Below are 53,457 nucleotides of genomic sequence, written 5' to 3'. Positions count from 1 at the left end.
CACGATGCACTGACGCGAGAGTTCGACGGTGCGGCTGACCTTCACCTCCGCCTTCGCGGCAAGTTCATCGAAGTCGCGATTGGCCCGCAGCGTGAGAAAGACATTGTCTTTCCACCCAGGATGAAGGAAGTCTCCCGTCGCCGCAAGAGAAGACTCGGCGCCGTGGTAGACGGGAAGCTCGTCATAGGAAACCTGCACCTCCTCGAGCAGGTCTTCCGCCACTGCACGCGTGGGCGCAACAGCCATGGCGACCGCCTCTCCCACATGCCGGACCTTGCCCGAAGCCAGCGGCGGCAAGGCTGAGTACTGGTATGTGGGCAGCGAAGAAGGCGAACCGATGTCCGCAGCATCCGGCATCATCTCGCGCAAGAACACCTTCCCCGCAAGCTCCTCCGGAATTTCGACCCCCGTGATGGTGGCGTGCGCCAGAGGACTGCGCAGGAACGCGACCTCCTGCAGACCCGGCAGCACGAAGTCGCCCACGAAGTTGCCTTTGCCCACCATATGGCGCGCATCCTCCTTGCGAGGCACCCGCGCTCCGATGCCCTCGCGCTTGAGCACTCTCGCCGGAATGTCTGCTTGGTTCATGCGTTTCCTTTTCCTTGACTAATTTGCCCGGGCGTGCCGCACAGGATGTGCGGCACGGCGGCACTGTCCCAGCGATCCCAGCCGCTGCTCATTCATGCGCACAGATGACCCGTCCGAAACTGGCCCGTGACGGCACTTCGTGCTTCGTGCCGCGTACCTGGCGTTCGCCGCCGCATCGCCGACTCCATCGAAAGCCCCCGAGTGAAGCCGTGACCTCGACCACGGCGCACCCCGATCTGCGCGCGACTTCGAAAGCACTGGACCACACCCGCTTGAATGGCGGCCATGAGCAGGAACTTTCCACGCGACATCGGCGCGCGCTTCTCCACACGATCGGCTCACATCAAGAAGACGCTCACGTGCCGGACCCCGCCATGCTGCATCGCGGCTTCCGGACCGTGATCCAATGTCTCACATCTATTTTATGTCAGTACACGTGCAGAAGTATAGATGCGCTAATGCCGCGTGTGAAGACAGCATTTCTTGATGAAAACCCTGACACGCCGGACTCACCGACGTGGTGCTATTCCAGAGCGTAAATGCACTCTTTTTGCCCATCATCCAGGCGCTTTTCTATCCACTCTGGTGCAGCGCCAACAAGTACAAACCCGCACTTGAAAAGACGATTCGATGCGCTTAATATGACAGTTCACTGAGTATTTATTTCGGATCTTTCAACGACTGGATGGAGCCATGGATTGGATCAAGGTCGCCTCGGCGCAAGAGCTGAGCAACGATGAAGCGAAGACAGTCAATGTCGCTGGCTACGGTGTTGCGCTGTACCGGATCGACGACGAGTTTTTTGCAACAGACAGCATGTGCACCCATGCCACGGCTCTGCTGTCGGAGGGCTATGTGGAAGACGGCTGTGTCGAATGCCCCTTGCACCAAGGCCGCTTCGACATTCGCACCGGCAAAGCGATGTGTGCGCCGGCCACCGCGGACCTGCGCACCCATGCCGTGAAGCGGGAGGGCGATCACATCTACGTGTTGTCGCCTGCCGGCAAATGACCGCACGCGGCATCGTCATCGTCGGTGCGGGTCAGTCGGCGGCCGTCGCGGCACACGCCCTGCGCGAGCATGGCTACAGCGGGCGCATCACGATGCTGGGTCGGGAGCGCCACAGACCGTATGAGCGCCCGCCTTTGTCCAAGGCCGTCTTGGTGGCTCCCGACGCCCCCCGGCTCGACGTCCTCACGGACGAATCCTGGACGCGCAGTAAGATCGACCTGCTCAGCGGCAGCGACGCGGTTGCACTGGACCTTGTGCAGCAGCATGTTCGCCTTGCAGACGGGCAAGTGCTCGAGTACGAGATCTGCCTGCTCGCCACCGGCGGTGAGGCCGTCACGCTCGCATCCGTCCCAGCCGGCCGCCCGGGTGTGCACTACATCCGCACCCTGGATGACGCGCGCAGGCTGCGAGCCGCCCTTCAAGGAACGCCGCAAGTCGCGATTCTGGGCGGTGGATTCCTCGGACTCGAAATCGCAAACTCGGCGCTGTTCGCAGGCGCTTCGGTGACGGTACTCGAACGCGCCACATCCGTGCTCGATCGCTTTGTGCCGCCGGAGGCGTCGGCATGGCTTGAATCGCGAATACGGGCAGCAGGCGCAAGGCTCCTGCTCGGCGCTTCCTGCAGCGGCGTCCATTCACTGCCAGTCGGCCGGTTGCGCCTGAGCACCAGCACCGGCGATCTTGAAGTGGATGAGGTGATCATCGCCATCGGCCTGTCTCCGAACGACGCGCTGGCGCGCGATGCGGGACTCGAGATCGCGGCAGGTGGCGGCATTCTGGTCGACGCGTCCTGTCGCACCAGCAACGCACACGTGTTTGCATGTGGCGACTGCACCAGCCAGCGTCGTCCCGGGCAGGCGGCGCCAACGCGCCTCGAATCCTGGCAGAACGCGAACGAGCAGGGGCGCACTGCCGCTGCTGCCATGCTGGGCCTGCCTCTTCCTGCACCTGTGGTGCCATGGTTCTGGACCGACCAGGGAAAACACAACATCCAGATGCTGGGCCTGCCGGCCAGCGATCTCGAATATGTGCGCCGCGGCGACCCGGCCAATGACAAGGCGCTGTGGATCGGCCATCGGGGTTCTGTCCCATTGCACGGCGTCGCCATCAATGCAGGCGCCGATCTGCGAGCCGTTCGCCCTCTCTTCGAACGTGGGCGGCCCGTGCAGTTGCAGGACTTTCAACTGGACGCCACCAACCTGCGCGCATGGGCCAAGCAGATGCAAGCCGATGACGCGCTCACCGCTTAAACCACCTCTCTCAAAGCTAAGGAGCTTTCATGTATCAATCGCAGGCGGTCATCGGCATCACGAATGCCCGAAAGAATCCGCCCTTGGAACAGTGCGTCTGGCCAGCGGACGCCATGAACAACATCCCGGACTGGGTCTACACCAGCCAGGCGAACTATGACCAGGAGATCGAGCGCATCTTTCGGGGGGACACCTGGAACTTTGTCGCTCTGGAAGCGGAGATTCCCAACCCAGGCGACTACAAGCGCGGTTACGTCGGCGCCACGGCCGTCGTGATCGTTCGCGCGGAGGACAACACGATCTCCGTCTTCGAGAACCGCTGTGCCCATCGCGGCGCGGAGTTCTGTCGCTCCAGCCAGGGAAATACGAAGGAGTTCGTCTGCCCCTACCACCAGTGGTCGTACGACCTCAAGGGAAACCTGCAGGGCGTTCCGTTCAAGCGCGGCATCAACAAGGTCGGCGGCATGCCGGCGGACTTCAAGAACGCCGACCACGGCACCCGCCAGTTGCGCGTGGCCACGCGCAACGGCGTGATCTTCGCCACCTACTCCGACAAGACGCCTCCCCTGGAAGAGTACATGACCGAGGAGATCGTCGAGGAGTTCGACGTGCCCTTCTCGGGCAAGAAACTCAAGATCCTGGGCTACTGCCGCAACGAGCTTCCCTGCAACTGGAAGATGTACCACGAGAACCTCAAGGACCCGTACCACGCGACGCTGCTGCATTCGTTTCTCGTGGTGTTTGGCCTGTTGGTTCCCGGCATCAAGTCGATCGTGTTTGCAGACAAGGCGCATGGCCGCCATGGCTTCATGGCGTCGGCCAAGCCGGACGAGATCTATGCCACTGTTGCCGACGACGACAAGGCGCAGATGCGATCGTTCAGCGACACCCTCCGGTTGCGAGACGAACGGTTCCTGGACTACGTACGGGAGTTCAAGTCGCCCTGGTCCGCCAACATGATGACCATGTGGCCGAACCTCATCGTTCAGCGCCAGATGAACACGATGGGTGTGCGCCAGATCATCCCGAACGGTCCGAACAGCATGGTGATGCAATGGACGATGTTCGGATATGAGGACGACACGCCGGAGATGACACGGCACCGCCTTCGTCAGGGCAACCTGATGGGCCCGGCCGGCTTCCTGGGCCTTGAGGACAACGAGGCATTGAAGTTCGTGCAGGAAGGCCTGCGCAACTCGTCCACGGACAACAACGTCGTCAAGCTCGATGCCGGCCACCAGGGCACGGCACGCAATCTCATCTCCGAGTCCTGCATCCGCTCCCTCTACCAGTACTACCGGGACGTGATGGACATCCGTGTCGCGGAGAAAGCAGCATGAAGGAGCGGCTCGCCTATGCCAAGGCCACCATCTCGCCCCGACGCGCAGCCGAGTTGCGCGCCGAGATCGAGTCGTTTCACGTCGAGTACTGCGCTGCTCTGGATGCGAACGACGTCGAACGCTGGCCGGACTTCTTCAGCGAGGAAGCGACGTACCGCGTGACATCGCGCCAGAACGCGCTTCTGAACATGCCCGTGGGACTCATCTACTGCGAGGGTCTGGACATGATCATTGACCGCGCCCTTGCCGTTGCGCACTCGCAGATGTTCGCGCCGCGACACATGCTGCATGTACTCGGGATTGCGCGCGTACTGCAAGAGACGGGGAACGCGATCAGTTCTCAGACGCCATTCATCCTGATGCAGACCCTGGTGGAGGGCCCATCCACGGTGCATCTCGCCGGGGTCTATCACGACCGCTTCGTGCGCGAAGGCGACCGGCTGCTTCTTGCCAGCCGCGAAGTGGTCCACGACACGGAAATTCTCGACACCGCCTTGGCGTACCCGGTCTGAGGCCACCTAGGAAGACTATGAATCAAACCCCAAAAATCGCACTGGAAGAGCACTTCTCGGCCCCCGGCTTCGACGCGTACTCAGCCCCGTACACGCGAGCGCTTCCCGCCGAATTCGTCGCCAAGCTCGATGCCAGGCTGACCGACTTCGATGATCAGCGCCTTGCGGAGATGGACGCAGGGAACATCGAGTACGTCGTGCTGTCGCAAACGATGCCTGGTGTACAGGCCGAGGCCGATCGTGACACCGCCGTGCGCCGAGCGCGCGAGAACAACGAGTTCCTTGTCGAGCGCGTGTCGCGTCATCCGCGACGTTTCGGCGCCTTTGCCCACGTGGCCATGCAGGATCCGAGCGCCGCAGCAAAGGAGCTGGAACGCACGGTCGTCGAATATGGCTTCAAAGGCGCGATGATCAACGGCCATACCCTGGGCCGCTACTACGAAGGTGGCGCGTTCGACGTGTTCTGGGAGCGCGCGCAGGCGCTTGGGGTGCCCATCTATCTGCATCCCAACGCATTCAGCCAGGCACCGGCTCTGCTGGAAGGCATGCCGGTGCTCCAGGGCGCTGCATGGGGATGGGGCGTGGAGACAGCGGGCCATGCGTTGCGCCTGCTGTTCGGCGGGGTGTTCGACCGATTCCCGCGCCTGACCCTGGTGTTGGGCCACATGGGGGAGGCCCTGCCGTACCAGCGCTGGCGCATGGACAGCCGCTTCGCCGCGTATCCATCCGGCATCAAGTTGGCGCGCAAACCCAGCGAGTACATCGGTAGCAACATCCTGATCACCACGTCAGGTGTGTGCTCTGCACCGGCCCTGTTGGGCGCCATTGGCGAGCTCGGGGCACAGGCCGTGCTCTTCTCGGTGGATTACCCCTACGAGTCAACCGCCGAGGCCTGCACCTTCATCGAAGACGCACCCCTCGACGACAAGACACGGGCACAGGTGTGCCATGGCAATGCGCGCCGGCTCTTCAAGCTAGGCAGCCCGGAAGACCTGGCGCTGCTGCAGTTCTGACACTTCACTCCAAAGGACGAAACATGGCAGTCAGCGATTATCAGATGATCAAGGCCTGGGACGAGGTCCTGAAGCTCAGCAAAGTGGAGCGCGGACAGACGGTCTCCATTCTGTGCGGCCCCCACACGCACCCGCAGACGCTCCAGACAGCAACAATTGCAGCGCAGGCCGCGGGCGCGATCGTGACCAGGATCGAGCTGCAACCCATCAACGCGGAGAAGGCCACCAGCCGCGACCTGATGAGCTACCTGGGCGCAACGCCCCTGACCAACAACCCGGCCGCGCTCGCGGCGATGAAGAACAGTGACCTCGTCCTGGACTTGATGCTGCTGCTGTTCTCGCCCGAACAGATGGAGATCCTGGAGTCGGGAACGAAGATCCTGCTGGCCGTGGAGCCGCCGGAGGTCCTGGTGCGGGCGGTGCCCACCGAAGCCGATCGCAAACGCGTGCTGGACGCATCGAAGCTGCTCAAGAAGGCAAAAAGGATGCACGTGACGTCGCCGGCCGGCACGGACGTGACGTTCCAGCTTGGCGAATTTCCGGTCATCAGCGAGTACGGATTCTGTGAGGAACCCGGGCGCTGGGACCACTGGCCGAGCGGCTTCCTCTTTACCTTCGCCAACGAAGGCGGCAGCGACGGCACGATCGTGATCGATCGCGGCGACATCCTGCTGCCGCAGAAGAACTACGTCTCGGACAAGATCACGATGAATCTGAGCGGCGGTTTCGTGCGCAGCATCGAAGGTGACGTCGATGCCGCCCTGCTGCGCGAATTCATGGAAGCCTACAAAGACCCCGAGGCCTACGCCATCGCGCACATCGGCTGGGGGATGCAGCCACGATGCTACTGGCACACACTGTCGCTGATGGACCGCGAGGCGACGACCGGCCAGGACGCGCGCTCGTTCGAAGGCAATTTCCTGTTCTCTCTGGGCCCGAACAACGAGGCCGGCGGCTCGCGCACCACGCCTTGTCACCTCGACATTCCGCTGCGCAATTGCACGGTGGCACTCGATGGCATCGTCGTGGTTCGCGACGGCAAGGTGATCGACGGGGCTTTCCAATGAGCTTCGATCAAGACATCTACCAGAAGCAAGGATTCGGCAATGCCGTGGCGCCCGTGGCGCCCTACGGCCTGTTGATCATCGACTTCATCAATGGCTTCGCCGATCCGCTCACGTTTGGCGGCGGCAACATCGCCGGGGCCATCGAATGCACGCGCGGGCTTCTCGCCCAAGCGCGCCAGCGCCAATGGCCGGTCGTGCACACGCGGGTCGTGTACCAGGACGATGGCGCCGATGCCAACATCTTCGCGCTCAAGGTTCCCCCCATCCTTGCCCTGCGCGAGGATGCGAGCGAAAGCCAGATCGTGCCGCAACTGCAGCCGGTGGCCGGGGAGTTGGTGCTGCGCAAGACCAGTCCCTCGGCTTTCTTCGGGACTTCGCTGGCCGCCTGGTTGTCCCTGCGGGGCACACGGACCCTCCTGATTGCCGGCTGCACGACCAGCGGCTGTGTCCGCGCCAGTGTGGTCGACGCCATGTGCCACGGGTTCCGCCCCCTCGTCGTGACCGACTGCGTGGGGGACCGGTCGCTGCAGGCCCACGACGCCAACCTGTTCGACATGAATCAGAAGTACGCGACCTTGATGGCCCGTGATGTCGCCCTTGAAGCGACCACCAGGGCAGAAAACGGCGCCTCGGTCTGATACCCGTTCGAAGGTCCGTCACCTCGTTCGAACCCCTGGTGCTCACGGCACCAGACATGCCCCACCATTTGGAGAAAAGAATGACCCTCAAATTCGTTGCCGCCTTGGCGGTTTCACTCGCGACGATTGCCTTTCAGGCGCGCGCCGACGTCATCAAGGTTGGCGTCATCGCTCCGATGTCCGGACCGTTTTCAGCCGTGGGGCAAACCTGGGAGGGTGCGACCAGGGCATACCAGAAGCTCAATGGCACGACCGTGGGCAAACACACGATCGAAGTCATCTATCGCGACCTTCCGGAGATCAACCCCGCGCAAGCCAAGGCCCTGGCACAGGAACTGATTGTCAAGGAAGGCGCCCAGTACATCGCCGGCCTCTATTTCACTCCTGACACCTTGGCCGTGGCTGCGCTCGCGCAGGAGGCCAAGGTACCGGTCGTGATCTTCAACGCGTCGACGTCCTCGCTTCTCGACAAGTCGGACTTCCTGCTGCGCACTTCATACACCTTGCCGCAAATGGCGGTACCTGTGGCCAAGTACGCACTGGAGAAGAACGTCAGGAACGTTGTCACGCTGGTCAGCGACTTTGGTCCCGGTCTCGACGCCGAGAAGGCCTTCACCACGGCGTTCCTCGGCGGCGGAGGCAAGCTGCTCGAGGCCATCCGTGCGCCGTTGAAGACAACCGACTTTGGTCCCCTGATGCAGCGCGTGAAGGCGCTCAAGCCCGATGCCCTCTACGTCTTTGCCCCAGGCGGTCCTGCGACCTACGCGATGGTCAAGGCATACAACGAGGCTGGATTGAGGACGGCCGGCGTGCGCTTTCTCGGCACTGCCGAGACCGATGAGGACCAGCTGCGAGCGATCGGCCCGGATCTTCTCGGCATCGAGACGGGCATGTTCTATTCGGCAACGCACAACTCTGCGCTGAACAACGCTGTCATCAAGGCCCTTGGCGAGGTTGCCCCCAAGGCCATTCCGACCGTCCAGCTTGCGAACGCGTATGACGGTCTGCATGTGATCTATCACATGGTCAAGGCAACCGATGGGAAGCGGGACGGCGCCAAGGCGCTTGCCAGCGCCAAGGGTCATTCCTGGGAAAGTCCGCGAGGCCCCGTGAAGATCGACCCGGCTTCGCGCGAGTTCGTGCAGAACGTCTACATGCGCGTGGTCGAAAAGGACCCGGCCGGACGCTACGTCAACCGGGAATTCCGGACGTTCGAGATGCAGCCCGACTACGGCCGCACGCAGAACGCATCCAAGTGACGCAGAGTCTGAAGCATGTCTCTCGCGCTTCTTAGCAGCATCCTGATTGACGGGGTCGCGTACGCGATGATCCTGTTCATGATCACAGTGGGCCTGTCGATGACGATGGGCCTGATGCGGGTGGTGAATCTGGCCCATGGCGCCTTCGCGATGCTCGGTGGCTTCTTTGCAGCCACGATCCCGCAACGCCTGGGCGTTCCGATCTGGCTGGGCTTCGTGCTGGCCATCGTCCTGGTCGGACTGGTTGCGCTGCTGTTCGAGCGCATCCTGCTTCGGCGCTTCTATCGACGCGACGATCTCGATCAGATGCTGGTGACGATCGGGCTGATGTTCGTGGCAACCGCCGCGGTGAATCTGCTGTTCGGTTCGACGGTGACATCGGTGGCTCTGCCGGAGCTGTTCAGCGGCACGGTCGATCTGGGCTTCCGGTCCATCCCTCGGCATCGGCTCATCGTTGTGGCCTGTGGGCTCGTGGTCGTCTGCATTCTTTGGCTGGCGGTGGACAAATCGTCCTTTGGCATCCGGGTACGCGCTGCGGTCGACAACGCGCCCATCGCACGGGCCATCGGCATCGATACGACGAAGATCTATGCCGCCACTTTTGTGATGGGTGCAGCGCTCGCAGCACTGGGAGGCATAGCAGGCGCGGAATTGCTGCCCATGGAGCCGACCTACGCCTCCAAATACCTGGTGATCCTCCTGGCCGTCGTCGCCGTGGGAGGCAACGGAAATCTGTTTGGCTCATTCTTTGCAGCGTTGCTGCTCGGCATTGTGGAGACTTCGATGAAATACATGGTTCCGCAGCTCGCATCGGCTGCGTTCTTCCTGACGATGATCATCGTCCTGCTGGTTCGACCGCAAGGTTTGTTCGGGAGGCACGCATGAACACGGTCAGTGCGCCCATGACGGTGGCCGCACCGTCTCGCGCCCGCCCGTGGATGCAATTGCGCGGAGAGCTCGTGCTGCTGCTGGTGGGACTGCTGGCCTTCGTGCTGTTCCCGCAGGACCTCGGTCTTCTCACCAACATGGCGACCATGTCCATCTTCGCGCTGTCGCTGAGCCTCGTGCTCGGACAGGCCGGCATCGCAACCTTGGGCCAGGCCGCGTTGTACGGCAGCGGTGCCTACGTCGCGGGCTGGACGGCGCTGTATCTGACGGCAGATCCGATTGTGGGCTTGCTGCTGGGCGGGCTGGGCGGCGGCGTGATCGCGCTGCTGAGCGGCGCCGTGATGCTGCGGTCGACCAAACTCACGCTGGTCATGCTGACCATCGCGGTCGCCCAGCTGCTGCTTGAGCTGGCCAATTGGGCGAGGTGGCTCACGGGCGGCGACGACGGACTTGCCGGTTTCAACATCGGCCCCCTGCTGGGCCTCTGGGAGTTCAACTTCCTGAGCCACACGGGCTACTTCTATGCCTTGGGCGCACTTGTGCTCGTGTACTTCCTGCTGAGGAACCTCGTGGAGTCGCCATTCGGACTCACGGCCAGGGCCATCCGGCAGGATCCCGGACGAGTTCAGGCGCTGGGGGGTCGCGTCTACTTGCACTTGCTGGCCGTTTACACCGTCGGCGGCATCGTGGCGGGGCTGGCTGGCGCATTGACAGCACAGACCAGCAAAGTTGCCAACCTCTTCATGCTGGATTTCACGACATCGGCGGGCGTCGTGGTCATGATCGTTCTGGGTGGAACACGCCGTCTGTCGGGCGCCGTGCTCGGCACGGTCGCGTACATGACCATCCATCACATCGCATCGACCTTGAACCCCTATCACTGGTTGTTCCTCATCGGGTCGATGCTGATCGTCGTACTCATCGTCCTGCCTGAGGGCTTGATCGGGCTGGTGGACCGTGCCGGGATGTACACCAAGCGGCCTGGCCGCAGTGGGGTGGCACGATGACCCACCGACTCCAGACTCATAACCTGAGTCACTCCTTTGGCGGCCTGGCGGTCACGCAGAACGTCACGCTGTCCCTCCCCCAGGGAGCCCGCACGGCATTGATCGGTCCGAACGGCGCTGGCAAGACGACTTTGGTCAACCTGCTGAGCGGCGCGTTGCGCCCGCAGTCGGGTGACATTCAGCTGGACGGGCGCTCGATCGTCCAGCTGCCGCAGTACGCGCGCGTGCGCAGCGGCATCGTTCGCACGTTCCAGATCAGCCGCCTCTTCAAGGAGCTCACCGTGGCGGACAACGTCAGGGTCGCGGTGTTGCAGCGACACCGGGCCTCCATGCAGTGGTGGCCCTCGCCGACGCGTTCCGCACGCGTGCAGGAAGATGTCGACGAGACACTCGGCATGCTGGGACTGCACCCCTATGCGAACCGGGTGGTGGGACAACTGGCACTGGGCGAGCAGCGGCTTGCGGAGATCGCCCTGGCACTCGCGATGAAGCCCCAGGTGCTGCTCCTCGATGAACCGGGCGCAGGCGTACCGCAGGGAGAAGGCGGCCGGATCATGGAAGCCATCGGGAGCTTGCCGAAAGATCTGTCCGTCCTGCTGATCGAGCACGACATGGACCTGGTGTTCCGGTTCGCGTCGCACATCATCGTCCTGGTCGCCGGTGCGGTGATGGTCGAGGGAACGCCGCAGGAAGTCGCTGCCAACGAGCAGGTCAAGCAAATCTACTTCGGACGAGACGGTCATGCCCAAGCCCACCATTGAACTCCGGTTCGACGACGTCACCGCAGGCTATGGCGGTCTGCCAGTCCTCGAGCATCTCAGCTTCAGCGTACGCGAAGGCGAGCGCCTCGGCCTGATCGGGCGCAACGGCGCCGGCAAGACCACGACGCTCGCGACGGCCATGGGCCTCGCCGACCTGATGAAGGGGCGCATTCACTTCGGCGGCGACGACATCAGCAACGCGAGCACCTACGCACGCTCGCGCGCAGGCCTCGGCTACGTACCGCAGAGCCGCGACATCTTCCCCTCACTGACAGTGGAGGAGAACCTGCTGGCGGGCCTGCAGGGACGCTCGGCGAGCGTTGCCCTGCCACCGATCTATGCGCTGTTCCCGCGGCTCAAAGAGCGCCGACGCAACGGAGGCACGCAGCTATCGGGCGGCGAGCAGCAAATGCTGTCGGTCGCACGAGCACTCGTCGGGCAGCCGCGCATCCTGTTGCTCGACGAACCGCTGGAAGGCCTGGCGCCGATGGTGCGCGAGGAGTTGATGGATGCCATCGTCCGGATGAGTGATCAGCTCGGCGTTGGGTGCATCATCGTGGAGCAGCATGTGGATGTCGTTCTCGAGTTTTCAAACAACATGATCGTGCTGGAACGGGGCCTGGCCGCCTACTCCGGGTCTGCGGCGGTGCTGAGCGGCGAAGAGGCATTGCTGAACCGCACCATCGGCATCCAGAAATGCTGAAGACGAACTCATCGTTGGTTCAACGTGGATCCGCACATGACACCCTCTCCTGATTCACCTTCAGAACTGCGGCAGCATTGGCGCTACGTCCTGGGTTGCTTCCTCGGCCTGGCCAGCGGCGTCTCATCGCTGTACTTCTACAGTTCAGGTCTGTTTCTGAAGCCGCTCGCAGCCGAGTTCGGATGGACCCGAGGCACCGCGTCCCTGGGCTCGCTGATCAGCAGCGTGCTGCTCGGATGCGCGGCACCGCTCATCGGACAGGTGATCGACCGGTATGGCGCGCGACGCGTCACCCTGCTCTCCCTGGCGGCCCTGTCGACCTCCTTTCTGCTTCTGGGCGTTTGGACACAGGGGCTGGCCAGTTTTCTGGCACTGGTCACTGTCCTGACACTGCTCGGCGGCGCAACCTCCCCCTTGTCCTTCACAAGGATCCTCGTGGGCAAGTTCTCCCGGCAACGCGGACTGGCGCTGGGCATCGCCATTACCGGAACGGGCGTCGGGGCCATCCTGATTCCGCTGATCGTCACGCCGGCTATCGCCAACTTCGGATGGCGAGCCACCTACCTGGGTCTTGCGGCCGTTGTCCTTGCCCTTTTGCCATTGATCGCCTACTTCCTGCGGGGTGCGGATGCGGCGCCTGCAGACAAGGGCCGCCGTGCCCCCGCCGGAAGTAACCTGAAGGCTCTGGCCGATCCGCACTTCTTCCGCATTGCCGCAGTCTTCCTGTTGTGCTCGGTCGGCATCTTCGGCACGATCGTGCACGTCGTTCCGATGCTCACTGACCTCGGGCTTTCCCCGAACCGCGCCGCCGGTCTCGCCAGCATCCTTGGCGTGGCGGTCATCGTCGGACGAATCGTCACCGGCCTTCTGCTCGACATGTTCGATGCCGCGCGCTTGTCGGCGACGCTCTTCATGCTGTCTGCCACCGGCATGCTGCTTCTGGCAACAGGCCAACCGGCGCTGGTGCTTCCCGGGTTGCTCATGACTGGCTTCGCGGTCGGCGCGGAGTTCGACCTCGCAGCCTACCTGGTGAGCCGGAAATTCCCGCTGAACCTCTACAGCACCCTCTTCGGGGGTGTCTATGCCACGGTGGCCGTTGGCGCAGGCATCGGGCCATTCCTCGCGGGACGGCTCTTTGACATTTCCGGCAGCTATGTCTCGTGGCTCTGTCTGGCAGCAGGACTTCTGTTTGCAGCCGCAATGATCTGCCTCGCGGAGCGTCGGGCCGCCAAGAACCTGAGCGGCATGGTCCCAGCGGCGGGTTCGAGCGAGCGCTGAGTTCGCTGCGCCTTCCGTTTGCTCGCAATGCACAGCCTCCGTGCGCTCCTCGGCCCGCTGCGCGTGTTCGATGCAGTGTGCCGCGCCAAGGGGATCACGCGCGCCGCTCAGGTGCTTCATGTAACGCCCGGTGCAGTCAGCCAGCAAGTCAAGCAGCTGGAGGTCGGGCTCGGAGCGCAGCTGTTTCAAAAATCCGGCCGCGAGATCGAGCTCACCGCGGTGGGCAAACGACTGGCCCACCGCGTCTCGGATGCTTTCGATCGCCTGAACGATGCACTCAATGACGTGGTCGATATCCAGCTGGACAAGCGGCTGCGCCTGAAAGTGACGCCGAGCCTTGCCATCCGATGGCTGGTACCTCGCCTGCGCGGCTTCTACGCGCAACACCCCGACATCGACCTCGAGATTTCGACCATTGCAATGGCCGACGACATCCGGCTCGAGGGCGCCGACTGCGCGATCCGGCATGGCATGGGAGAGTGGGCCGATGTCGAGCTGGACCACCTCTTCGACGACGAATTTCTTCCTGTCTGCGCACCCCACCTGGCCAGGCATTTGAAGACACCTCGAGATCTGCTGCAAGCCAACCTGCTGCACTCGATGATGCGACCGGAAGCCTGGTCGCTATGGTTCAGTTCGGTCGAACTTGTAGATTCCCCGCGTCTGCATGGAATCACTTTGGCGAATGCTGCGCTGTGCTACCAGGCTGCGGCTGATGGATTGGGGATCGCCATTGCCCAGCGAGCCTACGTGGATGACGACCTCCGCAGTGGGCGGCTCGTCATTGCCGTGGATCACGTCGCCAGAACGGAGTCCGGTTACTACTTGGTCTGCGATCCGCTGAAAGCCGCAGAGGCTCCCGTGAAGCTTTTCAGAGATTGGATCCGTTCTGTCCGGTAGCAACGGGCCTCAGCCATCACCCATGAGCCCCGCTACCGCGTGCGGAGCTGGCTCAAAGAAGGCGTCAAAGGCTGATCGCTGCGATCCCGGCCAGCACGATCACCGCGCCGGCAATGCGGCGCGCAAGATCACCCTCGCCAAACAGTCTGCATGCAACGAGTGAGCCGATGACGATGGAGGACTCGCGCAGTGGCGCGACGAGCGCCACCGGCGCCTTCAGCATGGCGGTGAGAACGAGGATGTAGGCGAGCGGGGAGAACACAGCCACGATGAGGATCGGCATGGCGTCGGCACGGATGGCCGCTCGAATGCGATGGCGTCGGCGCAGCAAACTGGGGGTCAGGATCAGGCTCTGCAGCAGCAGCGTGGCCGCGTAGTAACTCACGGGCGCCAGGTGCAGCGCGATGACCGAGTAGCCATCCCAGACCGTGTAGGCGGCGATGGTCGTCCCCGTCGCGGTGCCCCAGAGCAAGCCCTGAAGCGGCCGGCGGCTCCCCCTTCTGAACGGGTTGCCGGTGACGACGAGAATGCCCGCCACGACAAGCGAAGCGCCGAACATCGCGGCAGCGGTGAGCTGTTCGTCCAGGAGCAGGATCGCGAACAGCATCGCCAGCACCGGCCCGGTGCCGCGTGCGACCGGATAAACCACCCCCAGCTCGGCGCGGTCGTAGCCCGCCTGCAAGGTCAGAGAGTAGGCGGTGTGCAACACGGCCGAGACAGCGGCGCCCGCCGCGAGCTGCCAGTTGAGCACCTGCTGCCCATTCGCCATGAAGACGAGGCCGATCGGGACGCACAGCAGCGCCGAAGCGTAGGTATAGGCGCAGACGAACAGCAAGGCATCACCGCGCTTGTACTTCGAGGCCAGGTTCCATGCCGCATGGGCTACCGCCGCGGCGAGGACCATCGCGACGGTGCCGGGCGGCATCAGGCGATATCGGGCAGGTCGATGCCCGCCCGTTCCGCGCGGCGGCTGCGCTGCGGGTCGCGCAGCGCGAAAGCCGCGACCAGTGCGTCGATCACCACGAGCTGCGCCAGGCGACTTCCGGCCGCGGCCATCTGGGCCGTCAGTGGTGCCCCGCCGACGACAAGCGCGATGTTCGCGAGGGTTGCCAGCGGTGTGCCGTACTGGTTGGTGATGGCGATGAGCGAGGCGCCGGCAGAAGATGCCGCATCGGCGACGGCGAGTGTCGTCGAGGTGCGCCCGGTCGAACTGACGGCGATGACGACGTCACCGGGCCCCAGGAGCCGCGTTGCGATCATTGCCGACAGATGGTCCGCAATGCCGATGGTCGTCACGCCGACCGCCCGCAGACGGAAGACCGCATCGGCGGCGACCGTCGCCGAGGGACCGGCTCCGAATGCGATCACCTGGCGCGCCTGCTCGATGGTGATGACCGCCCGCTCGAGCGCGGACAGCTCCAGGGCTCCGCCGAGCGCGGCCAGTGCGTCAGTGCCTGCGCGGATCGAGGCCTCGAGCACCGCCGCGGTCGTCGCACCCGCGGTGAGCACGTCAGAGGGCGCGAAGAACCCGGTGGTACCGCGGGCACGCGCGATCTCGATCTTGAGTTCGGTGAAACCGCTGAATCCGATCGCACGCGCGGCGCGAATCACGCTCGGCGGCGAAACGCCGGCGCGGGCAGCCACCTGCGCGGTCGTGCTCGCGCCAACGAACAAGGGATCGGCGAGCAGGAGCTCGACGACCTTTGCCTCGCTGGCAGCGAGATCGCCAGCTCGGGCCTGGATGCTTCCGATCAACTGCAACAAGCGCGCGTCGCCTGAAACTCCGTTACCATATTCTTCCATTATGTGTAATAGATTACATCGCGCTCGTGACGAACGCAAGCATGGCGTGCGCGAACGCTGAGCGAGACGCTTGAAGGAGTCTGTGTTCATGAATACGACAAGGGCTGCATCCATCGCCGTTGTGGGTCCGGGTGCCATCGGCACCGCGGTCGCGGCGGCACTGCACGAAGCCGGTCGCACACCGTTGCTGTGTGGCCGCACACCCCGGGATCGCCTGACGCTTCTGGATGGCGATCGCCTCATCACCGTTCCCGGTCCGGTGCGGGTGGATCCCGCACAAATCGGGGGGACGGTCGACCTCGTCTTTCTGGCGGTCAAGGCGACACAGATCGAGGCGGCGGCAGGATGGCTCACCGCGTTGAGCGGCCCGAAGACCGTCGTGTGCGTTTTGCAGAACGGCGTCGAGCCGTTGGAGCGGATCGCGCCGCATGCCCGGGCCGGGCAGATCGTTCCCGCGATCGTGTGGTTCCCTGTGCAAGCCCAATCCGACGGCACGGTGCGCCTGCGCGCGGACATGCGCCTGAGCCTGCCAGACACGCCGCATGCCCGCGTGGCGGCCGAGGCGCTGCAAGGCACACGGTGCTGCGTCGAGCTGGCCACGAACTTCCGCACGCTGGCCTGGCGCAAGCTGCTGCAGAACGCGGTGGCCGGACTCATGGTGCTCACGCACCGCCGCTCGGGCATGTTCGGCCGGTCCGATATCGCCGAGCTCGCCCTTGCCTATCTGCGGGAATGCCTGGCCGTGGCGCGCGCCGAGGGCGCAGAACTCGACGACGGGGTGCCGCAGGAGATTCTTGCCAAATTCCAGGCCTCTCCCGCAGACATGGGCACCTCCATCCTCACGGATCGCGAAGCCGGGCGGCCGCTCGAATGGGATATCCGCAACGGTGTCGTCGCGCGTCGCGGCCGGGCTCTGGGCATCCCCACGCCGATCAGCGATATCCTGGTGCCGCTGCTTGCAGCCGCGAGTGACGGCCCTGGCTGATCCTGCGGCCGATGAGCGCACTGTCGCGCCTCTTCCTCTTCGGCGCCGCAATCCTCAGTCGAGTTGCTGTCCAGCCGGTGTGCGATCACAAGCCGCCACAGCCCTAATCCGCTTTGAATCCCGAAGCTTTGACCACAGGTTCCCAAAAGGCACGCATTTCGCTGAACCTGGCTCGAGCCTCAGCCGGCGAGCTTCCCGTCTCCACAAAGCCGAGCGTGCGGATCTTGCGCGCGAACTGCTCCGTTGCAACTGCTTTCCGGATCGCAGTGCTCCATTCGGAGACGACGACTGCAGGCGTTCCAGGAGGCAGGCATATGGCCAATACGCCAGCTGCGGTGAGCTCCTTTCGGCCGAGCTCGCCGAACGTAGGAACGTCAGGCAGAAGCGGTGAGCGTTGCGCAGAGGTGACCGCCAGCACGCGAAGCTTGCCGGCGTTGTGGTGCTGTGCAAAGTCTCCGACAGTTGAACTTCCCGCTGCGACATTGGCGCCGACGAGGTTCACGATCATCGGGGCTGCGCCCTGAAACGGCACGTCCTGCAGCGGTGTTCCGATGACTTTGGCGATCTGCAATCCCAAGAAGTGGGTCGGGCCTCCCGATGCGGCATGGCCGAAGTTGGCATGCTCAGGATGAGCGCGCACCCATTGGGCATATTCGGCAAAGTTCTTGACGGGCGAAGATGCGGGTACGGCCAGCGCCATCGGAAACTCGACCACGGTCGACGCCGGCAGGATATCCCGCTGCGCAGCGTAATTGAGCTTGTTGAAGACGAATGGATAGATCGATTGCAGGAAGTCAGGACACAGCATGGCCACGCTTCCGTCGGCGGGGGCGGCACGCAGCGCATCGATCGCGATCTTTCCGCCGGCTCCGGGCCTGTTCTCCACCACGACGGTGCGGTGGAGCGGCTCATGCAGCTGATCCGCAAGCGTCCGTGTGACGACATCGAGTGTCCCGCCAGGCGAGAAGCCCACAAGAATCCTTGCGGGCGGTCGGCCGGCCTGCTGCGCGATGGCCGACGACGTGCCGAAGGACGCGGCAACGATGAGTGCGAGGCTGTAGAGCCAGGCAGTACTCGGATTGTTCAAGAGCTGCTCCAGGAAAGTTCAGCGAGGTCGCGCCGGTTGTTTGGGCGTCAGCACGAGGCCGCTCGGGGATGCGAGCGCGCAGCGCCCCACGACGCTTGCGCCCTCTGTGCGAGGCAAAGTCAGCGACCGCGAAAGACCGGGGCGCGCTTGTCGGCGAAAGCACGGCGCCCCTCCAGTCGGTCCTCGCTGTCCCTGAGCACGCCAAAGGCCTGGCGCTCCAGTTCCAGTCCACCGGCAAGCGGCAGCTCCCGTCCGGTCATCGCCAGACGCTTGGCCGCGGTCATCGCCAATGGCGCATTGGCGGCCATTGTGCGGGCCAGGTTGATCGCCGTTTCCTGCAGCTCGGAGAGGGCAACCACCTTGCTGACCAATCCGATCCGCAACGCTTCGTTGGCATCAATGCGTTCGCCCGTCAGCAGCATCCACATCGCGTCCGACTGGCCGACCGCGCGGATCAGGCGTTGCGTGCCTCCGGCGCCTGGGATGCTGCCGACGCGCACCTCCGGCAAGCCGAACTGCGCGTTGTCGGAACAGATGCGGATGTCCGCAAGCAAGGCCAGCTCCAGTCCGCCGCCGAGGGCGTAGCCGTTGATCGCGGCGATGACGGGCTTGTCGGTGCGCAGCGTGCCGAAATTGGAATGTCGGTTGCCGCCGCGAAAGACCTGCCGGGCTGCGCTGTCGGCCGGCGGCATCGTTTTCTTGAGATCTGCACCCGTGCAGAACGCACGCTCGCCCGCGCCCGTCAGCACGAGTACGCGGATTTCCTCGTCGCTCGAGACCTCGTCCCAGATCGCGAGCAGCTGCTCGTTCGACTCGGGGTCGATGGAATTCATGGCTTCGGGTCGATTCAGGGTGACGATGGCGACGCCATCCTGGACTGTTTTGACGATGGGCATGGGTTTGTCTCAGTTCGAAGGAGAGTCGGCGGCGATGACCGCCTCGATGTTTGCTGGCGGCATGCCGAGTTCGGCCAGCACTTCGCGGGTGTGCTGTCCGAGTGTTGGAGCTGCCCGTCGCGCCTGAGGCCGCTCGCCAACCGCACCGATGACGCTGCGTGGCATCGTCAACGCACCTGCGACCGGGTGCAGCAAGGTCTCTGTGAGTGCCGCTTCGACGAAGGGCGCGGACTGCGCGACCTCGGCATAGTTGTTGATCGGACCGCAGATGATGTCCACGGCCGCGAACTGCTCGAGCCAGAAGGCACGGGGATGCGCCAGCATGCGTGCTTCGAGCAGGCGTAACAGCGCCTCACGGTGCTGCAATCGATCCTTGTTCTCAGCGAAACGCGGGTCGGATACAAGCTCAGGCGCACCGATTGCGGTACACAAGGCCTGCCATCGGGCGGGGTGATAGGCCGCCACCATGATCCACCCGTCGGCGCAACGCAAGGCCTCGTTCGGCGTCGAATACGGCGCTGCGTTTCCCTGCGGGCCGGGCACATTGCCGTCTGCGAAATAGGACGCGAAACTCACATGCTGTAGCGCGATGGCGCTGGCGAACATGCTTGCTTCCACGTGCTGGCCCAACCCCGTGCGTTGGCGATCCGCGAGGGCAGCCAGGATCGAGATGGTCGCGAACGACCCCGTGACAAGATCGACAACGGGCACTGGCACCTTGCACGGCTGCCCATCGGGCGTGCCGGTGACGCTCATGAGGCCGCTGACGGCTTGCAGCACACCGTCCACCCCGGGCAGGTCTCTTGCGGCCCCGTGCTGACCGTACGCGGAGACGGAGCAATAGATCAGCCGCGGATTGGCCGCAGCCACCGTGGCGTAACCAAGCCCCAGGCGTTCCATCACGCCCGGGCGGAAGCTCTCCACCAGCACGTCCGCCTGCGCGACCAGCCGCAGCGCCGCTTGCCGGTGGGTCGGCTGCTTCAGATCGAGCACGATGCTGCGCTTGTTGCGATTGAGCGCCAGGAAAGGAACGCCCTCGCCATGAACCCAGGGCGACAGCGCTCGCGAAAGATCGCCTGTGGGGGCTTCCACCTTCACGACATCGGCCCCCAGGTCGGCCAGGCACAGTGTGCACGTGGGACCCGCCATGACCTGGGTGAAGTCGATCACCTTCAATCCGCCCAATGCATTAGCGAGCATGCGACCTTCGATCTCGTTGGATGTTCTTGTTGGGTTCGCATCGGTTCATTACACCGACGGACTGCTGAGACTGCGTCCGCCGCAAACGTACAGCAGCTGCCCCGTGACGTAGCTGGAGCCTGGCTCCGCGAAGAATCGAACGGCGCGACCGATGTCTTCCGGCTGGCCGATGCGCTCCATCGGCACGGTCTTGTGAAGACTCTGCCTGACCTCCTCGGTGAGCGTTTCAAACAGCGGGGTCTCGACGATGCCCGGCGCAATGGCATTCACCGTGATGCCCTTGCGCGCATATTCCAGCGCCAATGAGCGGGTCAGGCTCACCACGGCGCCTTTGGAAGCGGAATAGGCCGCCTGGCCGCGATTGCCCAGCCAGGCACGGGAACCGATATTGATGATGCGTCCGAACCGGTTCTCCGCCATCTGGGTCAAGACCGCCTTGGAGCAAATGAATTGCGAATGGAGGTTGACCTCGATCACGCGGCTCCAGAACGCCAGATCCATCTTGGAAACAAGCTTGTCTCCACCGATGCCGGCGTTGTTGACCAGGATGTCGATGCGTGCATGGGAGGCCAGCAGCTGGGCCACCGTCGACTCCACTTGCTCCACGGAGCTCACGTCAACCTTGAAGGTCTTCACGTCGACCCCTTCACTCGCAAGGCTGCGCTGGGCGGTTTGCAGGGCTTCGTCGTCGAAGTCCCACAGCGCGATGCGGCAGCCGGCCTGCGCCAGTTCGCGGGCGATGCCAAGGCCGATGCCCTTCGCCCCTCCGGTCACGACGGCGACGAGGCCTTGCAACGAGGCAGGCGCGGTTGGATTTGTCTGGTTCATGTCGACCCGATCAGAGCGAAAGAATATGGATGGCGCAGGCGGCGTGATCCACGCCCCAGATACCGCCGCCAGTCACCTGCGTGAGGCCGATGCGCGCCCCCTGCACTTGCCGTGCTCCCGCGCGGCCTTGCAACTGCTCGCAGACTTCCACGATTTGTGCGACACCGGTTGCGCCGGGCGGATGTCCCTTTGCCAGAAGGCCGCCACTCGGATTGACAGGCACCCGCCCGCCCAGGGCGGTCGCACCGCTGTGCAGCAACGCAGCCGCATCGCCGCGATCGCAAAGCCCCAGCGCCTCGTAGTAGAGCAATTCGGAGATAGTGAAGGCGTCGTGCACTTCGAGCAGACTGAGATCCTGCGGTCCCACACCGGCCTGCTCATAGGCCAGCCTGGCGGCACGCGCCGTGATCTCGGCTTCCGTCATATCGACCGGGGTGGTTTCGAACAAGCCGGACTGCACCACGGACGCCAGGACCTGAACCGGCTTTGCGACGCCTCGGGTAGGCTTGGTGCTGAGCACGAGGGCCGCTGCACCGTCGACCACGGCGGGACAGCACTGCAGCAGCGTGAGCGGCTCGGCCACGGGACGGGACGCAAGAATCTCCTCGCGGGTCGCCAGCTTTGCAAACTTGGCGATGGGATTGAGAACACCGTGCTTTCGGTTCTTCACGGAGATATCCGCGAGCGTCTCGAGCTTGAGCCCGTGGTCGTGCACGTATCGCCGAGCGCGCATGGCGTACAAGGCGGGCATGATCATCCCCCGCCTGTTGTTCCAGTCTTGCTGGCTCAGCTGCAGCGGCCCGCCCCCCAGACCGCTCAGATGGTCCATTCCGAACACCAGGACGGTGTCGTACTGACCGACCTTGAGCGCCTGCAATGCAAGATTCAATGCGGTCGCGCCGCTGGAGCAGGCGTTGTCCACGTTGTAGACGGCGCCCCCGTGCGCATGCAGTTCACGCAGTGCACGCTGCCCCGGCAGCATGGCCCCGAGCGCGTTGCCGCAGTAGAACGCCTGGACTTCGGAAAGCCGCGTGCCGGCATCTTCCAGGGCGCCAAGAATGGCCGACTGGACCATGGCCTCTTCGGTGAGCTCCGGAAAGCGGCCGAAGTCGGTGATTCCCACGCCGGTGATCATTGGTTGCTTCATTTCATTGCTCCTGGAAGGCGTAGTCGGGTGTGCCGTCCGGCAACGCGAAGGGCACCACGCGCACGCGGCTTTCGATCGCCGGCGGATTTCCATCGAACAAGAGCCGACCGAAGGCGCGGACGCCCGACTCGAAGTCGACCATCGCCAGTGCGTAGGCGGGCTTGTCCTTGCCGGGATGGACCACCGTGAAGCTGTAGAGGGACCCGGTCGGGCCGAGCTCGATCTCCTCGATCGGCTGGTCGTGGTGAATGAATTCGATCGGCGGAAACTGGGGGGGCTGCCCGCCTGCGTGTGTGGCCACAAGCACCATGCCGCCGAGGGTGTCACGGATGTGGGAATCCGTGCGTTTGATGATCTTCAAAGGTGTCTCCTGTTCCGGTGGCGGTGGCCACGACAACAGGAAGTGTGGGGACCCAGGGCCGCCCCGTCATTGGATTTGTGCTGCGCATTCTTTAGCCTTCCTAAAGCGTGCAAAGCGTGTAGTTCTGCTAAAGCCAGAGCAGCCGAACTGCAAGGACGCGCGCCCTGCGCACGCGCATACTGAACGAATGAAAGAACAAATCAGCGTTCCGGTCACCTTGATGCGCGGCGGCACAAGCAAGGCTGTTTTTCTCGCGCAGCGTGACGTGCCGTCCGATCCACAAGCGCTGCAGCGATTCCTTCTGGCTCTGTTCGGCAGCCCGGACGTGCGCCAGATCGACGGGCTTGGAGGCGCCGACATCCTCACCAGCAAATGCGCAATCATCGGGCCGCCCTCGCGACCTGACGCAGACATCGACTACACCTTTGTGCAGATCGGCATCGATCAGCCGAGCGTGAGCTTCGAGATCGTCTGCGGCAACATTTCATCGGCCACCGGGGTCTACGCGCTGCAGGAGCGCCTCATCCCCGTTCAGGAGCCCGCCACCACCGTGCGAGTGCACAACACCAACACCGGCAAGATTCTGCGCATGGTGGTGCAATGTGCCCACGGCGAGCCGCGCGTGGAAGGCGACACCGAAGTGGATGGGGTGCCCGCCAAGGGCGCCGAGGTCGCGTTGGACTACTCCGGCACCAGCGGTGCCACCACGGGCAGGTTGCTGCCCACCGGGCAGGCACGTGATTCGGTCTACGTCTCCAAACTCGGCCGCGAGATACCCGTCTCGATCGTCGATGTGGGAACGGCGTGTGTCTTCATCCGTGCCGCGGATCTGGGCGTTACCGGCACGGAGCTTCCCGGTCAGCTCGGCTCCGATATCTACGAAATGGCCGAGGAAGTCAGGCAGTGGGCCGCCGATCGTTGCAGCCTGCCAGCGTCAGGAACCCTCACGCCCTACCAGATCCTCATCAGCGAAGCGCAGGACTACCGAACCATCGGCGGCGATCGAATCGTCAAGTCGTCGGAGGTCGACTTTGTTGCGCGCATGGTTCTCAATGGCGGCGCGATGCACAAGGCTTTTCCAGGCGGGGGCTCGGTCTGCCTTTCCGTGGCAGCACAGATCGCAGGGACGATTCCGGCTGAGGCGCGAGGCAGTCATGCCGGCCCGACGCGCATCCGCATCGGCCATCCGAGTGGTGTGATCGGAATTTTTGCGAGCGTGGCTCGCACTGCCGACGACGAGTGGACGGTCCGAGAAGTGCACTTCACTCGAACCGCTCGGCGGCTGTTTGACGGAGCCGCCTACGTGAGGCGAGCCCTCCTCGAGGTTGGTTGATCTCACCGAACTGCCGAGACATTGCAATGATGACGCAAGATCTTTTTTCTCTGCGAGGCCGCACGGCTCTCGTCACGGGTGGCTCACGAGGTATTGGTCGCATGATCGCCGAGGGATTCCTGGCGCAAGGTGCACGCGTCTACATCAGCGCGCGCAAAGCCGCGGCATGCGATCTGACGGCTTCGGAACTGTCGAAGAACGGCCATTGCGTCTCGCTGCCCTACGACGTCTCCACGGTCACCGGCTGCCAGGCCCTGGCCGCTGCCTTCGCGCAGCATGAAACCAGCCTGGACATCCTGGTCAACAACGCCGGCGCTGCCTGGGGAGAGGACTTTGATGATTTCCCCGAAAGCGGCTGGGACAAGGTGGTCAATCTCAACATGAAGACACCCTTCTTCTTGACGAAGGCGCTGTCCGGGCCGCTGCGCGCCGCGGCCAAGGGGCGTGTGGGGAAGATCATCAACATCGCCTCCACGGATGGCATCGCGCTCAATCCTCAGGAGAATTACTCCTACGTCGCCAGCAAGGCGGGCTTGATCCACCTGACCCGGCGGATGGCGCTGCGCCTGGCGCAGGACAACATCGCGGTCAGCGCCATTGCACCCGGTGCATTTCCATCCGAGATGAACCGCAACGCACGCGACCGCGGCGACGAACTGTCCGAACACATACCCGCCAGACGCATCGGCACTTCAGAGGACATCGCAGGCGCGGCGATCTTCCTGGCGTCGCGTGCGGGTGACTACGTGATGGGCGCTACCCTGGCGGTGGACGGTGGTGTGACCCACGCCCGGGCCTACAGGTGAGTGTGTCCATGGGATGGCCGCTGGTGTCCGTGACGCGCTGACCTGAAATCACGTGTCATCCACCGACCCGAAAGCGGTCGTTGATGTAGGTAGCGGGTGGCTTTCCAAAAGCCTTCTTGAACATCGTATTGAAGGCAGAGGGCGACTCATAGCCCAGGTCATAGGCGACTTGCTGGACGGTCGCGCCACCGGACAGCTCGCGAAGCGCCACGATCATCTGCAGCTGGCGCCGCCAGCGGCCAAAGCTCAGGCCCGTCAACGAGGTGCACAGTCGATTCAACGTTCGATCGCTCATGCCCAGCTCGCTTGCCCAGTTCGTCTGGGTCCTGCGATCGGAGGGATCGCGCATCATCGCCGTTGAGATCTTTCTAAGCCTTGCATCCTCGGGCATCGGCAGGAACATTTCTTCCGTGGGCATCGCGCAAAGCTGGTCAAGCAGCACCTGCGCCAGTCGATCGGTCGGCCCGCCGGCTTCATACAAAGGCGGCAATCCTGCGAGGTACTGGATCATCTCGCTGAGCATCGGGCTGATGCGCAAGGTGCAGCAACGATCAGGCAAGGGGGCAGCGCCAGGTTCCACGAAGAGGTAGAAAATCAGCGCGTTCGCCGTTCCTCGGTTGCTGTGCGGCGTGCCGCCCGGAATCCACACGCCAGCCTGGGGCGGAACCATCCACAGGGCACCGGGCACCTCGCAGGAGACGGCACCGCGCAGTGCGATCACGAGCTGGCCGGACCGGTGCTCGTGCACAGGAATCTCTCGCTCGCGCGCTGCCACGTCCACACGCAGTGCCATCACGGGTACTGACGGCTCATAGTCCAGACCTGGTTCGCTGAATTCTGCACTTCGCATATTGAAAAGGTTGGTGTTGCTCCCGCCATCGCGGCTTGTTCCTGCATTGGAATCGGTGCTCGGCTCGAAACGGGTGAGATCGGCGTATGGGCCAAGCGGCCATTGTTCCAGTTGCTGAATCGAAGGCACACAGCCGCCACGCTGCAGCGCCTGTACCCCGGCCGTGGTGAAGGGCAAGGTCCGCCCACCCCAAGCCCAACCAGAACGGATCGCGTTGGTGCAGGCTCCTCATCGTTGCCAGGGCGCGCCCGCCTCAGCGATGACTGAAAAGAGAAGTCATTCGTCCAACTTTGCAATTCTCGGCTCGAGTGCCGGTCACTAGCATCGTTGCATGAAAATGATTCGCAACAAGAATGAAATGGTTTCGGCCCTGCCACTGCTCATTCTTCTCATCGGCCTGGTGCTCATTGGCGCGGTGAGCCGGTCATGCTGTACCGCAGAACGCGCCCCGCCGGAATCGATCTCGCTGCGCTTCCGCACGCCGCTGTGTCCAACGATTCCGGCGCAAGAACTGGCACAGCTGGCTGGCCCCGCCCATCAATGGCTTCGCGCTTTTGCCAGCATCACCCTCGGCGGTTTGCGCTTGCGCTCGCGTTTCCCATGGAAGCGTGCTCGCGCGATTTCTCGGGGTGCAGCATGATCGCGCTGCCGCGTTTCTCTCGGCAGGAGTTGCTCTTTTCTCTCAAGAGCTTCGTCGCCGCCATGCTTGCGCTTTACCTGTCGAGCCGCTTCGGGCTACCCCGGCCCTTCTGGGCCATGATGACCGCTTACATCGTGGCCCACCCTGTGGCCAGCCATGTGCGCTCCAAGGCGCTCTATCGCTTTCTGGGCACCTTGCTGGGGTGCGCAGCGACCGTGGTGCTCGTCCCTTCGCTGTCCGGGTCCCCGGAACTCCTGTCGCTGGCCTTGGCGCTGTGGGTGGGACTGTGCCTATATCTTTCGCTGCTGGACCGAAGCGCGCGCTCTTACGTCTTCATGCTGGCTGGCTACTCAGCCGCTTTGATCGGCTTTCCTCTGGTAGAAGCGCCCGCGGCGATGTTCGACACGGCCGTCGCACGGGTCACTGAAATCGGGCTGGGCATCCTGTGTGCCAGCGTGGTCCACAGCATCGCGCTTCCTGCCGGTCTGGCCCCGTCCCTGCTGGGCGTGATGGATCGCGCACTTGGCGATGCGCGGCAATGGCTCACCGACCTGTTGCGCGAGGCACCGGCCGAAGCCAAGAACGCTCGAATTGCAGCGGACCGCCAGCGCTTGGCCCTGGACATCACACAACTGCGTCTGCTGTCCACGCATGTGCCCTTTGACACCACCCTGCGCTGGAGCGGGGGCGCCATCGGCGCCTTGCAAGACCGTATCGCCGCCCTGACCCCGGAGCTCTCGGCGGTGGAGGATTGCCTGCAAGTGCTATGCACCGCCACAGGCGGTGTGCCGGATGACATCGGCTCGACCTTCGCGCAGCATTCGGGCTGGCTGGCCCCGAGCGCGACGAACGCGGGAGTGGACGAAGCGCGCGCCGCCTTTCGCGCCATCGCGGACGGTCCGGCCGCTTCGCCGTGGGTCCGCGCGCTGCGGATCGATCTGGCAACCCGCCTGGAGGACCTGGTCGCGCACTGGGATGCCTGCACCACGTTGCGCAACGATATCGACGCTGGTATTGCCGGGAACCCGGTGCCGTTGCAGCGCACCGCGGCCCTGGGTCGCAGGGTGCTTCACCTGGACAGAGGGCTCGCGCTGCGGTCGGCGATCACTGCGGTGTTGGGCACCTGCCTCTCGTGCGCACTCTGGATTGCGACGGGCTGGCCCTCGGGATCCGCCATGGCCATGGGCGCTGCAGTCTTTTGCAGCTTCTTCGCCACCATGGACGATCCAGTGCCTGCCATGCACAAGTTCATCACGGCGCTGTTGTGGTCGTTGCCCGTGTCGGCTTTCTATGTCCTGGGGGTCATGCCGCTGGCACATGACTTTGGCATGCTGGTGCTGTGCATCGCGCCTGTGTTCTTGGTGGTCGGGTGCTACATGGCACGACCGGCCAGTTCCTTGTCGGCCCTTGGCATGTTCTTCGGCGTCGCCGGAACGCTCGCCCTTCAAGATACGGCCACCGCCGATTGGGTGAGCTTCATCAGTTCCAACCTGGCCTTGTTCGTGGGTGCGGTGATCGCGGCCCGCGTCACCGCTCTCATGCGCAGCGTGGGGCGTGACTGGACGGCCAAGCGCATACGCCGTGCGACATGGCACGACCTCGCCGATCTGGCCGCCCCTCCGCAGGACGCATCCGCCCGAGACGCCTTTGCCTCACGCATGCTCGACAGGATCGCGCTGTTGGCGCCGCGCGTCGCTCCTGACGGTCCCGAAGCAGTCCAGATCGCAGCACACCGCGCGCTCCGCGAACTGCGCATGGGGGCAGACATCGCTGCGCTGCAGCGGCATCGCGAGCGCCTTCCGGGAGAACCGGTCAGCCGCCTCTTCAGGGAATTGGCGCTCGTCTTCCGCGCCCAGGTGGCAGGAGCGCCACCGCGTCATGCGTCGCTGCTGCCGCATATCGATCGGCTGTTGCTTGACGCCCTGATGACGGGCGCCGAGCGGCCTGCCGTCGCGGCACTTGTGGGCCTTCGACGCAACCTCTTTCCAACCGCTCCCGCCGCGCTCCAACCATGATCGAAGTCAACCTTCTTGGCGTGCAGTTGCCCTGGCTTTTGCTGCTGGCAGCCGGCGCGCTGCCGTGCTCCTGGGCAACGCGCCGCCTGCTGGCCATCGTCGGTGCCTACCGATGGATCTGGCACCCCGCCCTGTTTGACGTTGCGCTGTACGTCCTGCTGCTCTGCGCCTTGGCTTCTCTCACCGGCGCAACCACCGCCTCGTCTTGAAACCCGGCCCGCTTCAATCCATGAAATCTGACGCCCTCCCCTTGCCCATCTGGACTTCCCGTCTTGCCCGTTCCGTCGTTCGTCTGTTGGTCACCGTGCTGGTGGTGGCCGCAGCCGGCTGGGCGGGCTGGCGCTTATGGGACCACTATGAACTCGCCCCGTGGACACGCAACGGACGCGTGCGGGCCAATGTCGTGCAAGTCGCCCCTGACGTGTCCGGCATGGTCGCGAATGTGGCGGTGCACGACAACCAGTCCGTTGCCGCTGGTGCCTTGCTGTTCTCGGTGGACAAGGCCCGCTTCGAGCTGGCGCTGGAACAGGCCCGGGCCGCCGTCGCGACACAGCGCATCGCGATCAGCAACCAGCGCATCACACTCGCTCAGGCGCAGCGCGAGAGCCAGCGCAATTCCGACCTGGGCGACTTGATCTCGCTGGAAGCTCGCGAGCAGTCGCACCTGAAGGTAGACCAGGCCAAAGGCGCACTTCAAGCGGCCGAAGCGGCGTTGCGGCAGGCGCAGGTCGCGTTGAATACCTCGACGTTGAACCTGGAACGCACCCAGGTGCGCGCACCCACCGCTGGGCTCGTGACCAATCTCGACCTGCGCCAGGGCGCCTATGCGAGCGCCGGCCACCCGGTGATGGCGTTGGTTGACGCGGGTTCCATCTATGTCGAAGGCTACTTCGAGGAAAACAAGCTGGCTCGGATTCGTCGGGGCGACCGCGTACGAGTCACGCCCATGGGCGCCGCGGCGCTCGAGGGCACCGTCGAAAGCATCGCGGCCGGAATCGCAGACCGTGACCGCAGCACCAGCGCCAACCTGCTTCCCAGCGTCAATCCCACGTTCAACTGGGTGCGGCTTGCACAGCGCGTTCCCGTGCGCGTGAAACTCGATCAGTCGTCCTCAGGCGCGCGTTTGGTGGCAGGCCAGACGGTCACCGTTGAAATCCTCGAGACTGCCCGGACTTCGGAAAACCGCGGATGAACGCCATGTCCCGACTCCTGGCCGCCGCCACGGCGGCAAGCGCACTGCTCACCGGTTGTGCCCACCCAACCGTGGGACCGGACTACGTGCCCCCTGTCCCCCTGTCTTTCGCGCAGTCCGCCTCCGCGGGCACCTTCCGATCTGCCGGTGGCGATGCGGCGGACACGACTCTGCCGCCGCACTGGTGGAGGCTCTATGACGACCGGCAACTGGACGCGTTGGTCACCAAGGCGCTGGAACACAGCACCGACCTGCGGCAGGCCGTGGCCAACCTGGAACGCGACCAGGCGCTGGCGGCCGAGGTGCACGGAAACGAGAGGCCGACCCTGACAGCCAGCGGGGGGCCCGGCTTTGGGCACGCGTCGGGCTTGAGCCTGCTGCAGCGCGACGACGAGCCGCCCAGCCGCGGCACATACAGCGCGGGTGTCTCCTTGTCGTATCAACTGGACCTGTTCGGTCAACTGCGCCGCGCCATCGAAGCCGCCGAGGCCGGTACCGGCGCTGCCCAGGCGGCGTTGGATCTTGTACGTGTGCGCGTGGCCGGCGGCGTGGCACATGCCTATGCGCAAGCATGTTCAAGCGGCTATCGCTTGCGCGCCACGCAGGAGTCGGTTCGTCTGCAGGAGGAGGCGATCCGGCTCTCCGAGCGGCTCCAGCAAGCGGGCAAGGTGGGGGAAATCGACATTGCACGTGCGCAAGGCCAATTGGAACAACTGCGTGCCGCGCTGCCGCCGCTTCGGGCCCAGCGCCAAGGTGCGTTGTACCGGTTGGCAACACTGACCGGCGCAGCACCTCGCGACTTCCCTGCGGCAGTGGCCGCGTGCGAGCAGCCGCCGCGCCTCGCGGGGCTGCTTCCGGTCGGAGACGGCGCGGCCCTTTTGCGCCGGCGGCCCGACGTTCGCCAGGCCGAGCGCAGCCTGGCCGTCGCCACAGCCCGCATCGGCATAGCCACAGCCGACCTCTACCCCAAAGTGTCGCTGGGCCTCTCGGCCAGCTCGGCGGGCTTCTTGGCAAGATTTGGAAACCGGGAAACGCTCAGCTACAGCCTGGGCCCGCTGATCAACTGGACGCTACCCAACACCGGGGTCGCCCGCGCTCGCATCGCGCAGGCCGAGGCGGCCACCCGGGTTGCGGCTGCCCGCTTCGACGGGACCGTACTGACGGCACTGCGCGAGGTGGAAACGGCGCTCGATGTCTATGCCCACGAGATGGAACGTCATGCTGCGCTCCTGGCCGCGCGGGATCAAAGTGCCATCGTCGCCCGGCAGGCGCGCACCCTCTATGTCAACGGCAAGAGCGGTCAGCTTGAAGCATTGGATGCAGAGCGCACCCTGGCAGCCAGTGACGCCGCTCTGGCAACATCCGCGGCCCTGTTGGCAGAGGATCAAGTCGCCGTATTCATGGCGCTGGGGGGTGGCTGGGAAGCCGATGAGCTGCTCGCGAATGCCATGCACTAGCGCACGCCTGAGCGTTTCTCGAGGGAAATATGAGGCGAGCGGGAATTCCACTGCGCAAGTGCGAGCATGGACGGGCTTAATCTTTTGAAGACCTTTCTGGAGGTCGCCAACGTCGGCAGCTTCTCGCGCGCAGCGGGCAAGCTGGGAATCTCCAAGGCCAGCGCAAGCAAGCATGTCGCGACGCTTGAGGCGCGCTTCAACATACGGCTCATGAACCGCTCAACGCGGTCGGTGACATTGACCGATGCTGGAAGGCTGCTCCAGCTTCGCAGCGCGCCACTGATGGAGATGGTCGAGTCGACGCACAGCGAATTGCAGGCGCATGGCTCACGCCCAAGCGGGCGTCTGCGCGTCGCCGGGCTTCACGGGCTCGTGCAAACCGACTTCCCGGGCCTGCTGAGCGAATTCCTCACGCTCTACCCAGATGTCCACATCGACCTGCAGATTGGCAATCGCGTCATCGATCTCGTGGAGGAAGGCGTCGACATTGCCCTGAAGTTCGGGCGCATCGGGGACGAGAACTTGATCGTGCGTCGCCTCCAACGCGTGGAACTCACGCTCTGCGCCACGCCTGGTTATTGGGCCAGGCGCGGCATCCCTCAAATGCCCGACGACATGCGATGGCATGACGTGCTCACCTACTCGCTGTCAGCAGGTGCCCCCCATATTCCGTTCGAAGTCGGTGGGGAGCCATACAACCTCCCGATCTGCGGACGCATGGATGCAAACGACTCAGGCACGCTTGTCGCCGCGGCACTGGCCGGCATCGGCGCGGTGTGTGTGCCGGCATTGCTGGCTCGGCCGTACACAGAACGCGGCAGCCTGGTCCCAGTGCTCAAGGAATTCATGCCCAGTGACATCTGGCTCTACGCAGCGTACACGCAGCGCCGGCACAACAGCGCAGCCTTACGGGCACTACTGAAATTGCTTGAAGCGCGTATGGGAGGTGGCGCACTCGACCATCCAATCTAGAAGCTGAGGACTGAGACACATCCATACGAGCGCCCGTCGCGTATCGCTCAACCTTTCCGAAGCAACCATGCCGTGGAAGTACAACGCCACGGCACGCTCCGCAGGCTGCGGTGCCACCTGCGCATGCGTCTCAAGCCATCGACACCGTGTTGCGCAGAATACGCTGCAAGATCCTGCTGAACTCAGCAGGGAGTGAAATCTCTGACCACGAGACTCTATCAAGCGAAACCATTTTGGAGTCCACGGAGATATTGAGCATCGAATGTCTGGTCATGGGCGAATTGATGGCTGGCCGGCAGTGGCAGCCAACCTGGGCGTGGTGTTCGGCTCGGCGCTGGGAGGCGCTGGCTGTTCGCGGGGCTGCCCGTGGTGTTCGTGGCCTTGGCGATCCGGCTGCCCGGCAGGATGGGCCGCGCGTGCATCGACGCTGTGCCGGAGAAGGCCTGAGCCGGAGACGGGGCTCGATCGTCACGGCGGCGGACATCTCGGGACCGAGCAGCCCACTTTCCGCTGGGTTCACGCGTCGGCCGCATCCGCGCCGCCGGGCATCTCGCACCGCATGGCCACCGCCACGAACGCATCGACCAGCGGCGTGCGCCTCGCGAAGGCCAGCGCGAGCTGGTAGCCCACCGGCGTTCCCCTGCCGGCGAGCGGGCGAAACGCCACACCTGCGCGCCCCGCGGCCGCCAGCGGCGGCGCGACCAGTGCCACGCCGGCGCCGCCGGCCACCAGCCCCGCGATGGTCTCCATCTGGATGGCTTCCTGCGCCACGCGCGGCACGAACCCGGCGCTTCGGCAGGCCGTCACGATGCGCTCGTGCAGGCCCGGTCCCGCACTTCTCGGAAAAAGGATCCACGGCTCCTGCGCCAGGTCCGACAATTCGACCGCGGCCTGCACGGCCAGCGGATGCCCATCGGGTAGCGCCGCGACCAGCGCCTCTTCGCGCAGCGGGACCAGTTCCAGATCGCCTGCCCCGGCACAAGGCAGCACGACCAGGCCGATGTCGGCTTGCCCGTCCTGCAGCGCCGCCAGCTGCTCGGCGGTGGTCGCCTCGCGCAGCACGAGATCGACCTCGCCATGCGCCTGCGAGAACGCGCGCAGGATCGCAGGCAGCACGCCGTGCGCCGCGCTCGCCACGAAACTGATGCGCAGCGAGCCAACCAGCCCGCCCGCTGCGCGCCGCGTCAGCTGCAGCGCGCGTTCCGCCTGGCGCAAGGTGCGCCGGGCTTCTTCGAGCAGCACCTGCCCCGAAGGCGTGAGCCGCTCGACGCGGTTGCTCCGCTCGAGAAGCACCGTTCCCAGTTCTTCCTCCATGTGGCGGATCGCCGCGGTCAGCGGCGGCTGCGCCATGTGCAGGCGCTCGGCCGCCTTGCGAAAGCTCAGTTCCTCCGCGACAGCGACGAACTGCCGCAATTGGCGCAGGTCAATCATGCGATACGTCCGGTGGATCACTCGTTCACGAAGATGGTATTGGAAATATCGCGCGGGTAGCGGGAACATGGCCACTGTTCATCGCAAGGAGAGCTGAATGCAGTTTCGCAACCCTGTTCTCGCAGCCGCCCAGCTGGCGGCGGCCGTGTTGCTCAGTGCCGCCACCGCGGCCGATGCCGCGGGCCCGGCACCGGCGCGCAATGACTTCCGTGTCGAAACCCTCGACGGGCAGACCCTTCGTGTGCGCGAAATCTTCACCGCAAAAAAGGAAGAGCGCTCGGGCGCGCAGCCACTGGTCCTCATCCACGGCGCCCGAGTGCCAGGCATCGCATCCTTCGATCTCGACGTGCCCCACGGCTCGCTGGCCGCGGACCTGGCGTCGGCGCTGGGCACGGCCGTGTATGTCATGGATGCGCGAGGCTATGGCGGCTCCGGCCGGCCCGCCGCCATGGAGCGGCCGCCCGGCGAAAGCCGTCCGCTGTCGCGCGCGAACGAGGTGGTACGCGACATCGATGCCGTGGTGCGCGAGGTCTCGCGCCGCCATGCGAACGCGCAGGTGAACCTGCTCGGCTGGGCCACGGGCGGCATGTGGGCCGCCTATTACGCATCGCTCTGGCCCGAGCGGGTCGGGCGCCTGGTCACGCTCAATGCGCTGTACGGCGGTGCCTCCACGCATCCCACGCTCGGACCGGGCTCGCCCAACGCGGACCCGGCGCACCCCGAGCGCCTGCGGCCAGCCATGGGCGGCTATGCGCGGTACGACGCCGCCTCGCTGCTGCCTTCGTGGGACCGCTCGATTCCGTCGGACGACAAGGCCGCCTGGCGCGCCCCCGAGATCGCCAGGGCCTACGCCGACGCCGCATTGCGCAGCGATCCCCAGTCCGGCCGCCACACCCCGCCCGCCTTCCGCGCGCCGCTCGGCGCGATCGAGGACAGCTTCTACCAGGCCGGTGGGCGGCGCCTGTTCGACGCCTCCTTCATCACGGCGCCGGTGCTGGTGGTCCGCTCGGAGCGGGACTTCTGGAGCCGTCCGGAAGACGCCGAGGCCTTCGCGCGCGATGCCGTCCGCGCCGCGAGCGTGCGCATCGCCACGATCCCCGGAGCCACGCACTATGTGCATCTGGACCGGCCCGAGCGCGGCCGCGAGCGGTTGATCGGCGAGCTCGCGGGCTTTCTCCGCGGCGCGGGCGCCACGGCTTCGAGCGGAGGCTGATGTTTCGCGTTACCGTTCGCATTTCCGAATGCGACGACGACGCGGTATCGCGATGACGAAAAAGAAGCTCTTCACCAAGGCGGACTTCCCCGTCTCCCAGGTGCGCCGGTTCCTGGAGCCGGGCCCGGTCGTGCTCCTGTCTTCCCGCTGGCAAGGGAAGAACAACATCATGACCCTGGGCTGGCACACGGTGATCGAGTTCACGCCCTCGCTGGTCGGCTGCGTGATCGCGCGCGCGAACCACAGCTTCGAAATGATCCGCCGCAGCGGCGAGTGCGTGATCAACCTTCCCGCGCGGCCGCTCACCGACGAAGTCGTGCGCATCGGCAACAGCTCGGGCGCCGAGATCGACAAGTTCGCGGCCTTCGGCCTCACGGCAGTCGATGGCGAGCGCGTGGAGGCTCCGCTCATCGGCGAATGCCACGCGAGCTTCGAATGCCGCGTTCACGACCGCAGCCTGGTCGGCAAGTACGACTTCTTCATCCTCGAGGTGGTGAAGGCCCACGCCGCCGATTCACCCCGGCATCCGAAGACGATCCACTACACCGGCGAGGGCGTTTTTCTCGAATCGGGAAAGGCGTTCAGCCGGCGATCCTTGTTCAGGAACGCGCTGCTTTGAATCGCCGCGTACTGCATCGCGCCAACGGCGCGCCCATGTGTCCTGCGACAAGGTGCGGATCTTCTTCTGCCCGCTGCGCCCGGCGGATTCTCGCGCTGCTAGTCACGAGGCGAGCCGGCGGGCAGCAGCACGATCTTGCCGACCGCGCTTCCGCTGTCGAGCAACTCGTGCGCGTGACGCGAATCCGCGAGCGCAAAGCAGGTGGCCGGTGGCGCCTGTACGCGTCCCTCGGCCATGAGCGCGATGGCCGCCTCCATGAAGCCGCGCCGCTGCGCCGCGTCGGCATCGATGGCGTGAATCGAGAACGTACGCACGGCCAGGCTCCGGCCCAGCAGCCGCCGAAGCTCCTCGAACACATCGCCGGTCGGCGGACCGTTGACGATGTTGTAGGAGACCGCCATGCCGAATGGCGCGAGGGCCCGCAGGCAGGCGATGAAGAGATCGCCGCCGAGGTGATCGAAGGCCAGGTCCACGCCGCGCCCATCGGTGAGCTGCATGACCTTCTCGGTCAGGCCCCGCGGTTCGCTCTCGATCACCTCGTGCGCGCCGTTGGCCTGTGCGAATTCCCGCTTCTGCGGCGTGGAGGCGGTGCCGATCACGCGCAGGCCGCGGTCCCGGGCCACCTGCACCAGCGCCGTGGCCACGCCGCCGGCCGCGCCGGGAATCAGGACCGATCGGGCGGGCAGGTTGCCATTGCTCGACAGCATGGCCAGCGCGAGCTGGAAGTTGCCCAGGCTCACGGCGTCCTCGAAGCGGATCGCGTCGGGGAGCACGAAAGGCGCGGCTTCGGGCACGCAGATGGCTTCGGCATAGCAGCCGCCGCGCTGCGCGAGCTCGCGCGCGCTCACGAACACGCGCTGGCCGACCCGCAGCGCGGTGACGCCGGGGCCGACGGCATCGACGACGCCGGCCATCTCGTTGCCGGGAATCGCCGGCATCGGCGGCATCCACTTATAGGTGCCGTTGCGGATCAGCACGTCGGGGCCGCCGGCGCCGATGGCCATGGCCTTGACGCGCACTTCGCCGGCCTGCGGCTGCGGCAGCGGCAGCTCCACGAGCTGCAGAACCTCGGGGCCGCCGGGTGCCTGGAGCTGGACGGCCTTGATGGTGGCGCTCATCATCGCTGCCCGTCGTGCACGGACACGTTTTCCTTGGTGAGCCCCCCCAGGCGCGCATGCACCCGCCCTGCCGTGCCCATCACCAGCGCGAACAGGATCTCGTTGGGGCGCGGCGCATCCTGGATGCCGATCTCCATCGTGTTGTAGTGGCTGCGCACATACGCGGCATGGATGTAGTGCAGCGGCACCATCAGCCGGTAGCCGGTGGCCGCCACTGCCTTGGCCGAGGGCACGATCGCCTTCGGCTCGCCGAGCACCTCGCGCATGGCCCAGCCGCCGGCTTCGTGCCAGACGGCACCGTGCTCCAGTTCGCCGTTCACGCCAATGATCGCGGCCTTGCTGTAGACCTCGACCTTGTCGCGCCCGAGCGTCTCGACCAGCTCGGTAGCCAGCAGCGTGCCGAGTGCGCGCAGCTCGGCCATGAAAGGCAGCAGGTCCGGCTCGTAGCGGCCTGCGTAGGGGTTGTGGATGACCGCGCAGGCAGCCGCCAGCCTGAGCGGCGTGGCGGCCGGCGGACCGCCCTCGTGGTAGATGGTTTCGATGCAAAGGCTGCGCTTGCGGATGTCGATCAAAGACATGGAGGGGTCCTCATTGCTTGGGGATGTGTGCATCGTTCACCACGGCGGTCCACCGCTTGAGTTCGGTGGCCACCATCGCGGTCATTTCCTCGGGCGTGCTGCCGCGCACTTCGCCGCCCATCTCTTCGAGCCGCGCACGCACGGCCGGCGCCTGCAGGGCCTTGAGCGTTTCGGCACGCAGGCGGTCGACGACCGGGCGCGGCGTGCCCGCGGGCGCCATGAAGCCGGCCCAGGAGCGTACGTCGTAGCCGGGCACGCCCTGCTCGGCCACGGTCGGCAGCTCGGGCATCTGGCTCCAGCGCTGCGCGCCGGTGGTGGCCAGCGCACGGAGCTTGCCGGCCTTGATGTTGGCGAGCACGGCCGTGGGCGGCGCGATGATCATCGGCACCTCGCCGCCGAGCAGCGCCGCCACCGAGGCCGCATCGCCGCGGTAGGGAATGTGCAGCAGCTCGACGTTCGCGCTCTTCACCAGCAGCTCGCCCGCAAGATGATGCGTGGAGCCGATGCCGGCCGAGCCGTACGATACGCCCCGTGCATCGGCACGCGCCGCGGCAAGCATCTCGGCGAGTCCGCGATAGGGCGAATCGGCCCGCACCACCAGGAGGAACGGAAAGTAGGTGATCGTCGAAACCATCTGGAAGTCCGCCACCGTCTGGTAGCTGAGCTTGTTGTAGAGCGCGCCGGCCACCGCATGGCCACCCGTGGCCAGCAGCAGCGTGTATCCGTCGGGCTTGGCACGCGCCACTGTGCCCGAGGCAATGGTGCCGCCCGCGCCGGTCTGGGCCTCGACCACGAAGGGCTGGCCCAGCCCCTTGGACATCTCGGTGCTGACCACGCGCGCGATGGTGTCGGCGTTGCCGCCGGCCGCAAAGCCCTGGTAGATCTTGATGGGCTTGTCCGGAAAGCCCTGGGCCAGGCCGTGGAAGGGTGCCGCGCAGGCCAGGGCCAGGCCTGCGGCAACGAGCGATCGTCTGTGCCACATGGTTCTTGTCTCCAATGTTGTGGAATGAAGGCCGCGGCTTGTGCCGCCGCGGTCCGGGTCCGAGAGGCCTCAGTCCTGCTGGACGATGGGATTGCGCAGCACGCCGATGCCTTCGATCTCGACTTCGCACACGTCGCCCGGCTTCATGAAGCGCGGCGGCTTCTTGCTCCAGCCCACGCCGGCCGGCGTGCCGGTGGCGATCACGTCGCCGGGCACGAGCGTGAAGATGGTCGACGCGTAGCTGATGAGCTTCGGAATGCTGAAGATCATGTGGCCCGTGTGGCTGCTCTGCACCACTTCGCCGTTGAGCCGGGTCTCGAGTTTCAACGCACGGCCGGGCGCGATCTCGTCGGCCGTCACCATCCAGGGGCCGAAGCCGCCGGTCGACTCGAAGTTCTTGCCCGAAGCGATCTGCTTGGCATGGAACTGCCACTCGCGCACGCTGCCGTCGTTGTAGCAGGCGTAGCCCGCCACATGGTCGAAGGCGTCGGCCTCGGCGATGTTGCGCCCGCCCTTGCCGATGATGACGGCGAGCTCGCCTTCCCAGTCGAGCGATTCGGACACGTGCGGCCGCACGATCGGCTGGTTGTGCGCACATTGCGAACGCCACACGCGCAGGAAGATCGGCGGCTGCTCGGAGAGTTCGCGCTGCATGCCGGCCGCCAGCACCTCCTGGTGGTGGTCCATGTAGTTGCGCACCGCGCACACGATCTTCTCGGGCTTGGGGATCGGTGGAAGAAAGGTGATGTCGGCCAGCCTGGCCGCGATCGGCAGTCCTTCGACATGCTGCGCCGCCTGCAGGTACTCGCCCGATGCGATGTAGTCGACCAGGCCTGCATGCTGCGGGCGCGCCTTGCCGAGATCGACCACGCCGTCGCCGACGACGGCGCCCCAGGTTTCGCGGCCTTGATGGACAAATGACAAAAGCTTCATGGGAACTCCGGTTGAAATGTGCGGGTGGGTGAAAGGCGCGTGCGTCAGGGCGCGGCCGGCGAACGCGACTCGAACTGCGCCTGCCACTGCGCGAGCGGCATGAAGCTCGGGTCCTTGCGGCAGGCCTCCTCGGTCTCGCGCATGAGCGTTTCGTCGTCCTTCGACAGGTCCAGCGGATCGCCATGCGGCTGCGCGATGTAGAACGGCGTGTCGACGTAGATCTCCACCGTGTTGCCCTCCGGATCGAGCATGTAGACCGAGAGCGCATTGCCGTGGTTGAGGCCGCGGATATTGGTGGCACCGCGCGCCTCGGCGCGCGCCGAGATGTCGCGCAGGTGCTGGATGCTCGGCACCACGAACGAGATCTGCATCACGGTGCTGAACGTCGCCTCCGGCGGCCGGCCCGAGGCCAGCACCAGCTGGTGGTGCTGGTCCGGGCTGGCGCTCGTGAACACCAGCTGGTTCCTGAAGGTGCGGCCCACGCCGCGGTCGGTGACCGTGAGGTCGAAGGTCTCGGTATAAAAAGCCACCATCCGCTCCAGGTCGGTGACGAAGATGCCGAAATGCGAAGGCGTGGGTCGTGCGACCTCGAGCATGCTGTCTGTCTCCGGTGACGGGGCCTTGCACCCCTAGGATTGCGCGGCCTGGGCCGCCTTGAGTGCGGCGACCACGTTGCGCTGTGTGCTCAGGATGTGTTCCTCGAGCAGCGCGCAGGCCGTGTCCGCATCGCGGCGCAAGGCGGCGTCCATGATCTTCCTGTGCTCGTTCGACTTGCGGCGCGCGGTCTTCCGGTGGCGCGCGGAAAACCGCCGGTAGCGCTCGGCCTGGTCGAACAGGCTCGCGCCCCAGACGCGCTGGCGCAGCGAGGGGCAGGCGGCCAGCAGCGAGAGATGGAAGGCGCGGTGCAGCTGCGACCAGTCGTTGTCCAGAATGACCGGGCCGTCGCTCAGGCGCGACTCGACCTTCTCGAGCCGGTGGAACGCCGCCAGGATGTCGGCCTCCCAGGCGTCGTCGCCGTGGGCAATGGCCTCGCGCAGCGCGGGCACATCGAGCATCACGCGCATGCGCGTGATGTCGGCCAGATCCTCTTCGGAGATCGGCGCCACACGGAAGCCGCGGCGCTCGTCGGCGCGAACGAGCCCTTCCTGCGCCAGGCGGCTCAGCGCCTCGCGCAGCGGGCTGCTCGAATAACCGTAGGCGGCCTGCAGTTCGTCGAGCTTGAGCTTGGCGCCGGCTTCGAAGGTGCCGGCCAGGACGTCCTGCCGCAAACGGGCGAAGGCCTGCTCGGCCAGCGGCGGCTCATTGGCGATGACTTCAGGCTTGTGCATGGCGTTGATTTTATGCATAAACTTGGAATTTTGGAAACAAGGGATCACCATGACACGCAGCACCCCCATCGCTGGCATCCGCCTGCTAGGCATTTCCGGGAGCATCCGGCGCGACTCTCACTGCACCGCGGTGCTGCGCAGCCTGCAGCCGTTGCTGCCTGCGTCGGCAGCCATCGAGCTCTTTGCGCTGAACGATATTCCGCTCTACAACGCCGACCTGGACGGCGATGCGCCGCCCCCGGCCGTGGCACGGCTCAAGGCTGCGATTGCAGAGGCTGACGGCGTGGTGCTGTGCTCGCCGGAATACAACTACGGCATGCCCGGGGTGCTGAAGAATGCGATTGATTGGGCATCGCGGCCCGGCTTCGCCTCGCCGCTCAAGGGCAAGCCCGTGCTGATCGCGACCGCATCGCCGGGCACCGCAGGCGGCGTGCGCGCGCAGGCGCAGATCCGCGACGCCCTGGCCGCCACGCTGGCGCGGCCCGTGGTGCGGCAGCACGTCGCCATTGCGAACGTCGCCACGCGCATCCACGACGGCCGGCTGGATGACGAATCCACACTCGACTTCCTGCGAGTGGCGCTCGCCGATCTGCTTCAGGAGATTGAATTGCTGGACGGCGCCGCGTCCCGCTAGACGGACTGCCTCGGAGCTACCTGCGCACCTTGTCGATCTCCGACATCAGCTCCTTGACCGTGGCCTCGCCCACCGATGCGGAATATTTGTCGATCACCGGCTTCACCTTGGCGCGCAGTTTCGCCATTTCTTCCGGCGGCAGTTCCGAGACGGTCATGCCGGCTTTCCTGAGCGCCTCGAGCGCGCTGTCTGCGGCGCTGCGCGAGGCCGCGCGCTGGAACACGGTCGAATCCTTGGCGGCCTCGGTGAGGATCTGCCGCTCGTCAGCGCTCATGCCGTCCCAGGTCTTCTTGCTGACCAGGAGCGCCTGCGGGTTGTAGACGTGCCGCGTCTGGGTGATGTACTTCTGTACCTCGGCAAACTTGGAGGCAAGGATGGTGGTGTTCGGGTTCTCCTGACCGTCGACCGCCTTCTGGTCGAGCGCCGGATAGAGCTCGGGGAACGGCAGCGGCGTGGGGTTGGCGCCCAGCGCGCTGAACAGGTCGACGTAGATCGGCGATTGAATGACGCGGATCTTCAGCCCCGCGATGTCGTCCGCCTTCTCGATGGGCCGCTTGCTGTTGGTGAGATTGCGAAAGCCCAGGTCCCAGTAGCCAAGCCCGTGCAGGCCCTTGTCATCGAGCCTGGCCATCAGCTTCTGGCCGAAGGGCCCGTCGGTGACCGCATCGGCCTCCTTGCCGCTGTTGAAGAGGAACGGAAAGTCGAAGACCGCGAACTCCTTGACCTGCGCCGAAAGGATGCCGGCGTTGAGCACCGTGAGCTCGACCGTTCCGCCCTGCAGCGCCGACACGGTCTGCAGGTCGCCGCCGAGCGTGCCGCCTGCAAACAGCTTGACCGTGATCTTGCCGCCGGACTTGGCCGCGACGATGTCGGCGAACTTCTGCGCGCCCTGCGCCTGCGGATGGCCGGTCTGGTTCTGGAACGCGAACTTGAGCGTGCGTTCCTTGACCTGCGCACCGGCACCGGCCGCCGCCAGTGCGGCGAATGCCGCGACGGCCACCGCCAGCCATTTCCGCTTCGAGCTTTTCATGGGAGTCTCCTTCGTGTGTTCCGCCGGGGCTCTCTTCAGGCACCGGCCGGTTGCCTTTCCTGCATCTCGACCAGCGCGCGCAGCGCGGCCAGGTACGACTGCGGCCCCAGGCCCTGGATCGTGCCCTTGACGGCCGGCGAGATGATCGAGTGCGCACGCCAGGCCTCGCGCGCCGCAATGTTCGACATGTGCACCTCGATGGTCGGAAACGGCATGGCCTTGATCGCGTCATGCAGCGGAACGCCGTGTTGCGTGAGGCCGGCCGGATTGACCAGCGCACCCTGCGCATCATCGATGTGCGCGTGCAGGAAGTCCACCAGCACGCCTTCGTGGTTCGACTGGATCGTCTCCAGCGTGACGCCGAGCTCGTCCGCGAGCTTGTGCAGCATGGCGTCGATCTCTGCCAGCGTGGTGGTGCCGTAGATGTGGGGTTCGCGGCGGCCGAACAGGTTGAGGTTGGGACCGTGCAGGACGAGGATCTTCATTGCGTGGCTTCTTTCCTATTTGCGGATGCGCACGAGTTCGTCGTTGTAGAGCTTGACGATGGCGGGGTCGTAGCTGGCGGAGAAGCGCTCGATGACGGGCCTGGCGATCTGCCGCATGCGGGCCTGCTCGGCCGGCGCAAGCTCGTTGAACTGCGCGCCCTTGGCCTGGAGCTCGCCCACGGCGCGCTGCGCGGCGGCGCGGCTCACCTGTCGCTGGTAGCCCCGGGCTTCGTCTGCAGCCTCGCGCATCATCTTCTGCTCCGCGGGATTGAGCGAATCCCAGAACTTCTTGCTGACCAGCACGATGTTGGCCGCATACACGTGGTTGGTGGCACTCACGAACTTCTGCACCTCGAAGAACTTGTTCGAAAGAATCACCGAATACGGGTTCTCCTGGCCGTCGACCGCCTTCGATTCGAGCGCACCGTAGAGCTCCGCGAAGGGCATCGGCACCGGGTTGGCCTTGAAGGACTTGAAGGTCTCAAGGAATACCGGGTTGGGAATCACGCGGATCTTCAGGCCCTCCAGGTCTTCGGGCCGGGTGATCGGGCGCTTGCTGTTGGTGACGTTGCGAAAGCCCAGGTCCCAATAGCCCAGCGCGATCAGGCCCTTCTCCGGCAGCTTCGCAACGAGCGCCTGCCCGAGAGGACCGTCGAGCAGCGCATCGGCCTGCGCGAAGTTGCCGACCGCGAACGGAAAGTCGAGCAGGCCGAACTCCTTCACGATGCCCGCGAGCGAAGTGGTGGCCGGCGCCGACATCTGCTGCACGCCGCCTTGCAGCGCCGACTGCTGCTGCATCTCGTTGCCCAGCTGCGAGGCCGGGTACTCCTGCACCTTCATCCGGCCGCCGCTCCGGGCCGCCAGCAGTTCGGCAAAACGCTTCACGCCAAAGCTCACCGGATGGTCGGCGTTGTTGAGGTGGCCGAAGCGGATGACGCGTTCCTGCGCCTCCTGCGCGAGCGCCGGAACGGCCAACGCGAGGGCCAGGCCGGCGGCCGCCAACGAGCGATGAAGCTTTCTCAAGATGGTTCTCCAGCAAGTGATGCGGCGCGATCTTAGGATCGAAGTGGAAATCTTTTCCACTAGTGAAAACACTTGGCAAAAGAGCTAGCATCGCACCTGCCCCACCTTTCCGAACGACATGAGCGCCATCCTCGAACGCAGCTTCAAGGTCCTTGAACACCTGGCCGGCCATCCCGAAGGCCGCGCGCTTTCCGCGCTCTCCGCCGAGCTGGAAATGCCGCTGAGCGCCACCCACCGCCTGCTGGGCGAACTGATCCGCTGCGGCTACGTGCGGCAGGATCAGAGCCACGGCGACTACATGCTCACGATCAAGCTGGTGTCGCTGGGCCTGAGCTTCCTGAGCAACAGCGGCATCGTCGACGTGGCGCAGCCGCTGCTCGACCGGCTCGCGGCCGAATCGGGCGAGCTGGTGCGGCTGGCGGTGGTCGACGGCGACGAGCTGACCTTCGTCGCCAAGGCGCAGGGCGCGATGCGCGGCCTGCGCTACGACCCCGACATGGGCCTCTCGGTCAATCTCTCCTGCAGTTCCGCGGGCCACGCGTGGCTGTCGACCATGACGGACGAACAGGCGCTGCAGCTGGTCGCCAGGCAAGGCTTCGGCAAGCCCGAGGACTACGGCCCGAAGGCGCCGACCACCGTCAAGGCGCTGCTGGCGTACCTGCGCGCGGCCCGCAAGCGCGGCTTCGCAATGATCAACGAGGTGTTCGCGCCCGCCATGACGGCCATGGCCGCCCCCGTGCGCAGCGGCAACGGCGCGGTGATCGGCGTCATCACCATCGCCGGGCCGCTGGTGCGGCTGACCGAAGAACGCATGCTGGCGCTGGGCCCGGCGCTGCTGGCCACGGCCGAGGACGTGGCGCACGCGAGCGGCGCGTCTGCCCTCTTCAAGCGGCGCGCCTGACCGGGCGCCTCGGGAAACGGCCGCTCTTCAGAACGCCAGCCGGGGCGCCTCTTTCCGCAACAGCGCGCTCGCGGCCGGCGGCTCCCAGATCTCGGCCAATGCGCGGGACAGCGCATCCAGCAGCTGCCGCACATCGTTGGCGGCATCCGCGTGCAAGGCCTCGGCCACGATGAGGACGCGGGAGGTTTCATCGCGCACGGCGGAACGCGCGCTCTGGCGATGGGTCCAGCGCCGGGCGTGCGCGCAGCCCGCGGCATCCGCAAAGACGACTTCGCCGCGATCGGGCGTTTCGGTTTCGCCCGAGAACGCGAGGTAGCTTTCGGTGCCGTCGGCGCATCGCACCTGCAGCCCCTCGGCCACCTTCGACAGGTCGAACACCGCGATCGGAATCGCGAAGGCCAGCGACAGTGCATTGCAAAGATCGACGAGCGGATGGATCGGCGGCAGCGCGCCTTCTTTCCGGAACCGGCGCAGCAGCGATTCGGAGGCGCACCGGTATTGCGTGGGCTTGAGGCCCATGCGTGCGAAGCTGCGGCGCCAGGCCTGGATCTCCGGAAGATCGGCTTCCGAACCGACGGCTTCGAGCCGTGCGCGCGCCACGCCGTGGTAGTGCGCCACCTGCGCCTGCACCGAGCCGTTCCGGTGGATGCCCTGGGCCAGCAGGACGCCGGGCACCAGTTCGGGATGGCGCTGCCAGATTTCCGGCGAATGAGAGAAGAAGAAAGAGTCCATGGCGCAGTGTGTCGCCGGCGCGGCGGCCTGTCTTGAACGCTATTGCAGCCGTGCGGGCGGCGTCCAGGCGCGCTGCCATGCGCCGGGCGTGAAGCCGAAGTGCAGTGCGAACGCGCGCGTCATGTGGCTCTGGTCCGCAAAGCCGGCCGCCATGGCCGCGTCCGCCAGTGCCGCGCCGCGCCGGATGAGGCCGCGCGCCACTTCCGCGCGCTGCTGGAGCAGCCACGCGAACGGCGTGACGCCATGGACCTCCCTGAAGCGCCGCAGCAGCTGGTATTTGCTCAGCCCCGAAGAGGCCGCGAGCTGGCCCAGGCTGGGCGGCTGCGCAAGGCAATCCGCGAGCATTTCGCGCGCCCGCGAGACGCCGGCCGACGGCGCATGCACGGGCAGCCGTTGGGCGCCGTGGCGCGATGCGAGCATGGTGCAGGTCTGCACGAGCAGTTCCTCGCAGCGCAATGCATCCGCCTGCGCCTGCTTCGGCGCGGCGGCGCGCGCCTCCAGCAGCCGCAGGAGATCGCCGAGCGTGCGCCGCAGCCGGTCGTCGCTGATGACGGGGCGGATCAGCGCCATGTCGCCATCATTCGCCGTGCCCGTTGCGGACGCATCCACGGCCCATCGGAGCGCAGCGGGTTCGAGATACAGCATGCGCCAGCGCCGAAACGGCCCGCCAAGCGGCCGCCCGTCATGCACTTCGCCCGGATTCGTTGCGATGAGGTGGCCGACATGGGCCTCGACCTCGCCGCATCCGCTGGCCGAGCGCTGGGCACCCTCGTCGATGATGCCGATGCCGAAGGTGGCGTGCCAGTGCCTGCCGTAGCGGCGTTGGCTCGAGATGCGGGTGCCATGCACGCCCTCCCAGGGGGAGCCGAAGACGCGGCAGTCGTGGTGCGGGTTCTTCATCGAGCGGAGTATGCATGGGCACGCGGACCCGCAGGATTCGCCGCGAAATGCGCAAATTCGCACAGGTTCCGCCACCGCCCTCCCGTACGACCTGCCGCATTTGCCGGTTCGCACTTGTAGGATCGCCGCCATCCAGCAGAGCACGCCATGCGGCCCGCACTCCACCCTTCCCCGTCCGCCTCGATTCGAATGAAGCAAATCTGCGTCAACTGGCGTTCGAGCGTCGTCCACGACGAGGACGACGAGCACTGCGACGACGGCCTGTGGGTGCCCGAAACCCCGGCGGCACGCAGGGAGGCCCAGGTGATCTGCGAAGTTCAGAATGCGATCTACGGGCACGGCTCGCACTGGATCGAAGAGCGCGAGGCTCTTTTTCTGCGCTCCGCCTGACCAGAGCGCGCAGGCCAGACTGCGAACTTTCAGCCTCAAAAAAAGTTTCATCGCACGGCGCTACAGTTCGCTGTCGATTTTCCGCAGCCTCGTTCGTCGTGTCAGTGGAGGGTCATCCTCCGCATTTCAGGAGAACACAGCCATGGCTACCAATACCGTCCGCCTGCACCGCGTACTGCGCGCCCCGCCCGAGCGGCTCTACCGCGCCTTTGTCGAGCCCAGCGCCTTCGAGCGCTGGCTGCCGCCTTTCGGATTCACCGGCAAGGTCCACAGCATGGACCCGGTGGTCGGGGGCGCCTGGCGCATGTCCTTCACCGCCTTTGGCAGCGGCCACAGCCACTCGTTCGGCGGCAAGTACCTGGAACTCGTTCCCGGCCAGCGCATTGCCTACGATGCGAGCTTCGACGATCCCAACCTGCCGGGCACCATGAAGACCACCGTGACGCTCGCGGCCGTGTCCTGCGGCACCGACATGTCCGTCGTGCAGGAAGGCATCCCTGGCCTGATTCCCGCGGAGATGTGCTACCTGGGCTGGCAGGAGTCGCTGGTCGCGCTGGCCCAGCTGGTCGAGCCGAACATTCCGGGCTGAGGCGCCGAGCGGCGTCAGTCGCCCGGAATATGGGGCGGGTTCAGCTCCACGGGCTTGGCCGCCTTCCTGCGCAGCCGGATGTTGAGCATCTCGACGGCCAGCGAGAAGGCCATCGCGAAGTACACGTAGCCCTTGGGCACGTGATGCCCGAAGCCCTCTGCCACCAGTACCACGCCCACCACCACCAGGAAGGCCAGCGCCAGCATCTTGATGGTGGGATGGTTCGAGACGAAGCGGCCGATCGGGCCGGCAAACAGCATCATGAGGAACACCGACACGATCACCGCGGCGATCATGACCCGCACGTCGTCCACCATGCCGACCGCCGTGATGATCGAATCCAGCGAGAACACCAGGTCGATGACCATGATCTGCAGGATGACACCGGCGAAGGTGGCCTTGACGGCGCTGGACTTCTGCTCGTGGCCGCCCTCCAGCGACTGATGGACCTCGCTGGTGCTCTTCCAGATCAGGAACAGCCCGCCCAGGATCAGGATCAGGTCGCGCCCCGAGATGTCCTTACCGAGCACCGAGAAAAGCGGAGCGACCAGGCCCACGATCCACGCGAGCACCAGCAGCAGGCCGATGCGCATGAACATGGCCATGAACAGGCCGGTCCGGCGCGCGAATTCGCGCCTTTCGGGCGGCAGCTTGTCGACCAGGATCGAGATGAAGATGATGTTGTCGATGCCCAGCACGAGCTCGAGCGCGGTCAGGGTCGCAAAGGCGATCCAGACCTGGGGATCCGTCAGCAGTTCAAGCATGGAAGATCTTTCGGCACGGCAATGCCGGCAAAAAAGAAGGATTGGCGGCAGGGGCAGAGTCTGCCATGCGGCTTCCTGGGGTTTTCGCGTGACATCTTGAAATGTTCTTCACCGAAGCGATGTGTGCGATCTTGCGCGGCCGAACGTTGGAAGAGGCATCGGGAGCAATCCCATATCTCTGGAGACGAGATGACCTTTCCTCGAACCGTTCTCAAGCTGGCTCTCTCGGGCACCATTGCCGCAGGCGCTCTTTTCGGCGTGGCTGCTGCAAGCGCGGGCACCAGCTGGTCCATCGGCGTGTCGGTGCCCGGCGTGGTGGTGAGCGAACCGGCACCGGTGTACTACGAGCCCGCGCCCGTGTACTCGCGGCCGGCCCCCGTCTACTACGAGCCGGCGCCGCCGGTGCGCTACCAGCCGCCCGCCTACGTTGCACCGGCACCCGTCTACTACGAGCCGGGACCGAGCTGGGAAGAACGGCGCGCAGCGCGCCGTGAATGGCGCCGCCGCGAATGGGAGCGCCGCGAGCACTACCGCCACTATCGCGAAGACCGGGACTGATCGCAGCCGCGCGAGCGGCTACAGTCGCCCTCGATGCCATTCAATTCCCGAGGAGCGGATATGCAGATTCGCGCTGCTGCGGCTTCCGATGCCGATGCGGTCCATCGCCTTCTTTCCGCCAGCGGATGGGCGCACCGGATCGCCGATGCCGCACACCTCGGCCGGCTGATCTCGGCATCGCAGCAGGCGGTGGTTGCGTTGTCGGCGGACGGCGAGATCGTCGGCTTTGCGCGCGCCATCGGCGATGGCATCTCCAACGGCTACCTGTCGATGGTGGTGGTCGCCGAGCCGTTGCGCCGGCAGGGCATCGGGCAAGCGCTGGTCCGGCACATCCTGGGTTCGGAGAAGGGCATCACATGGGTGCTGCGGGCCGGCCGGCCGGGTGCCGCCGAGTTCTTTGCCAGGCTGGGCTTCAGCCCCTCGTCGGCCGCGATGGAACGGCCGCGGGAGCAACAACTGCGGACGGCGCCTTGAGCCGAGGAATCACGCGCATGGCGAAACCGATGCTGATTGTTCTCGGCGGATTGCCCGGCACCGGCAAGACCACCATTGCGCGCGCACTCGCTGCCGGCTTCCCCTGCGCCTATCTGCGCATCGACACCATCGAGCAAGCGCTCATCCGATCGAGGGCGCTCGGTGAACCGGGCCCCGCCGGCTACGCTGTTGCCTGCGAGCTTGCCCGGTCCAATCTCGCGCTTGGCATGTCGGTGATCGCTGATTGCGTCAATCCGCTCCCGGTCACCCGCGAAGCATGGCGTGCGGTGGCAGCCGACACATCCTCGGGCTTGCTCGAGCTCGAGATCGTGTGTTCCGACCCCGCAGCGTACCGCAGGCGCGTGGAGGGCCGGAAGGCCGACATTCCGGGCCACGTTCCGCCGACCTGGGAGGCGGTCGCGCGCCATGAATACGCGGCCTGGACCACAAGTCGCCTCGTCATCGATTCGGCATTCGTCAGCGCGAGCGAGGCGGCCACCCTGATCCTGGAACGGTTGCGCAGCAAGGCCGCAGGCGAGTAAGTAAACGGCCTACATCCGGCTGCGGACGAGGCTGATCAGCACGGGCTTCGCGAGGGATACGGTGCTTCTCGAAGGAGCACGCACCCATGGCCCGCGAATCCACGCTTTCGATCGATGGCTTGACCCTTTCCTACCGCTGTGCCGGCGACCCGCGCTCGCCGTGGCTCGTGCTGCTGCACGGCTGGCCGCAATCGAAGTCGATCTACGACCCGGTGCTGGACGAACTGGGAAGTGATGCCCACGCCATTGCCTTCGACCTGCCCGGCATCGGCGGATCGCTTGGCATGCCGCCGGCCGCATCGCCGTGCGAACTGCATGTGCTCGCCGGCCTCCTGCTCCGCGCGGCCGAATCGCTGGGTGCGCATTCGATCGTGTTCGCGGGCGTGGACATCGGCGGCATGCTCGCCCTTGCGGCGGCCCGCGAGCATGGCGCACGCATTGCCGGCGCGGTGGTCATGAACACCGTCATCCCGGGCGTTGCGCCGTGGTCGAGGCTCATCGCCGAGCCGCGCATCTGGCACTTCGCGTTCCATGCGATACCGCAGCTGCCCGAACTGCTGGTGAGCGGACGCGAACGCGCCTATTTCGACTACTTCTACGACCTGCTCGCGGGCGACAAGCATGCGCTGACGAACGAGATCCGGAACGACTGGACGCGCGCCTACCAGCGGCCCGAAGCGTTGAAGGCCGGCTTCGACTGGTACCGGGCACTCGAGAGCGCCGCGCAACGCAATGCGAGCCCCGTTCGCATCGACACGCCCATCCTGTACCTGCGCGGCGACGCCGGCGGCCGCGACATCGACGACTATGCCGACGGCCTGCGCAAGGCCGGCGCCGCGAATCTTCGATCGCAGCTCATCAGCGGCAGCGGCGAGTTCCTTCCCATCGAGGCGCCCGCCGCAACCTGCGAGGCACTGCGCGCATTTCGCGCGGAACTCGGGCATGCAGCCTGATCCGGGCCACATCGCCTTTTCTTCGGAGACCTCCATGCAACCAAGAATCACCGTCATCACCCTCGGCGTCGAGGACCTGGAGAGAGCTGTCGCCTTCTATCGCGACGGACTCGGTCTGCCGACCAACGGCATCGTGGGCAGGGAGTTCGAGCATGGCGCCGTCGCCTTCTTCGAGCTGCAGGACGGGCTCAAGCTGGCCGTGTGGCCGCGCTCGAGCATCGCGGTCGATGCCGGCCTTCCGCTGCGCGCGGGCGGGTCCCTCGAATTCACGCTCGGGCACAACGTCATGTCGAAGGCCGAAGTGGACGCCGTAATGCAGCAAGCCGCGAGGGCCGGTGCCAAGGTGGTGAAAACCGCAGCGGACACCTTCTACGGCGGGTACGCCGGTTACTTCATGGACCCGGACGGGCACCTGTGGGAGGCGATCTACAACCCGCAACTGCTGCCAGGGGCTGAAGCTGCATAGGCGCTTCGGGCCGGGGCCGCGCGTCAAGGCCTGTCGGGCCTGATGTCGGGCGCAGGGGTCGAAGAGACACCCTGCGCCTCGGCCGCTCGCGATTGCGCAGCCATGGCCGCCTTGAAGCCCGGTCGCGCCTGCAGACGCTCCCAGTAGGCCGCCACCGCCGGTGTGAAGCGCTCGGCCAGGCCCAGATGCTCGGCCAGCAGCAATGCGTAGCCGACCGACACGTCCGCCGCAGTGAAGCGGCCTGCACAAAGATAGTCGCGCTCGGCGAGCAACGGCTCCAGCGTTCGCAGGCGCGCGAGGAACCACTTGGCATAGTCGTCGGCCACCTGCGGCTGCTTCCGCTGCGCCGGCTCGAAGTGCGCATACCGCAACACGAGCGTCTGCGGAAAGGTCAAGGTCGCCTCGCCGAAATGGAGGTAGTTGAGGTACGGGCCGAAGTCAGCCTCGTCGCAACCTACATCCAGCTGGCCCGCCGAGAACCGCGCAGCCAGGTACTGGCAGATCGCGGCCGACTCGGTCATTCGCATGGCGCCGTCGGACAGCATCGGCACGGTGCCGAGCGGGTTCACCTCGAGATACGGCCGCGACAGCACGCGCGGCGGAAAGGGCAGCATCCTGAGGTCGTAGGAAAGCCCGATCTCTTCAAGCATCCAGAGAGGGCGGAACGAGCGTGCGCTGAGGCAGTGGTGCAGGGTGATCATGGTTCGGCGGCTTGTGGCCCGCCATGAAGCCGAGGCCGGGGTTGGGGTCCGAACGCGTCAACCGCGCCGGGCCGCTTCGATCGCGGCGATGTCGATCTTTGTCATTTCCATCATGGCTTCGAACGCGCGCTTGGCTGCCGCCGGGTCGGGATCGGTGATCGCGGCCGTCAGGGCGCGCGGCGTGATCTGCCACGACAGTCCCCACTTGTCCTTGCACCAGCCGCATGCGCTTGCCTGCCCGCCGTTGCCGATGACCGCGTTCCACAAGCGGTCCGTTTCGGCCTGGTCGTCGGTTGCGACCTGGAACGAGAAGGCCTCGCTGTGCTTGAACGCCGGTCCCCCGTTCAGGCCCAGGCAAGGGATGCCCATCACCGTGAACTCGACCGTCAGCACATCGCCCTCCTTGCCCGAGGGATAGTCGCCGGGTGCGCGATGCACGGCGCCCACCGCGCTGTCGGGGAAGGTCTCGGCGTAGAACTTGGCGGCATCGAGGGCGGTGCCGTCGTACCAGAGGCAAATCGTGTTCTTGCTGATCATCTTGGGTCTCCTGAATTGGACAGATACGAACGCCAGTTGCGATCCCCGGCAGGATAGCGCCTCCAGCCGCTGCACGGCGCGTCCCCGATAATTTGCGATGGCCATCAACTCGATCAACCAGGATCCCGCGCTGCTGCGGCGGCTGCTGCGCGCCAAGGACCGGATGGACGCCGCATCGCACGAGGAGTGGCCGGTCGAACGGCTGGCGCAGGTGAGCGGCGTGTCGGAGGCCCACTTCGCGCGTTCGTTCAAGCAGGCCTTCGGTACGCCGCCGCACCGGTACCTGCTCACGCGCCGCATCGAGCGCGCGATGGCGCTGCTGCGCGAGACCGACCGGCCCATCACCGACATCGCCTTCGAGACGGGCTGGGCGAGCCTGGGCACCTTCGGGCGCACCTTCCGCGACATCACGGGCAGCAGCCCGAGCGCGATCCGCGCGCGCGGCAAGGCCACGCCGCACGAGCTCGGCCAGGTGCCCGTCTGCATCGTCAATGCCGCCCGCCGGCCCCATCTGACGACCGCAGTTTCGGAGAAGCGGCGCCTCGCGGCAGACGGTACAAACGAGCCCGAACAACCACAGGAGATCCCATGAATCAGGGCATTGAAGTCGCCGGTCTGTACGTGCACGATCAGGACGAGGCGCTGGCGTTCTATGTTGAGAAGCGCGGCTTCCGCGTCCACACCGACGTGGGAAACGGCGACTACCGCTGGCTCACGGTGCAGCACCCCGAGCAGCCGTCGTTCCAGCTCGGCCTGTTCAGGCCCGGGCCGCCGGTGCTCGACGCGGCCACGGCGCAGGCGGTGCGCGCCATCGTGGCCAAGGGCGCGATGCCGCCGCTGGTGCTGCGGGTGGACGACTGCCGCGCCGCCTATGAGCGGATGCGCGGCCTGGGCGTGGAGTTCACGCAGGAGCCGGTGGAGCGCTACGGCACCGTGGACGCGGGCTTTCGCGATCCGTCGGGGAATGGCTGGAAGATGATCCAGGCGCGCGGCTGAGCCGGCGCCGAGCTGGCCTCAGGCCGGCGCCATGCCGTGGCGGCGCTTGGCCTCGGCGCTGTCGGCCGAGCACATGAATTCGAGCAGCGCGCCCACCGCGGCCGGCTGCGCGCAGCCGACCACCGGCGCCGCGGAAAAGACCGTGGTGATCTGAACCTCCGGCGGCAAGGGACCGAGCAGGTCGATGCCTTCGACACCGATCAGCTCGCTCAGTTGCTGGAACCCCAGTGCGGCCTCGCCGCGTGCAAGCAGCGCGCCGACCGGCACGCCGGGCGGCGCCTGCGCCAGGCGGGCGCGGATCTCGCCGGCCATGCCCCAGCGCTCGAACAGTGCCATCAAGGCGACGCCGCTTGGCCCGGTCGAATACGCAACGCCGGAGGCGGCCCGCACCGCGCTGCGCAGTGCGTCTTCGGTGGAGATATCGGGACGCGCCGCGCCCGCAGGCACTGCCACGGCCACGCCCGAACGGACCAGGTCGACCTTGCCGGCGGCGTCGAGCCTGCCCTGCGCGACGAGCGCGTCGATCGCCTCCGAGGCCAGCACCACCATGTCGAAGGGCTCGCCCGCGGCCACGCGCCGCGCAGCCTCGACCCCGCCGATCGCCAGGAATGAGACCGGCACGCCGCTGCGCCGCGAATGGGCGGCCGCAAGCTCCTCCAGCAAGCCCTGGGTCGCCATCGAGCAGAGGCCACGGATCGCGGGCGCCGTCATTTCTCGCCGCCCTGCCCTGTGCCGATCAGGCGGTCGGCGTAGTCCTGCCACGGGCTGCTGGCGTCCAATCCGTCGAAGCGTC

63 protein-coding genes (2 of these 63 only partly in view) are annotated in these 53,457 nt (G+C 65.6%); 36 read left to right on the top strand and 27 right to left on the bottom strand.

The window, feature by feature from the left end; genetic code table 11:
• On the bottom strand, positions 1–588 hold the start of the coding sequence (locus tag IB278_RS25275; protein WP_145746274.1) for a xanthine dehydrogenase family protein molybdopterin-binding subunit. 1,794 nt of this gene lie to the left of the window's left edge; 588 of the gene's 2,382 nt are visible here — the first part of the coding sequence; the start codon lies at positions 586–588; its stop codon lies beyond the left edge, outside the window.
• A gap of 693 nt (positions 589–1,281) precedes the next feature.
• Here IB278_RS25275 and IB278_RS25270 point away from each other — a divergent pair.
• From IB278_RS25270 to IB278_RS25205, 14 genes are all read left to right on the top strand, one after another.
• Positions 1,282–1,599, top strand: a complete 318-nt coding sequence (locus IB278_RS25270) for a non-heme iron oxygenase ferredoxin subunit (protein WP_145746276.1) — start codon at positions 1,282–1,284, stop codon at positions 1,597–1,599.
• Positions 1,596–2,849, top strand: coding sequence for an NAD(P)/FAD-dependent oxidoreductase (locus IB278_RS25265; protein WP_145746277.1), 1,254 nt, complete (start codon positions 1,596–1,598; stop codon positions 2,847–2,849). The genes IB278_RS25270 and IB278_RS25265 overlap by 4 nt, the downstream gene beginning before the upstream one ends.
• A 29-nt stretch (positions 2,850–2,878) precedes the next feature.
• A complete protein-coding gene (locus tag IB278_RS25260; RefSeq protein ID WP_145746278.1) occupies positions 2,879–4,189 on the top strand; it encodes an aromatic ring-hydroxylating oxygenase subunit alpha in 1,311 nt (436 codons plus the stop codon).
• On the top strand, positions 4,186–4,701 hold the full coding sequence (locus tag IB278_RS25255) for an aromatic-ring-hydroxylating dioxygenase subunit beta (RefSeq protein ID WP_145746279.1): 516 nt from the start codon (positions 4,186–4,188) through the stop codon (positions 4,699–4,701). The genes IB278_RS25260 and IB278_RS25255 overlap by 4 nt, the downstream gene beginning before the upstream one ends.
• Before the next feature lie 17 nt (positions 4,702–4,718).
• A complete protein-coding gene (locus IB278_RS25250) occupies positions 4,719–5,714 on the top strand; it encodes an amidohydrolase family protein (RefSeq protein ID WP_192326293.1) in 996 nt (331 codons plus the stop codon).
• 23 nt (positions 5,715–5,737) lie between these two features.
• A complete protein-coding gene (locus IB278_RS25245) occupies positions 5,738–6,781 on the top strand; it encodes a 2,5-dihydroxypyridine 5,6-dioxygenase (RefSeq protein ID WP_145746281.1) in 1,044 nt (347 codons plus the stop codon).
• Positions 6,778–7,419 (top strand): isochorismatase family protein, encoded by a 642-nt coding sequence (locus IB278_RS25240; protein WP_145746282.1) that lies wholly within the window; start codon positions 6,778–6,780, stop codon positions 7,417–7,419. The genes IB278_RS25245 and IB278_RS25240 overlap by 4 nt, the downstream gene beginning before the upstream one ends.
• A gap of 80 nt (positions 7,420–7,499) precedes the next feature.
• A complete protein-coding gene (locus IB278_RS25235; RefSeq protein ID WP_192326291.1) occupies positions 7,500–8,678 on the top strand; it encodes an ABC transporter substrate-binding protein in 1,179 nt (392 codons plus the stop codon).
• A gap of 15 nt (positions 8,679–8,693) precedes the next feature.
• Positions 8,694–9,563, top strand: coding sequence for a branched-chain amino acid ABC transporter permease (locus tag IB278_RS25230; RefSeq protein ID WP_145746284.1), 870 nt, complete (start codon positions 8,694–8,696; stop codon positions 9,561–9,563).
• Positions 9,560–10,573, top strand: coding sequence for a branched-chain amino acid ABC transporter permease (locus IB278_RS25225; protein WP_192326289.1), 1,014 nt, complete (start codon positions 9,560–9,562; stop codon positions 10,571–10,573). The genes IB278_RS25230 and IB278_RS25225 overlap by 4 nt, the downstream gene beginning before the upstream one ends.
• The gene (locus IB278_RS25220; RefSeq protein ID WP_145746286.1) at positions 10,570–11,334 is read left to right on the top strand and encodes an ABC transporter ATP-binding protein; all 765 of its coding nucleotides are present in this window, start codon (positions 10,570–10,572) and stop codon (positions 11,332–11,334) included. The genes IB278_RS25225 and IB278_RS25220 overlap by 4 nt, the downstream gene beginning before the upstream one ends.
• Complete coding sequence (locus IB278_RS25215) at positions 11,315–12,037, top strand: ABC transporter ATP-binding protein (protein WP_145746287.1); 723 nt, start codon at positions 11,315–11,317, stop codon at positions 12,035–12,037. The genes IB278_RS25220 and IB278_RS25215 overlap by 20 nt, the downstream gene beginning before the upstream one ends.
• 36 nt (positions 12,038–12,073) lie before the next feature.
• On the top strand, positions 12,074–13,315 hold the full coding sequence (locus tag IB278_RS25210) for an MFS transporter (RefSeq protein ID WP_192326287.1): 1,242 nt from the start codon (positions 12,074–12,076) through the stop codon (positions 13,313–13,315).
• A 27-nt stretch (positions 13,316–13,342) separates the two neighbouring features.
• The gene (locus tag IB278_RS25205; RefSeq protein ID WP_192326285.1) at positions 13,343–14,215 is read left to right on the top strand and encodes a LysR substrate-binding domain-containing protein; all 873 of its coding nucleotides are present in this window, start codon (positions 13,343–13,345) and stop codon (positions 14,213–14,215) included.
• 64 nt (positions 14,216–14,279) lie between these two features.
• Here the strand turns inward: IB278_RS25205 and IB278_RS25200 are convergent, their stop codons facing one another.
• Positions 14,280–15,140 carry a DMT family transporter gene (locus IB278_RS25200; RefSeq protein WP_192326283.1) on the bottom strand — a complete coding sequence of 287 codons (861 nt, stop codon included), beginning with the start codon at positions 15,138–15,140 and terminating at the stop codon, positions 14,280–14,282.
• On the bottom strand, positions 15,140–16,018 hold the full coding sequence (locus IB278_RS25195) for a MurR/RpiR family transcriptional regulator (RefSeq protein WP_192326325.1): 879 nt from the start codon (positions 16,016–16,018) through the stop codon (positions 15,140–15,142). Before IB278_RS25195 ends, IB278_RS25200 begins: the two co-directional genes overlap by 1 nt.
• An 88-nt stretch (positions 16,019–16,106) precedes the next feature.
• Here IB278_RS25195 and IB278_RS25190 point away from each other — a divergent pair, with 88 nt between their 5' ends.
• Positions 16,107–17,003, top strand: coding sequence for an oxidoreductase (locus tag IB278_RS25190; protein ID WP_192326281.1), 897 nt, complete (start codon positions 16,107–16,109; stop codon positions 17,001–17,003).
• Between the two features lie 103 nt (positions 17,004–17,106).
• On the opposite strand, the gene IB278_RS25185 is transcribed toward IB278_RS25190, so the two are convergent.
• The 6 genes from IB278_RS25185 to IB278_RS25160 all read right to left on the bottom strand — a co-directional run bounded on the left by IB278_RS25185 (position 17,107) and on the right by IB278_RS25160 (position 22,522).
• The gene (locus IB278_RS25185; RefSeq protein ID WP_192326279.1) at positions 17,107–18,090 is read right to left on the bottom strand and encodes a Bug family tripartite tricarboxylate transporter substrate binding protein; all 984 of its coding nucleotides are present in this window, start codon (positions 18,088–18,090) and stop codon (positions 17,107–17,109) included.
• Between the two features lie 119 nt (positions 18,091–18,209).
• Positions 18,210–18,986: an enoyl-CoA hydratase/isomerase family protein gene (locus tag IB278_RS25180; RefSeq protein WP_192326277.1), complete on the bottom strand. Its 777-nt coding sequence runs from the start codon at positions 18,984–18,986 to the stop codon at positions 18,210–18,212.
• Positions 18,987–18,995: 9 nt separating this feature from the next.
• A complete protein-coding gene (locus IB278_RS25175) occupies positions 18,996–20,162 on the bottom strand; it encodes a CaiB/BaiF CoA transferase family protein (RefSeq protein WP_263864267.1) in 1,167 nt (388 codons plus the stop codon).
• Between the two features lie 72 nt (positions 20,163–20,234).
• The gene (locus IB278_RS25170) at positions 20,235–21,014 is read right to left on the bottom strand and encodes an SDR family NAD(P)-dependent oxidoreductase (protein ID WP_192326273.1); all 780 of its coding nucleotides are present in this window, start codon (positions 21,012–21,014) and stop codon (positions 20,235–20,237) included.
• Positions 21,015–21,024: 10 nt separating this feature from the next.
• Complete coding sequence (locus IB278_RS25165) at positions 21,025–22,161, bottom strand: thiolase family protein (protein WP_192326271.1); 1,137 nt, start codon at positions 22,159–22,161, stop codon at positions 21,025–21,027.
• A 1-nt stretch (position 22,162) separates the two neighbouring features.
• Positions 22,163–22,522: a Zn-ribbon domain-containing OB-fold protein gene (locus tag IB278_RS25160; RefSeq protein ID WP_192326269.1), complete on the bottom strand. Its 360-nt coding sequence runs from the start codon at positions 22,520–22,522 to the stop codon at positions 22,163–22,165.
• Positions 22,523–22,709: 187 nt separating this feature from the next.
• Here IB278_RS25160 and IB278_RS25155 point away from each other — a divergent pair, with 187 nt between their 5' ends.
• Both IB278_RS25155 and IB278_RS25150 read left to right on the top strand, forming a co-directional pair.
• Positions 22,710–23,855 carry a PrpF domain-containing protein gene (locus IB278_RS25155; RefSeq protein ID WP_192326267.1) on the top strand — a complete coding sequence of 382 codons (1,146 nt, stop codon included), beginning with the start codon at positions 22,710–22,712 and terminating at the stop codon, positions 23,853–23,855.
• Positions 23,856–23,881: 26 nt separating this feature from the next.
• Positions 23,882–24,661 carry an SDR family oxidoreductase gene (locus tag IB278_RS25150; protein ID WP_192326265.1) on the top strand — a complete coding sequence of 260 codons (780 nt, stop codon included), beginning with the start codon at positions 23,882–23,884 and terminating at the stop codon, positions 24,659–24,661.
• 55 nt (positions 24,662–24,716) lie between these two features.
• On the opposite strand, the gene IB278_RS25145 is transcribed toward IB278_RS25150, so the two are convergent.
• Positions 24,717–25,688 (bottom strand): helix-turn-helix transcriptional regulator, encoded by a 972-nt coding sequence (locus tag IB278_RS25145; RefSeq protein WP_318646710.1) that lies wholly within the window; start codon positions 25,686–25,688, stop codon positions 24,717–24,719.
• Between the two features lie 154 nt (positions 25,689–25,842).
• Between IB278_RS25145 and IB278_RS25140 the strand changes: the two genes are divergently transcribed.
• The 6 genes from IB278_RS25140 (at position 25,843) to IB278_RS25115 (ending at position 31,787) form a co-directional block, all read left to right on the top strand.
• Entirely contained in the window at positions 25,843–26,151 is a 309-nt protein-coding gene (locus IB278_RS25140; RefSeq protein ID WP_192326263.1) for a hypothetical protein, read from the top strand.
• On the top strand, positions 26,148–28,166 hold the full coding sequence (locus IB278_RS25135) for an FUSC family protein (protein WP_192326261.1): 2,019 nt from the start codon (positions 26,148–26,150) through the stop codon (positions 28,164–28,166). The genes IB278_RS25140 and IB278_RS25135 overlap by 4 nt, the downstream gene beginning before the upstream one ends.
• Positions 28,163–28,375, top strand: a complete 213-nt coding sequence (locus IB278_RS25130; RefSeq protein ID WP_192326259.1) for a DUF1656 domain-containing protein — start codon at positions 28,163–28,165, stop codon at positions 28,373–28,375. The genes IB278_RS25135 and IB278_RS25130 overlap by 4 nt, the downstream gene beginning before the upstream one ends.
• Before the next feature lie 20 nt (positions 28,376–28,395).
• Complete coding sequence (locus tag IB278_RS25125) at positions 28,396–29,358, top strand: HlyD family secretion protein (RefSeq protein WP_192326257.1); 963 nt, start codon at positions 28,396–28,398, stop codon at positions 29,356–29,358.
• Positions 29,355–30,815, top strand: a complete 1,461-nt coding sequence (locus IB278_RS25120) for an efflux transporter outer membrane subunit (protein WP_192326255.1) — start codon at positions 29,355–29,357, stop codon at positions 30,813–30,815. The genes IB278_RS25125 and IB278_RS25120 overlap by 4 nt, the downstream gene beginning before the upstream one ends.
• Positions 30,816–30,881: 66 nt before the next feature.
• On the top strand, positions 30,882–31,787 hold the full coding sequence (locus tag IB278_RS25115) for a LysR family transcriptional regulator (RefSeq protein WP_192326253.1): 906 nt from the start codon (positions 30,882–30,884) through the stop codon (positions 31,785–31,787).
• A gap of 516 nt (positions 31,788–32,303) precedes the next feature.
• Here the strand turns inward: IB278_RS25115 and IB278_RS25110 are convergent.
• Positions 32,304–33,218, bottom strand: a complete 915-nt coding sequence (locus IB278_RS25110; protein WP_192326251.1) for a LysR family transcriptional regulator — start codon at positions 33,216–33,218, stop codon at positions 32,304–32,306.
• A 97-nt stretch (positions 33,219–33,315) separates the two neighbouring features.
• Here IB278_RS25110 and IB278_RS25105 point away from each other — a divergent pair, with 97 nt between their 5' ends.
• Both IB278_RS25105 and IB278_RS25100 read left to right on the top strand, forming a co-directional pair.
• Positions 33,316–34,431, top strand: a complete 1,116-nt coding sequence (locus tag IB278_RS25105; protein WP_192326249.1) for an alpha/beta fold hydrolase — start codon at positions 33,316–33,318, stop codon at positions 34,429–34,431.
• Between the two features lie 52 nt (positions 34,432–34,483).
• A complete protein-coding gene (locus IB278_RS25100) occupies positions 34,484–35,050 on the top strand; it encodes a flavin reductase family protein (protein WP_192326247.1) in 567 nt (188 codons plus the stop codon).
• 98 nt (positions 35,051–35,148) lie between these two features.
• On the opposite strand, the gene IB278_RS25095 is transcribed toward IB278_RS25100, so the two are convergent.
• The 6 genes from IB278_RS25095 to IB278_RS25070 form a co-directional block, all read right to left on the bottom strand.
• The gene (locus tag IB278_RS25095; protein ID WP_192326245.1) at positions 35,149–36,171 is read right to left on the bottom strand and encodes a zinc-dependent alcohol dehydrogenase family protein; all 1,023 of its coding nucleotides are present in this window, start codon (positions 36,169–36,171) and stop codon (positions 35,149–35,151) included.
• Entirely contained in the window at positions 36,168–36,746 is a 579-nt protein-coding gene (locus tag IB278_RS25090) for an amino acid synthesis family protein (protein ID WP_192326243.1), read from the bottom strand. Before IB278_RS25090 ends, IB278_RS25095 begins: the two co-directional genes overlap by 4 nt.
• Positions 36,747–36,756: 10 nt before the next feature.
• On the bottom strand, positions 36,757–37,728 hold the full coding sequence (locus tag IB278_RS25085) for a tripartite tricarboxylate transporter substrate binding protein (RefSeq protein ID WP_225613156.1): 972 nt from the start codon (positions 37,726–37,728) through the stop codon (positions 36,757–36,759).
• Between the two features lie 69 nt (positions 37,729–37,797).
• Positions 37,798–38,661, bottom strand: coding sequence for a fumarylacetoacetate hydrolase family protein (locus tag IB278_RS25080; protein ID WP_145746310.1), 864 nt, complete (start codon positions 38,659–38,661; stop codon positions 37,798–37,800).
• A gap of 44 nt (positions 38,662–38,705) precedes the next feature.
• Positions 38,706–39,257 carry a VOC family protein gene (locus tag IB278_RS25075; RefSeq protein ID WP_192326241.1) on the bottom strand — a complete coding sequence of 184 codons (552 nt, stop codon included), beginning with the start codon at positions 39,255–39,257 and terminating at the stop codon, positions 38,706–38,708.
• A gap of 33 nt (positions 39,258–39,290) precedes the next feature.
• Positions 39,291–40,007 carry a GntR family transcriptional regulator gene (locus tag IB278_RS25070; protein WP_192326239.1) on the bottom strand — a complete coding sequence of 239 codons (717 nt, stop codon included), beginning with the start codon at positions 40,005–40,007 and terminating at the stop codon, positions 39,291–39,293.
• Positions 40,008–40,038: 31 nt separating this feature from the next.
• Between IB278_RS25070 and IB278_RS25065 the strand changes: the two genes are divergently transcribed.
• The gene (locus IB278_RS25065; protein WP_192326237.1) at positions 40,039–40,623 is read left to right on the top strand and encodes an NADPH-dependent FMN reductase; all 585 of its coding nucleotides are present in this window, start codon (positions 40,039–40,041) and stop codon (positions 40,621–40,623) included.
• 16 nt (positions 40,624–40,639) lie between these two features.
• Here the strand turns inward: IB278_RS25065 and IB278_RS25060 are convergent, their stop codons facing one another.
• Genes IB278_RS25060 through IB278_RS25050 form a run of 3 tightly spaced genes read right to left on the bottom strand, consistent with a single transcriptional unit; the run spans position 40,640 to position 43,161 of the window.
• Entirely contained in the window at positions 40,640–41,653 is a 1,014-nt protein-coding gene (locus IB278_RS25060; RefSeq protein WP_192326235.1) for a TRAP transporter substrate-binding protein, read from the bottom strand.
• A gap of 35 nt (positions 41,654–41,688) precedes the next feature.
• The gene (locus IB278_RS25055; protein ID WP_192326233.1) at positions 41,689–42,138 is read right to left on the bottom strand and encodes a type II 3-dehydroquinate dehydratase; all 450 of its coding nucleotides are present in this window, start codon (positions 42,136–42,138) and stop codon (positions 41,689–41,691) included.
• Between the two features lie 15 nt (positions 42,139–42,153).
• Entirely contained in the window at positions 42,154–43,161 is a 1,008-nt protein-coding gene (locus IB278_RS25050) for a TRAP transporter substrate-binding protein (protein WP_192326231.1), read from the bottom strand.
• Between the two features lie 118 nt (positions 43,162–43,279).
• On the opposite strand from IB278_RS25050, the gene IB278_RS25045 reads away from it, so the two are divergent.
• Positions 43,280–44,062, top strand: a complete 783-nt coding sequence (locus IB278_RS25045) for an IclR family transcriptional regulator (RefSeq protein ID WP_145746317.1) — start codon at positions 43,280–43,282, stop codon at positions 44,060–44,062.
• A gap of 27 nt (positions 44,063–44,089) precedes the next feature.
• Here IB278_RS25045 and IB278_RS25040 read toward each other — a convergent pair whose 3' ends face one another.
• Positions 44,090–44,794, bottom strand: a complete 705-nt coding sequence (locus IB278_RS25040) for a B3/4 domain-containing protein (protein WP_192326229.1) — start codon at positions 44,792–44,794, stop codon at positions 44,090–44,092.
• A gap of 39 nt (positions 44,795–44,833) precedes the next feature.
• On the bottom strand, positions 44,834–45,694 hold the full coding sequence (locus tag IB278_RS25035) for an AraC family transcriptional regulator (RefSeq protein WP_192326228.1): 861 nt from the start codon (positions 45,692–45,694) through the stop codon (positions 44,834–44,836).
• A 189-nt stretch (positions 45,695–45,883) separates the two neighbouring features.
• Here IB278_RS25035 and IB278_RS25030 point away from each other — a divergent pair, with 189 nt between their 5' ends.
• Together IB278_RS25030 and IB278_RS25025 are read left to right on the top strand one after the other, a co-directional pair.
• Positions 45,884–46,084 carry a hypothetical protein gene (locus IB278_RS25030; protein ID WP_145746320.1) on the top strand — a complete coding sequence of 67 codons (201 nt, stop codon included), beginning with the start codon at positions 45,884–45,886 and terminating at the stop codon, positions 46,082–46,084.
• Positions 46,085–46,226: 142 nt separating this feature from the next.
• On the top strand, positions 46,227–46,673 hold the full coding sequence (locus tag IB278_RS25025) for an SRPBCC family protein (RefSeq protein WP_192326226.1): 447 nt from the start codon (positions 46,227–46,229) through the stop codon (positions 46,671–46,673).
• Between the two features lie 14 nt (positions 46,674–46,687).
• On the opposite strand, the gene IB278_RS25020 is transcribed toward IB278_RS25025, so the two are convergent.
• Complete coding sequence (locus IB278_RS25020) at positions 46,688–47,437, bottom strand: TerC family protein (protein WP_192326224.1); 750 nt, start codon at positions 47,435–47,437, stop codon at positions 46,688–46,690.
• A gap of 189 nt (positions 47,438–47,626) precedes the next feature.
• Between IB278_RS25020 and IB278_RS25015 the strand changes: the two genes are divergently transcribed.
• From IB278_RS25015 to IB278_RS24995, 5 genes are all read left to right on the top strand, one after another.
• On the top strand, positions 47,627–47,995 hold the full coding sequence (locus IB278_RS25015) for a hypothetical protein (RefSeq protein WP_145746323.1): 369 nt from the start codon (positions 47,627–47,629) through the stop codon (positions 47,993–47,995).
• 60 nt (positions 47,996–48,055) lie between these two features.
• Positions 48,056–48,469: a GNAT family N-acetyltransferase gene (locus IB278_RS25010; protein ID WP_192326222.1), complete on the top strand. Its 414-nt coding sequence runs from the start codon at positions 48,056–48,058 to the stop codon at positions 48,467–48,469.
• A gap of 29 nt (positions 48,470–48,498) precedes the next feature.
• Complete coding sequence (locus IB278_RS25005) at positions 48,499–49,011, top strand: AAA family ATPase (RefSeq protein WP_192326319.1); 513 nt, start codon at positions 48,499–48,501, stop codon at positions 49,009–49,011.
• 86 nt (positions 49,012–49,097) lie between these two features.
• Positions 49,098–49,964 carry an alpha/beta fold hydrolase gene (locus tag IB278_RS25000; RefSeq protein ID WP_192326220.1) on the top strand — a complete coding sequence of 289 codons (867 nt, stop codon included), beginning with the start codon at positions 49,098–49,100 and terminating at the stop codon, positions 49,962–49,964.
• A 34-nt stretch (positions 49,965–49,998) separates the two neighbouring features.
• Positions 49,999–50,430 carry a VOC family protein gene (locus tag IB278_RS24995; protein ID WP_192326218.1) on the top strand — a complete coding sequence of 144 codons (432 nt, stop codon included), beginning with the start codon at positions 49,999–50,001 and terminating at the stop codon, positions 50,428–50,430.
• 23 nt (positions 50,431–50,453) lie between these two features.
• Here IB278_RS24995 and IB278_RS24990 read toward each other — a convergent pair whose 3' ends face one another.
• Together IB278_RS24990 and IB278_RS24985 are read right to left on the bottom strand one after the other, a co-directional pair.
• Entirely contained in the window at positions 50,454–51,131 is a 678-nt protein-coding gene (locus IB278_RS24990; RefSeq protein ID WP_192326216.1) for a glutathione S-transferase family protein, read from the bottom strand.
• A gap of 57 nt (positions 51,132–51,188) precedes the next feature.
• Positions 51,189–51,668 (bottom strand): VOC family protein, encoded by a 480-nt coding sequence (locus tag IB278_RS24985; protein ID WP_192326214.1) that lies wholly within the window; start codon positions 51,666–51,668, stop codon positions 51,189–51,191.
• 97 nt (positions 51,669–51,765) lie between these two features.
• Here IB278_RS24985 and IB278_RS24980 point away from each other — a divergent pair, with 97 nt between their 5' ends.
• Positions 51,766–52,260: a helix-turn-helix transcriptional regulator gene (locus IB278_RS24980; protein WP_192326212.1), complete on the top strand. Its 495-nt coding sequence runs from the start codon at positions 51,766–51,768 to the stop codon at positions 52,258–52,260.
• On the top strand, positions 52,257–52,664 hold the full coding sequence (locus tag IB278_RS24975; protein WP_192326210.1) for a VOC family protein: 408 nt from the start codon (positions 52,257–52,259) through the stop codon (positions 52,662–52,664). The genes IB278_RS24980 and IB278_RS24975 overlap by 4 nt, the downstream gene beginning before the upstream one ends.
• Before the next feature lie 18 nt (positions 52,665–52,682).
• Here IB278_RS24975 and IB278_RS24970 read toward each other — a convergent pair whose 3' ends face one another.
• A complete protein-coding gene (locus IB278_RS24970; RefSeq protein WP_192326208.1) occupies positions 52,683–53,375 on the bottom strand; it encodes a substrate-binding domain-containing protein in 693 nt (230 codons plus the stop codon).
• On the bottom strand, positions 53,372–53,457 hold the final stretch of the coding sequence (locus tag IB278_RS24965; protein WP_192326206.1) for a DUF1932 domain-containing protein. The gene runs 820 nt beyond the window's last position; only the last 86 of its 906 coding nucleotides appear in the window; its start codon lies off the right edge, out of view — the gene reads right to left on this strand; the stop codon is at positions 53,372–53,374. Before IB278_RS24965 ends, IB278_RS24970 begins: the two co-directional genes overlap by 4 nt.

Origin of the sequence: Variovorax sp. VRV01 (assembly GCF_014852545.1) — a bacterium.
GTDB lineage: Bacteria > Pseudomonadota > Gammaproteobacteria > Burkholderiales > Burkholderiaceae_C > Variovorax > Variovorax beijingensis_A.
Note: the sequence above shows the minus strand (reverse complement) of the source record. Positions and strands in the feature narration are given on the sequence as shown.

Excerpts from the sequence above, each read along its gene's own strand:
- IB278_RS25230 (WP_145746284.1), top strand. The coding sequence starts at position 8,694 with ATGTCTCTCGCGCTTCTTAGCAGCATCCTGATTGACGGGGTCGCGTAC.
- IB278_RS25135 (WP_192326261.1), top strand. The coding sequence starts at position 26,148 with ATGATCGCGCTGCCGCGTTTCTCTCGGCAGGAGTTGCTCTTTTCTCTC.
- IB278_RS24975 (WP_192326210.1), top strand. The coding sequence starts at position 52,257 with ATGAATCAGGGCATTGAAGTCGCCGGTCTGTACGTGCACGATCAGGAC.
- IB278_RS24990 (WP_192326216.1), bottom strand. The coding sequence starts at position 51,131 with ATGATCACCCTGCACCACTGCCTCAGCGCACGCTCGTTCCGCCCTCTC.
- IB278_RS25085 (WP_225613156.1), bottom strand. The coding sequence starts at position 37,728 with ATGTGGCACAGACGATCGCTCGTTGCCGCAGGCCTGGCCCTGGCCTGC.
- IB278_RS25045 (WP_145746317.1), top strand. The coding sequence starts at position 43,280 with ATGAGCGCCATCCTCGAACGCAGCTTCAAGGTCCTTGAACACCTGGCC.
- IB278_RS25170 (WP_192326273.1), bottom strand. The coding sequence starts at position 21,014 with ATGAACCAGACAAATCCAACCGCGCCTGCCTCGTTGCAAGGCCTCGTC.
- IB278_RS24980 (WP_192326212.1), top strand. The coding sequence starts at position 51,766 with ATGGCCATCAACTCGATCAACCAGGATCCCGCGCTGCTGCGGCGGCTG.
- IB278_RS25055 (WP_192326233.1), bottom strand. The coding sequence starts at position 42,138 with ATGAAGATCCTCGTCCTGCACGGTCCCAACCTCAACCTGTTCGGCCGC.
- IB278_RS25125 (WP_192326257.1), top strand. The coding sequence starts at position 28,396 with ATGAAATCTGACGCCCTCCCCTTGCCCATCTGGACTTCCCGTCTTGCC.
- IB278_RS25270 (WP_145746276.1), top strand. The coding sequence starts at position 1,282 with ATGGATTGGATCAAGGTCGCCTCGGCGCAAGAGCTGAGCAACGATGAA.
- IB278_RS25165 (WP_192326271.1), bottom strand. The coding sequence starts at position 22,161 with ATGAAGCAACCAATGATCACCGGCGTGGGAATCACCGACTTCGGCCGC.
- IB278_RS25015 (WP_145746323.1), top strand. The coding sequence starts at position 47,627 with ATGACCTTTCCTCGAACCGTTCTCAAGCTGGCTCTCTCGGGCACCATT.
- IB278_RS25235 (WP_192326291.1), top strand. The coding sequence starts at position 7,500 with ATGACCCTCAAATTCGTTGCCGCCTTGGCGGTTTCACTCGCGACGATT.
- IB278_RS25140 (WP_192326263.1), top strand. The coding sequence starts at position 25,843 with ATGAAAATGATTCGCAACAAGAATGAAATGGTTTCGGCCCTGCCACTG.
- IB278_RS25010 (WP_192326222.1), top strand. The coding sequence starts at position 48,056 with ATGCAGATTCGCGCTGCTGCGGCTTCCGATGCCGATGCGGTCCATCGC.
- IB278_RS25035 (WP_192326228.1), bottom strand. The coding sequence starts at position 45,694 with ATGAAGAACCCGCACCACGACTGCCGCGTCTTCGGCTCCCCCTGGGAG.
- IB278_RS25240 (WP_145746282.1), top strand. The coding sequence starts at position 6,778 with ATGAGCTTCGATCAAGACATCTACCAGAAGCAAGGATTCGGCAATGCC.
- IB278_RS25210 (WP_192326287.1), top strand. The coding sequence starts at position 12,074 with ATGACACCCTCTCCTGATTCACCTTCAGAACTGCGGCAGCATTGGCGC.
- IB278_RS25080 (WP_145746310.1), bottom strand. The coding sequence starts at position 38,661 with ATGAAGCTTTTGTCATTTGTCCATCAAGGCCGCGAAACCTGGGGCGCC.
- IB278_RS25215 (WP_145746287.1), top strand. The coding sequence starts at position 11,315 with ATGCCCAAGCCCACCATTGAACTCCGGTTCGACGACGTCACCGCAGGC.
- IB278_RS25115 (WP_192326253.1), top strand. The coding sequence starts at position 30,882 with ATGGACGGGCTTAATCTTTTGAAGACCTTTCTGGAGGTCGCCAACGTC.
- IB278_RS25180 (WP_192326277.1), bottom strand. The coding sequence starts at position 18,986 with ATGCCCATCGTCAAAACAGTCCAGGATGGCGTCGCCATCGTCACCCTG.
- IB278_RS25120 (WP_192326255.1), top strand. The coding sequence starts at position 29,355 with ATGAACGCCATGTCCCGACTCCTGGCCGCCGCCACGGCGGCAAGCGCA.
- IB278_RS25205 (WP_192326285.1), top strand. The coding sequence starts at position 13,343 with ATGCACAGCCTCCGTGCGCTCCTCGGCCCGCTGCGCGTGTTCGATGCA.
- IB278_RS25000 (WP_192326220.1), top strand. The coding sequence starts at position 49,098 with ATGGCCCGCGAATCCACGCTTTCGATCGATGGCTTGACCCTTTCCTAC.
- IB278_RS25025 (WP_192326226.1), top strand. The coding sequence starts at position 46,227 with ATGGCTACCAATACCGTCCGCCTGCACCGCGTACTGCGCGCCCCGCCC.
- IB278_RS25265 (WP_145746277.1), top strand. The coding sequence starts at position 1,596 with ATGACCGCACGCGGCATCGTCATCGTCGGTGCGGGTCAGTCGGCGGCC.
- IB278_RS25130 (WP_192326259.1), top strand. The coding sequence starts at position 28,163 with ATGATCGAAGTCAACCTTCTTGGCGTGCAGTTGCCCTGGCTTTTGCTG.
- IB278_RS25075 (WP_192326241.1), bottom strand. The coding sequence starts at position 39,257 with ATGCTCGAGGTCGCACGACCCACGCCTTCGCATTTCGGCATCTTCGTC.
- IB278_RS25100 (WP_192326247.1), top strand. The coding sequence starts at position 34,484 with ATGACGAAAAAGAAGCTCTTCACCAAGGCGGACTTCCCCGTCTCCCAG.
- IB278_RS25040 (WP_192326229.1), bottom strand. The coding sequence starts at position 44,794 with ATGGACTCTTTCTTCTTCTCTCATTCGCCGGAAATCTGGCAGCGCCAT.
- IB278_RS25070 (WP_192326239.1), bottom strand. The coding sequence starts at position 40,007 with ATGCATAAAATCAACGCCATGCACAAGCCTGAAGTCATCGCCAATGAG.
- IB278_RS25065 (WP_192326237.1), top strand. The coding sequence starts at position 40,039 with ATGACACGCAGCACCCCCATCGCTGGCATCCGCCTGCTAGGCATTTCC.
- IB278_RS25155 (WP_192326267.1), top strand. The coding sequence starts at position 22,710 with ATGAAAGAACAAATCAGCGTTCCGGTCACCTTGATGCGCGGCGGCACA.
- IB278_RS25030 (WP_145746320.1), top strand. The coding sequence starts at position 45,884 with ATGAAGCAAATCTGCGTCAACTGGCGTTCGAGCGTCGTCCACGACGAG.
- IB278_RS24970 (WP_192326208.1), bottom strand. The coding sequence starts at position 53,375 with ATGACGGCGCCCGCGATCCGTGGCCTCTGCTCGATGGCGACCCAGGGC.
- IB278_RS25190 (WP_192326281.1), top strand. The coding sequence starts at position 16,107 with ATGAATACGACAAGGGCTGCATCCATCGCCGTTGTGGGTCCGGGTGCC.
- IB278_RS25005 (WP_192326319.1), top strand. The coding sequence starts at position 48,499 with ATGCTGATTGTTCTCGGCGGATTGCCCGGCACCGGCAAGACCACCATT.
- IB278_RS25195 (WP_192326325.1), bottom strand. The coding sequence starts at position 16,018 with ATGGAAGAATATGGTAACGGAGTTTCAGGCGACGCGCGCTTGTTGCAG.
- IB278_RS25150 (WP_192326265.1), top strand. The coding sequence starts at position 23,882 with ATGATGACGCAAGATCTTTTTTCTCTGCGAGGCCGCACGGCTCTCGTC.
- IB278_RS25020 (WP_192326224.1), bottom strand. The coding sequence starts at position 47,437 with ATGCTTGAACTGCTGACGGATCCCCAGGTCTGGATCGCCTTTGCGACC.
- IB278_RS25095 (WP_192326245.1), bottom strand. The coding sequence starts at position 36,171 with ATGATGAGCGCCACCATCAAGGCCGTCCAGCTCCAGGCACCCGGCGGC.
- IB278_RS25220 (WP_145746286.1), top strand. The coding sequence starts at position 10,570 with ATGACCCACCGACTCCAGACTCATAACCTGAGTCACTCCTTTGGCGGC.
- IB278_RS25090 (WP_192326243.1), bottom strand. The coding sequence starts at position 36,746 with ATGTCTTTGATCGACATCCGCAAGCGCAGCCTTTGCATCGAAACCATC.
- IB278_RS25105 (WP_192326249.1), top strand. The coding sequence starts at position 33,316 with ATGCAGTTTCGCAACCCTGTTCTCGCAGCCGCCCAGCTGGCGGCGGCC.
- IB278_RS25260 (WP_145746278.1), top strand. The coding sequence starts at position 2,879 with ATGTATCAATCGCAGGCGGTCATCGGCATCACGAATGCCCGAAAGAAT.
- IB278_RS25200 (WP_192326283.1), bottom strand. The coding sequence starts at position 15,140 with ATGCCGCCCGGCACCGTCGCGATGGTCCTCGCCGCGGCGGTAGCCCAT.
- IB278_RS24995 (WP_192326218.1), top strand. The coding sequence starts at position 49,999 with ATGCAACCAAGAATCACCGTCATCACCCTCGGCGTCGAGGACCTGGAG.
- IB278_RS25245 (WP_145746281.1), top strand. The coding sequence starts at position 5,738 with ATGGCAGTCAGCGATTATCAGATGATCAAGGCCTGGGACGAGGTCCTG.
- IB278_RS24985 (WP_192326214.1), bottom strand. The coding sequence starts at position 51,668 with ATGATCAGCAAGAACACGATTTGCCTCTGGTACGACGGCACCGCCCTC.
- IB278_RS25060 (WP_192326235.1), bottom strand. The coding sequence starts at position 41,653 with ATGAAAAGCTCGAAGCGGAAATGGCTGGCGGTGGCCGTCGCGGCATTC.
- IB278_RS25110 (WP_192326251.1), bottom strand. The coding sequence starts at position 33,218 with ATGATTGACCTGCGCCAATTGCGGCAGTTCGTCGCTGTCGCGGAGGAA.
- IB278_RS25225 (WP_192326289.1), top strand. The coding sequence starts at position 9,560 with ATGAACACGGTCAGTGCGCCCATGACGGTGGCCGCACCGTCTCGCGCC.
- IB278_RS25255 (WP_145746279.1), top strand. The coding sequence starts at position 4,186 with ATGAAGGAGCGGCTCGCCTATGCCAAGGCCACCATCTCGCCCCGACGC.
- IB278_RS25250 (WP_192326293.1), top strand. The coding sequence starts at position 4,719 with ATGAATCAAACCCCAAAAATCGCACTGGAAGAGCACTTCTCGGCCCCC.